This is a genomic window from Staphylococcus sp. HGB0015 (assembly GCF_000411275.1).
Taxonomy (GTDB): Bacteria; Bacillota; Bacilli; order Staphylococcales; family Staphylococcaceae; genus Staphylococcus; species Staphylococcus schleiferi.
This window is the reverse complement of record NZ_KE150417.1, coordinates 1,086,092-1,143,762: the sequence shown is the minus strand read 5'-3', so window position 1 is coordinate 1,143,762 and position 57,671 is coordinate 1,086,092. Positions and strand designations below refer to the sequence as shown.

Below are 57,671 nucleotides of genomic sequence, written 5' to 3'. Positions count from 1 at the left end.
ATACATGGGATCATATGCGACACGTATGCATGGCGTTGATGTAATTATCTTCACTGCTGGTGTGGGTGAAAACTCTGATACAGTACGTGCGCGTGTATTAGAAGGATTAGAATTTATGGGCGTTTATTGGGATCCTCGTAAAAACGAAGGATTACGTGGTAAAGAAGCTGAATTAAACTACCTACATTCACCGGTTAAAGTGTTAGTGATTCCAACGAATGAAGAAGTAATGATTGCACGAGATGTAATGACTTTTGGTGAGTTAGCTTAATTTGTTGGAAAAATTAGTTTACATCGTATAAGCGACTTAAGTTATAAAGAATTCAAACTATGAAATCACATAATAAGGATGACGTAAGGGTTCGTGAAACGTGTTTAGTCACGCGCGTCATCTGATTGAGGTAGAACTGAAATCAAAACGATTTTAGCTCTACCTTTTCTGTTTTAGGAGAGGGGGGCGAAGAGGTTTTTGAATGCATTTAATTATTAAAATAAAACAGTGAGCGACTATTAATTCGCTCACTGCATAAAAGATGTGCTCTAAAAATATGACATCTTTAAATATAATTCACTTTATTAAGATTAGGTTTAAATGCTAAAGTCTTTCAAAAATTCTTCAGTCGCAACTTTTGGTTCAAAGTTTTCTGGGATTTGTTCAGTACGAACGACAAGTACGTCACAAGTTGCATGGCGAACAATCGCTTCAGATACTGAGCCGACAATAAAGCGTTCAACAGCATTAAGCCCTGAAGTCCCACACATGACTAAGTCTACGCCTGATTCGTCTTCACTTGCTAACTTAGGAATAATTGATTTTGGAGATCCGAATTCTAAACGTGTTTCAACATTATGAACCCCTTCATCTTCGGCAACTTGACGGTAGCCGTCCAATAATTTTTCGGCAAATGATTTTGATTTTTCAGTAAAATGTGAATCATATACTTCAAATGATGTGTAAGTTCTAGAATCAATGACATTCACTACTGTTAACTTTGCATCGTTACGTTTTGCAACGGCAAGTGCTTTATTGAACGCCCATTCTGCTTCATGAGAACCATCAACAGCAATCAAAATATTTTTGTACATAAACATAGAGAAAACCCCTTTCTTATTTCACTTTTATTATATCATAAAATTTTGCAAATGAATCGGATTTTAAATGTGTTGATTTTACAAAAATTTAATGATTGCGCTTACATAATGTATGCGTTATCATGAGTTTGGAGGTGCAAGGAGTATGAGAATTGGAATTCCAAGAGAAATTAAAAATAATGAAAATCGTGTAGGTTTATCACCAAGCGGTGTGCACGCTTTAGTTGAGGCAGGACATGAAGTCCTTGTAGAAACACGTGCCGGTGAGGGGTCTTATTTCGAGGATATTGACTACGTTCAAGCGGGGGCTGAAATCAGCGATAGTCAATCACAAGTTTGGGACGTAGATATGGTCATTAAAGTAAAGGAACCATTATCAGAGGAATATGCTTATTTTAAAGAAGGTCTCATTCTGTTTACTTATCTTCATTTAGCGAATGAACCAGAATTAACTCAAGCACTCATCGATAAAAAAGTGGTAGCCATTGCATATGAAACAGTGCAATTAGCTGATCGAACATTACCACTTCTTACACCAATGAGTGAGGTTGCAGGACGGATGTCGACTCAAATAGGGGCGCAATTTTTACAACGTTTTAACGGTGGCATGGGTATTTTATTAGGGGGTATCCCCGGTGTACAAAAAGGTAAGGTAACAATTATTGGTGGGGGCCAAGCAGGGACTAATGCTGCAAGAATCGCGTTAGGTCTTGGCGCAGATGTTACCATCCTTGATGTAAATCCAAAACGTTTACAAGAGCTTGAAGATTTATTTGATGGTCGTGTTCAAACCATCATGTCTAATCCATTAAATATCGAGGCACATGTTATCGAAAGTGACTTAGTGATTGGTGCTGTCTTAATTCCAGGAGCAAAAGCACCTAAGTTAGTTACTGAAGCGATGATTAAAAAGATGAAACCTGGCTCAGTTGTTGTTGACATTGCCATTGATCAAGGTGGTATTTTTGAAACGACAGATCGTATCACAACGCATGATAATCCAACTTATATTAAACATGATGTTGTCCATTATGCTGTCGCAAATATGCCAGGTGCAGTACCACGTACATCGACAATTGGCTTAAACAACGCGACCTTACCGTATGCGTTGCAGCTTGCGAATAAAGGTTATCAACGTGCACTCATAGAGAATGAACCACTCTCACATGGATTGAATGTGTTTGCTGGCCAAATTACAAATAAAGCTGTTGCTGATGCATTTAATTACAGTTATACGTCTGTAAGTGATGCATTAAAAGAGACAGTATAATATTTGATAAAGTAAGAAGCGGAACAGCGATTTAATCGATGCTGTTCCGCTTCCTTATTTGTATGAATCTTTCCACTTAGGTTTTTGTTTAATAATTTATTTGCTTTAACAGATTACTGATCTAATGGTGTCTCATAATCTTCATTTACAATCGGGCTACCGTGTACTTCTTGGAATGGAAACAGCTCTAAAAGGTGGGGTAAGTTTTGATAGTTGATACCGCCACCAGGCATGATTTCTATTCTTCCTTTTAATTGTGTCACAAATTTTGCGATGCGTGGTAAGTTATCAATTAAATCAGTATCAGGTAGTCCGCCGTGAGTCAGTAATCTTTGTACACCAAGGTCTATTAGCTCTTGTAATGCTTTTGTTTGTCCTGCTGGATATATATAATCAAAAGCCATATGACAGACAGTAGGGATTGGATGTGCAAGTGATATGAGTGTTTTCATTTGAAATGTATTTAAAGTTTGATTGGGCGTTAAACAACCGAAAACAAAGGCATCGACGGAAAGTGACTTCAACAGTTGAATATCTGCTTGCATCGCTTCAAATTCATACCAGTTGTAACAAAAGTCACCACCTCGTGGTCGAATCATGACTGCGAGTTCTGCACCATGAAGTCGACACATTTCACTTGCAATTTTCACCATACCGTAACTCGGTGTCGTTCCCAATTGAGTCATGTTGTCACAAAGCTCAATTCGATGTGCACCTGCTTTTAACTTCGCCTCTACTTCACGTAACGACGATGCGACAGCTTCCTTTATCATTTTGGATAATTCGATAAGCGGACATGACCATTTTCAGTAACGAGAATATCATCTTCAATTCTAACGCCTGCAACGCCAGGAACATAAATTCCTGGTTCAATTGTTAAAACCATACCTGCTTCTAATAAATGATCGTTTGTATGAGAAATGTCTTGATACTCATGCGCTTCAAGTCCTAAACCATGTCCAAGACGATGCGGGAAGTATTCTCCAAACCCTGCGTTTTCAATAATACCCCGTGCTTTGCAATCAAGGTCGCTAATTTTAACGCCCGGTTGAATGAGTTCGATTGCTTCTGTCTCAGCTTGTAATACAATTTGATAGATTTCTTGTGCTTTTTGGTCTGGATTGCCAAATGGAATCGTGCGGGTAATATCACTGCAATAATGGTTGTAAATGACACCCAAATCGAATAACACGTATTCATCATTTTTTAGTTTTCTGTCACCAGGTGTACCATGTGGTGCAGCAGCATGGTCACCAAAAAGAACCATAGTATCAAAACTCATTTCTGATACCCCGTAATGTTTAATCTCGTTTTCGATATGATTGACAACTTCACGTTCGGTTACACCTTCTTTTAAAAAGGCTTTACCAATTTCCATACATTTGTCAGCCAGGTGTGCAGCTTCTGCTAACGCTTTAATTTCATCATCTGTTTTAACATTACGTAATTGCTTGATTGTTTGATCAATTGGCGCAAATGTTTTTGTGCCAAACGCCTCTTTCAAAGCATGATATCTTTGAACTGTTAAATGACTTTCTTCTATCAACAATTTGTCATAATGATTTGGGTGCTTGTCAAATGGATTTTCAGTATCTAAATAACCAATAATTTGACCTTCAAAAGGTGAATTTTTAACTTCTTCCACTTCGAGTTGTGGACAGAACAAAATAGGTTCACCCTCTTTTCTAACAAGCAATGCAAATAAGCGTTCATGAGGATCTGATTTATATCCTGTAAAATAGAAAATGTTGATAGGATGTGAAATCCATGCGGCATCCGCTTCATTTTCTTTTAATGCTTGTACGATTTGATCTAACTTTGACATAAAAGCGCCTCCTTATATCTTTTCTTCTATTTTATTCTAGCTCATCAAAGAATGCAAAATAGAGGGTATCGTTTTTTCGTTTATGAATTGCAGCATAAAGAAGATAAAATAAAAAATAGCCGAAGTAGAACAATAAAATTTAGATTTCAAAGGATTAACTTGTTAATATTGAGGTATAGCTATAAAGAGGCAAAGATGGTTAAAAGGAGGATACAAACATGAAGTTATCATTTCATGGTCAATCAACGGTTTATTTTGAAGCGAATGGGAAGTCAGGTATTATAGATCCTTTTATTACAGGTAATGACTTATCAGATTTAAATGTTGAAGATTTAAAAGTGGATTATATTATACTCACACATGGACATGAAGATCATTTTGGTGACACAGTTGAACTTGCCAATCGCAATCATGCCACTGTGATCGGTAGTGCTGAAGTAGCTAATTATTTATCTACGGCCAAAGGTATTGAAAATGTACATCCTATGAATATTGGTGGAAAATGGGAATTTGATTTTGGTGTTGTAAAATTTGTACAAGCTTTTCATAGTTCAAGTTTAACGAACGATGAAGGTATTCCAATCTATTTAGGCATGCCAATGGGTGTGATATTAGAATTAGATGGAAAAACGATATATCACGCAGGAGATACAGGTTTATTCAGTGATATGAAATTAATCGCAGAACGACACCCTGTTGATGTTTGTTTCGTGCCTATTGGAGATAATTTCACAATGGGAATTGAAGACGCAAGTTATGCAATCAATCATTTAATTAAACCGAAACTCACAGTACCGATTCATTACAATACGTTTCCTTTAAATGAACAAGACCCGGTTAAATTTAAAGAAGCGGTTTATGAAGGTCGCGTTCAAATCTTAAAACCAGGTGAAGTTGTCGAATTTTAATCAAATAAAGACAAGGAACTTGAGAATAGAATCACTTTTGATTTCTATTGCTCATATCCTTGTCTTTTTGTTTGTAGTTATTAAAACAGTTGAGGTGTCTATCGTTTTTGTATGGTTACCACAAACGCATTTACAAACGATTATTTAACGATAAGGACTGGGATTTTAGCACGTTTTGCTACTTTATGACTCACACTGCCTAAGACGAATTTTTGAGCTGCTTCTGCTTTGCGATTACTGAGCACAACAATATCATATTGACCACTATTCGCATATGTCACGATTTTTTCTTTTGGATTGCCGCGCTCAATCACTTCTTCATATTGAATACCATGTTCTTCTAATGTTTCTCGTGTAGGGGCCATTTGTGTATGGCGAATATGTTTGAGCTCATCAATATGTGTCCCCATTTTTACTGAGGCTTGGGCGTCCTGTTCTGCGATGATATTGAGCATTGTTACAGTTGTCGTCTTACCTGAAAGTTTCACAACTTCTTGCAATGCTTTTGTGTTTTTTAAATCTGTGTCAACTGCCAGTAAAATATTTTTATGCATCTCTATCATCCTCCTTATATCCAGTCTAAACAAAATTAAAATGAAATGCCATCTTTTATAAGTATGAATATGCATGACGATAACTTCGCAATACAATTTGAAAAACGTTATAATATACAAGTAATCCAAAATGTATGAATAAAATTAAAAGATAAAGCCGAAAAGTAAAAAAAATAAACACACTTTCGTTTGGATGTCAGACGACAGATGAATGACTAATTCTTTTTTATAGTCACGAGGTGTGTATGCTGGTTGAAACTTTTCATATTGTCGTGACAAATGTAGAATCATATAAAATTTAATCAAATCGAGGGAGACACATGACAAAGCATGAGCAAATTATTAAACATATAGAATCGTTATCAGTGGGCCAAAAGATATCCGTACGCAAAATTGCAAAAGACTTAGATGTGTCGGAAGGAACGGCGTATCGTGCCATAAAAGATGCAAATCAACGCGGCTTGGTTGCAACGATTGACCGTGTTGGAACAGTGAGAATAGAGAAAAAAACAAGAGCAAAAGTAGATCATTTGACGTTTAGAGAAATTGCCAAAATTGTGGATGGCCATTTGATTGCTGGCAGAGGCGGTCAATTTAACTCTTTAACAAAATTTGCGATTGGTGCAATGGAAGTGGATAATGTCGTAAATTATGTATCGAAAAACACATTGCTCATTGTCGGAAATCGTCTCGATGTGCAAAAAGCGGCACTTGAAAAGGGGAGTGCAATACTCATTACAGGTGGTTTTGATACAACAGATGAAATTAAAACGATGGCAAATGATCAAAATCTGCCTATTATTTCATCAAATTATGATACTTTTATGGTAGCCAATATAATTAATAGAGCAATGTATAATCAAATGATAAAGAAAGAAATTATGGTTGTTGAGGATATTGTGATTCCAATTGAAGAAACATCTTATTTGTATGATGAAATGACTGTTGCCGATGTTGGGAAAAAGTCTCATGAGTCTTCACACTCACGTTTTCCAGTAGTGGATCGCTATGAAAAATTAGCCGGACTTATTACAAGTAAGGATATTATTGGTAAAAATCCTGAAGAAAAATTACATAAAGTCATGAAAAAACCAGCGATTAGTGTACAATTAAATACTACAGTTGCAAGTTGTGCACATTTAATGATTTGGGAAGGAATCGAATTGCTACCCGTTATTAATGCACAAAAACGATTAATAGGTGTCATTTCAAGGGAAGATGTCTTGAAAGCAATGCAAATTGTTGGACGGCAACCGCAAGTGGGTGAAACAATAAACGATCAGGTTGCTAAACATATCGAAATTAGAAACAATCAAATTGTAGTAGAAGTTACACCTCAATTAACCAATCAATTCGGAACTTTAAGTAAATCTGTCACAGTGGCAATTATTGAAGAAACAATTAAGTCAGTTATGCGAAAACATAAAAAATTAGAGGTTATGATTGAAAGTTTGAACATTTTTTATATTCGTACGGTACAGATTGAAAGCGAAGTTGAAGTCCTCTATACCATTTTAGACATGGGAAGAAATTTTGCTAAAGTTGAAGTTTCAATGGAAAGTGCAAAACAACCTGTGGCTAAAGCTTTAATTATGTGTCAACTACTAGACCATTAGGGAGTGAATATTATGAAATTAATAGAAGAAATTCAAAATAAAATTCAGGCATTTGATACGATTATTATTCATCGCCATGTGAGACCCGATCCAGATGCGATGGGATCACAAATGGGATTAAAATATTATTTGAAAGCAAAATATCCTGAAAAATTGGTTTTTGCAGTGGGACAAGTAGAACCTTCACTTGCGTTTATGAGCGATTTAGACCAAGTAGAAAGTGAACAATATCAAGATGCACTTGTCATTGTATGTGATACTGCAAATGCACCGCGTATTGATGGTGCACGGTACAGCGAAGGTCAAGCGTTAATCAAAATCGATCATCATCCACCGGTAGATGATTATGGTGACATTAATTATGTCGATGTCGATGCTTCGTCTACGAGCGAAATCATCTTTGATATCATTCGACATTCTGGAGATCTTGAAATTTTAAATAAAGCCATCGCATCATCGTTATATCTTGGAATTGTTGGAGACACGGGACGTTTCTTCTTCAGTAATACGTCTCCTAAAACGATGGAAATCGCAAGTGAACTTTTAAAATATGATATCGGGCATGATCAATTACTCAATCAATTGGGTGAAAAAGAACCCCGTTTAATGCCATTTCATGGGTACGTGCTCCAAAATTTTGAATTAGATGAAAAAGGTTTTTGTAAAGTTAAAATCACGGCAGATGTATTAGAAAAATACCAAATTCAACCGAATGAAGCATCACTCTATGTCAATGCGGTTGCTGATTTAAAAGGATTAAAAATATGGGTATTTGCTGTTGATGAAGGTAAAGAAATACGCTGTCGCATTCGTTCTAAACAAATAACGATTAACGATGTCGCTGCACAATTTGGTGGCGGGGGGCACCCCAACGCAGCAGGTGCTTCTGTACATTCTTGGGATGAATTTGAAACGCTTGCCACGAAATTAAAAAATAAATTGTAAAAGAAGGTGTCTACGATGGTTGCCCATTTAAATATTCATACTTCATATGAACTTTTAAATTCAAGTATAACAATTAAAGGGGCAATTGCGCGTGCGATTGAATTAGGCTACTCAGCTATTGCGATTACAGATTTAAATGTCATGTATGGTGTGCCTCAGTTTTATGACGAGTGTACTAAAAAAGGCATTAAACCGTTGCTTGGGATGACGGTATATATCACAGATCAACTGAACGTTTTAGAAGTGGTTCTCATCGCTAAAAATAACGAAGGTTTGAAAAATCTTTTTCAATTGTCAACAGATATTCAAGTCAACCAACGGGAACAAGTATCGATTTACGATATTCAAGCGTATCTACAACATAATGTCGTTATTTTTAAAAATATGACTGAGCAAACATTGCATTGGTTAGACGAAATACCTATAGAAAGTTCATATTATGTGAATCATCATTCCGTTGTAGACCATGCGATACCTCGTGTTTATTTGGAAAGTGCTTTTTATTTAAAACCCGAAGATAAAGATACATTAAAAGTCTTAAATGCCATTCGTGATAATACAAAAGTGAATTTTGTAGACAACGAAGATGGACCTTCACGTCATATGTTTACCATAAACGAACTAAGTGAAGCTGAAATCAATGCACAATATGTGAACGCTACGGATGAGGTGGCAGATTTATGTGAGGCAAAACTTGAATATCATCAAGCACTGCTTCCAGAGTTTCAAACACCTGATGGTAGCTCTGCTGATCATTATTTATGGCGGGTATTGGAACAGTCGTTACAAAATATGGGGTTATCAAAACCGGATTATATGGAACGGTTAAAATATGAATATCAAGTCATCACTAAAATGGGTTATGCCGATTATTTTCTCATAGTGAGTGACTTAATCCGTTATGCCAAATCAAATGGTGTCATGGTAGGACCGGGTCGGGGTTCATCAGCAGGGTCTTTGGTCAGTTATTTACTCAATATTACGACCATTGACCCCTTGAAGTATGACTTACTTTTTGAGCGCTTTCTCAACCCTGAGCGTGTCACAATGCCAGATATTGATATCGACTTTGAAGATACACAGAGAGAAAAAGTCATCCAATATGTACAAAACAAATATGGTGATTATCGTGTGGCAGGTATTGTCACTTTTGGTCATTTACTTGCCAAAGCAGTGGCAAGAGATGTGGGGCGAGTGATGGGATTTGATGAAACAACGTTGAGTGAAGCTTCTAAACTTATTCCTAGTAAATTAGGTGTGACCCTTGATGAAGCTTATGCACAAGAGAATTTTAAAGCATTTGTGCATCGAAATCATAGAAATGAACGTTGGTTCGAATTTTGTAAAAAACTTGAAGGTTTACCTCGGAACACATCTACGCACGCAGCGGGTGTAATTGTCAATGACCAGCCATTATACGAATCCATTCCGCTTACTGAAGGTGACACAGGACTTTTAACACAGTGGACGATGACTGAGGCTGAAAAAATCGGTTTATTAAAAATTGATTTCTTAGGATTACGTAATCTCACAATCATTCATCAAATCATTAAACAAATTAAACATGATATGAAAATCGATTTAAATATTGAGGAGATTCCTTTTGATGACAAGGAAGTATTTCGACTTCTTTCAAAAGGCGAAACGACAGGTATTTTCCAATTAGAGTCTGACGGGGTTCGCCGTGTATTGCAAAAACTACAGCCTGAGCATTTTGAAGATATAGTAGCTGTGACCTCTTTATATCGACCTGGCCCGATGGAAGAAATTCCAACATATATTCGACGACGTCATGATCCTTCGCAAGTTCAATATTTACATCCAGATTTAGAACCGATTCTAAAAAGGACTTACGGCGTGATTATATATCAAGAACAGATTATGCAAATTGCGAGTCAATTTGCAGGTTTTTCATATGGTGAAGCTGATATTTTAAGACGTGCAATGAGCAAAAAGAATAGAGAAGTATTGGAAAATGAACGCCAGCATTTTATGGATGGTGCAATGAAGAAGGGCTATGCTAATGCGTTGAGCAGTCAAATTTTTGATTTAATATTGAAATTTGCTGATTACGGTTTTCCTAGAGCCCATGCCGTGAGCTATTCGAAAATTGCTTATATCATGACTTATTTGAAAGTGCACTATCCAACTTATTTTTATGCCAACATATTGAGTAATGTCATTGGAAACGAAGCAAAGACACAATTAATGATTCAAGAAGCTAAACAACAGCAGATTAAAATTCATGGCCCGCATATTAACTGGAGTCAATGGCGCTATGTCGCCACACAAAAAGGTGTTTATATCTCATTAGGTGCTATCAAAGGAATCGGATATCAAAGTGTACAAGCTATTGTGTCAGAGCGCATCGAGCACGGGCCTTTTAAAGACTTTTTTGATTTTTGTGATCGTATCCCTAATCGAATACGAACGAGACGCTTACTTGAAGCACTTATTTTAACTGGGGCTTTAGATTGTTTCGACAAGAATAGAGCGACACTTTTACAGTCCATTGACAAAGTAACCGACTCTAACAGTGATATTGATCAAAGTTTTGTAGATACGTTTGCAACAATTAAAAGAGATTACCTTGAAACAGAAGAAATGCCAGAACAACAGTTAAGTGACTATGAAAAGCAATATCTCGGCTTTTACGTTTCGATGCATCCAGTGGAGAAACAATTTGTGAAAAAGCAATATCTCGGCATTTACCAATTGAATAGCAAATTAATCAATCAACCTATTTTAGTAACAATGGATGCGATTCGTGTTATCCGAACAAAACAAGGGCAACAAATGGCTTTCGTTGAGTTGAATGATGGGGAACACACTGTAGATGGTGTCATCTTTCCAAAAGTCTTTCAAAGTTTCGCGGAACTTATTCAAGAAAATGCTTATTATATTGTTTGGGGTAAATTTGAAAAAAGAAATGAAAAGATGCAGATGATAATTCAAAAGATAACGCCGCTTGAACAATATGAAGAGGAAAAGAAGAACGCTGTAAATCGAATTGTGATTAGGGAAACAGTACCGGAAGGGTTACAAAATCAACTGTTTTCAGCAAAATCGAAAACGACAGTGCCGGTCTATTTCTACAACGAATCATCGAATCAATTTCAGCCTATAGGTGATATTGAAAAGAACTCTGAGCAACTGACGCAGTTATTAAAAGCGATTGAACCACAACATATTCGTTTGTTATAATGGTATATAATTTTGTAGGGTATCTTCTATGTACTTGCTGTCAGAAGGTTACTTTGACATGTTTTTAGAATGTGCTATATTATAATGGCGATAAAATAAGGACTTATTCATAAAAAATGAATTTATATTATAATTGGAGATGATGGTGAATGTCTTTAAGAGACGATGCATTGCATATGCATAAAGAAAATCAAGGTAAACTAGCTGTTTGTCCAAAGGTTAAAGTAACAAATAAAGAAGAACTTAGTTTGGCCTATTCACCTGGGGTAGCAGAACCCTGTAAAGATATTCATGAACGACCAAGCCGTGTCTATGATTACACGATGAAAAGTAATACTGTAGCTGTCATTTCAGATGGGACAGCTGTTCTAGGATTAGGAAACATTGGTGCTGAAGCAAGTATTCCTGTTATGGAAGGTAAAGCCGTATTATTTAAAAGTTTTGCGGGTGTCGATGCAATTCCGTTATCTCTATCAACGAATGATACAGAAGAAATTATTCGTACTGTTAAACTTTTAGAACCTAATTTTGGTGGCGTCAATTTAGAAGATATTTCTGCACCGCGTTGTTTTGAAATTGAAGAACGTTTGAAAAAAGAAACAAAAATCCCTGTTTTTCATGATGATCAACATGGGACAGCAATTGTAACTGTTGCTGGACTTATTAATGCGCTTAGAATTGTTAACAAAGACTTAGCAGACATTAAAGTGATTTTAAATGGTGCAGGCGCAGCAGGTATCGCTATTGTTAAATTATTATATTCTTATGGTGTTCGAAATATGATTATGTGTGACTCTAAAGGTGCCATTTTTGAAGGTAGATCATATGGTATGAATTCTACTAAAGAAACTGTTGCGAAATGGACAAATAAAGACAAGCAAGAAGGTAAATTAGAAGACGTGATTAAAGACTCAGATGTCTTCATTGGTGTATCAGTTGCAGATGCGCTTTCAGAAGACATGGTGAAATCAATGAATGAAGATGCTATCATTTTTGCGATGGCGAATCCAAATCCAGAAATCACACCAGATAAAGCTAAAAATGCAGGGGCTAAAGTTATCGGTACAGGCCGTTCTGATTTTCCAAATCAAATCAATAACGTACTCGCATTTCCGGGTATATTCCGTGGTGCGTTAGATGTTCGCGCAACACATATCAATGAAGATATGAAACAAGCCGCTGTTGAAGCGATTGCGAACTTAATAACAGATGAAGAAAGAAATGCTGATTATGTGATTCCAGGACCATTTGATTATCGTGTAGCACCTTCTGTTGCAAGAGAAGTTGCACGTGCTGCAATGGAATCAGGTGTCGCAAGAATCGAAGTTGATCCAGAAGCGGTATACGAAAAAACGTTATCACTTACTGATTTAAATAAGTCAAAATAAGCTGATTGATAGCCGATGGTTATGTGGAGGTAATAGAGATGTTCAAAGATTTTTTTAATCGTAATTCTAAAAAGAAGAAATATGTTACGGTTCAAGATTCAAAACAGAATGAAGTTCCAGAAGGCATCATGACAAAATGTCCTAACTGTAAAAAGATAATGTATACAAAAGAGCTAACTGAAAACTTAAATGTTTGTTTTAATTGTGATCATCATATACAACTTTCTGCATATGATCGAATTGATGCCATTTCGGATGAAGGAACTTTTGAAGAATTTGATAAGGGGATGACCTCTGCAAATCCATTAAACTTTCCTGGCTATGAAGAAAAACTTGAAAAAGACCAAGAAAAAACAGGATTAAATGAAGCAATCGTAACAGGCACTGCCGAACTTAATGGGAATAAGTTTGGTGTAGGTGTCATGGACCCAAGATTCAGAATGGGGAGTATGGGTTCAGTTGTCGGGGAAAAAATTTGTCGTATCGTTGACCATTGTACTGAAGAACGTTTGCCGTTTGTTTTATTCACGGCTTCTGGTGGTGCACGTATGCAAGAAGGTATTATTTCGTTGATGCAAATGGCTAAAACGAGTGTATCTTTAGAAAAGCATTCAAATGCTGGCTTATTATTTATTTCTTATATGACACATCCAACAACTGGTGGAGTTTCTGCTAGTTTCGCTTCTATTGGAGATATCAATCTTGCTGAGCCAAAAGCTCTGATTGGCTTTGCAGGTCGACGTGTGATTGAACAAACGATTAACGAAAAATTACCGGATGATTTTCAAACCGCTGAATTTTTATTGGAGCATGGCCAATTGGATAAGGTTGTACACCGTAGCGAAATGAAAAAAACACTTGCTACATTATTTGATATGCATCGTGAGGTGAAAAAGTAATGCTTGATTTTGAAAAGCCAATTCAAGATATTATGAATAAAATTGAATCTTTACAGGAGACTCAGGCAAAAAATGATGTTGATTTGTCTGATGAAATTGAGATTCTTGAAGCAGCATTACAAACAGAAAAAGAAAAAATTTATACATCTTTGAAGCCTTGGGATCGTGTACAAATAGCAAGATTACCTGAAAGACCTACTGTTTTGGACTATATTCCATTTATCTTTGATGATTTTATAGAACTACACGGCGATCGAAACTTCAGAGATGATCCTGCGATTATCGGTGGATTAGCATATTTAGACGGCCGTCCAGTAACAGTAATTGGGCATCAACGCGGGAAAGATACGAAAGATAATATTTATCGTAACTTCGGTATGGCTCATCCAGAAGGATACCGTAAGGCTTTGAGATTGATGAAAGAAGCGGAAAAGTTCAACCGCCCTATTTTTACATTTATCGATACGAAAGGTGCTTATCCAGGTAAAGCTGCCGAAGAACGCGGTCAAAGTGAATCCATCGCACGAAATCTCGTCGATATGGCGGGGCTCACTGTTCCTGTAATCTCTATTGTTATTGGAGAAGGAGGAAGTGGGGGTGCACTTGGTTTAGGTGTGAGTAACCGATTATTAATGTTAGAAAATAGTACATACTCTGTTATATCTCCTGAAGGTGCAGCAGGCATTTTATGGAAAGATAGTGCTTTAGCAAAAATTGCGGCGGAAACAATGAAAATTACAGCCTATGATTTATTAGAGCTTAATATAATCGATGAAGTGGTCAAAGAACCTCTTGGTGGTGCGCATCATGATGCAGAAGCCTTAGGTAAAAGCATTAAAGAAAAATTCACGCGCCATTTAAAGGCATTTGAAAATATGACATCTGAAGCGATTAAAGAGGATCGTTTTGAGAAGTTCCGAAATATTGGTTCTTTTGTAGAATAAAATCTATCGTTTAAATTGAACTTCAAATATGCAGATGACATGAAATTTGTATAATGATAGTGCCATTGTAGAAATTTTGAATAAGATAAATCTGAGCTAAAACCCGAGATGATTGTTTTAAAAAATCTCGGGTTTTAGCTTTTTAAAGTAAATATTCCGTTCTACTTTTGTTTTGCTTAATTATATTTATTATTTGAAGCCTTCATTTAAAAAAGTTACACTATTGGACGGTACGGTTATTCATGCCAAAAGGAGATGTCATAGGGGCAAATGAGATATTCTGAAATACTTATTTTCATTTTGATAAGCCTAGACAGCTCTCTAAAAGATGCTTTTTATTTTAAAGTCAACAGTAATTGCATCGACTAAACGTTAAATTGACAATACCAAAAATTAAGTCATGATATAAAATAAAATAGAATTATAACTTGGTTAATTTTTATATGAAAATGTTATGAAAACGCCATTTGTGGCGGATTCATGAATTCATATTAAAAAACCGTTTTCATTTTTATTTGCACCTATTTTTGATGGAATGCATCATCAAATTATGGTATTTTTAACTTAACAACTATGCAAGAAAGGGTATGTCTACATGAAAAAAATTGCAGTTTTAACGAGTGGTGGAGATTCTCCAGGGATGAATGCAGCAATTCGTGCTGTAGTAAGAAAAGCGATTTATCATGATATTGAAGTGTATGGTGTTTATCAAGGATATCAAGGCCTTATCAATGATGATATTCGCAAATTAGAGCTTGGTACTGTGGGTGATACAATTCAACGTGGTGGAACTTTCTTATATTCAGCACGTTGCCCAGAATTTAAAGAAAAAGAAGTACGTCAAAAAGGAATTGAGAATCTTAAAAAACGAGGCATTGAAGGGCTTGTTGTCATTGGCGGTGATGGTAGTTACCGTGGTGCGCAACGTATTAGTGAAGAATGTAAAGAAATCCAAACGATTGGAATTCCAGGTACGATTGATAATGACATTAATGGTACTGACTTTACAATTGGATTTGATACAGCACTAAATACTATTATAGAGTCTGTCGATAAGATTCGTGATACCGCTTCAAGTCATGCGCGTACATTTATCATAGAAGTTATGGGACGAAATTGTGGTGACCTTGCTTTATGGTCTGGATTAGCAGTAGGGGCTGAAACAATTATCTTACCTGAAACAAAAGTTGATATTCAAGACATTGCTGAAAAAATCCAAAAAGGGATCGATAGAGGTAAAAAGCATTCCATTATCATTGTTGCAGAAGGTTGTATGACAGGCCAAGCATGTGCTGGTGAATTGACAAAATTCATCAATGTAGACGCACGTGTATCTGTATTAGGACACATTCAACGTGGGGGTAGCCCTACCGGTGTTGACCGTGTACTCGCTTCTAGATTAGGTGGCTTTGCTGTTGAGCTTCTTATGGATGGTGAAACAGCGAAAGGCGTTGGTATTAAAGATAACCGCCTTACAGCGACAGATTTTGATACAATTTTCAATTCAACTGAGCATCAAATTAATCAACACATGTTAGAATTAACTAAAGAATTATCTATTTAATTTTAGGAGGCATTTCCAAATGAAAAAAACTAAAATCGTTTGTACGATTGGACCAGCATCAGAATCAGAAGATATGTTAGAAAAGTTAATGAAAGCCGGCATGAATGTGGCACGTTTAAACTTTTCTCATGGCTCTCATGATGAGCATGCAGCACGTATCCGTTCAATTCGTAAAGTAGCGAAAAAGTTAGAAAAAAATATTGGTATTTTACTTGATACGAAAGGACCTGAAATTCGTACGCACAATATGAAAAATGGTGCGATTACTTTAGAAAAAGGTTCACATGTTACAGTAAGTATGCATGAAGTAGAAGGTACACCGGAAAAGTTCTCTGTCACATATGAAGAATTAATCAATGATATTGAAATCGGTTCATTTATTCTATTAGATGACGGATTAATTGAATTAGAAGTTGAATCAATAGATCATGCTGCGGGTGAAGTACACTGTAAAGTTCTTAACACAGGTGAACTTAAAAACAAAAAAGGTGTGAACCTACCGGGCGTGAGTGTGAACTTGCCAGGTATTACTGAAAAAGATGAAGAAGACATCCGCTTTGGTATTGACCAAGAAGTTGACTTTATTGCTGCAAGTTTCGTCAGACGTGCAAGTGACGTTTTAGAAATCCGTAGAATTTTAGAAGAAGTGAAAAACGATACAATCAGTATTATTCCTAAAATTGAAAACCAAGAAGGTATTGATAACATAGATGAAATTCTTGAAGTTTCTGACGGTTTAATGGTTGCCAGAGGTGACATGGGTGTTGAAATTCCACCAGAAACTGTACCAATTGTTCAAAAAGACTTAATCCGTAAATGTAATAAATTAGGTAAACCTGTTATCACTGCAACGCAAATGTTGGATTCAATGCAACGTAATCCACGTGCGACAAGAGCGGAAGCTTCTGACGTTGCCAATGCCATTTATGATGGTACAGATGCGGTTATGTTATCTGGTGAAACAGCTGCAGGTGCTTATCCAGAAGAAGCAGTTAAAGCGATGAATAACATTGCATATGCTGCGGAACAAGCACAAGATTATAAAAAGCTCTTATCAGATCGTACTAAACTTGTAGAAACTTCACTTGTAAATGCAATTGGTGTTTCTGCTGCACACACAGCATTGAACTTAAAAGTCAATGCAATCGTTGCTGCAACTGAAAGTGGTACAACTGCACGTACAATTTCTAAATACAGACCAAAATCAGACATTATTGCAGTGACACCACTTGCGACAACAGCACGTCAATGTACACTTGTTTGGGGTGTTTACCCTGTTGTACGTGAAGGTAACTACACAACTGATGAATTATTAAACAATGCGGTTGCAACAGCCATTGAAACAGAACGTGTTGAAAAAGGCGATTTAATTATCATCACAGCTGGTGTGCCAACAGGTGAATCAGGAACTACAAACTTAATGAAATTACACCTCATCGGTGAAGATTTAGCAAACGGGCAAGGTATCGGACGCAACTCAGCTGTAGGAAGAACAGTAGTTGTGAATGATGCATCAGAATTAGAGGGAGAAAATCTTGAGCAAGCTGTTATCGTAACACCTTCAGTTGATGAAAAAATGGTACCTTATTTAGATCAAGCAGTCGCACTCGTTACAGAAGAAGCAGGTTTAACATCTTCAAGCGCGATTTTAGGTTTAGAAAAAGGTATTCCAACTGTCGTAGGCGTTGAAGACGTAACTAAAAACATTCCAAGTGGTATTTTAGTAACAGTGGATGCTGCACAAGGTAAAGTTTACGAAGGTTATGCTAACGTACTTTAAAATTAAATAGAATTCGCAATAAGGAAGAACGGAACACAGCGAGATGATTTTTAAATCGATAACCGATTTTAATGATTTCGAGTGTTTGTGTGGGGGCGAAACTAGGGTGTCTAAATGTAAAATTTAGGCCGTAGTTTCGTCCTTTTGTTTTTATAAAATAGTTACATAAAAAGCGTTATTACACTTAAGGCGCGAAATTTTAATAAATCCGAGTCATCAAATCTTTTTATTATGAATGATAAAGAATGCAAATAATTATACAATGGTGCTATGATTAAGAATGAAAAGACAAAAGAAAACGCTTTATATCAGCGTTTTCGAAAAATATGAAATATATATTTCTGAGTTTGAAATAAGATTATTTTTACATACGACCGTTCTTAAAATGTTCACAAATTGCTTCATATTGGCTATAATAATATATGAAAGCCATTACAAAGAACGAATATAAAGTAAAGGGGAAATTCATATGGCAGAATTAATGAGAGGTCTTGAAGGGGTAATCGCTGCTGAAACAAAAATCAGCTCAATTATTGACAGTCAATTAACTTATGCAGGTTATGATATTGATGACCTGACAGAAAACGCACAATTTGAAGAGGTTGTTTTCTTATTGTGGAATTATCGATTACCTACAGAACAAGAATTATCTGAATTAAAAGAAAAGTTATTTAAGTATATGACTTTAAATCCAAGAATGTACAGTCATTTTGAAGAATATACAACAGATGAAGTACATCCAATGACGGCATTGCGCACATCAGTTTCTTATCTCGCTCATTTTGATGAAAATGCGGACGATAATGGGGAAGAAGCATTACAAGAAAGAGCGATTCGAATTCAAGCAAAAATTGCGTCACTTGTTGCATCATTTGCTCGAGTAAGAGATGGGAAACAACCTGTAAAACCGGATGCATCGTTAAGCTATGCGGCAAACTTTTTATACATGTTACGCGGTGAAAAACCAACAGATGTTGAAGTTGAAGGTTTCAATAAAGCGTTAATTTTACACGCTGATCACGAATTAAATGCGTCTGCTTTCACAGCGCGATGTGCCGTATCATCATTATCTGATATGTATTCAGGTATCACTGCAGCAGTTGGTTCACTTAAAGGACCTTTACACGGTGGAGCGAATGAACGTGTAATGAAGATGTTAACAGAAATCGGCTCTATCGATAATGTGGAACCTTATTTAGAAAAAGCATTTAAAAACAAAGATAAAATTATGGGATTTGGTCATCGTGTTTATAAAAATGGTGATCCACGTGCCAAATATTTAAAAGAAATGAGTCGAAAAATTACCGACGAAACAGGCCAAAGTGATCTTTACAAAATGTCAGTTAAAATTGCTGATATTATGAAAGAAGAAAAAGGCCTTCTCCCAAATGTAGACTTCTATAGTGCGACTGTTTATCATAGTATGGGGATAGAACATGATCTCTTTACACCTATCTTTGCAGTCAGTCGTACTTCAGGGTGGACTGCACATATTTTAGAACAACTTAGAGATAATAGAATTATGCGTCCACGTGCAACTTATGTTGGTGAAGTTGATCGTAAATATGTTCCAATTCAAGAACGCTAAATCTATTGCATTTAAGATGATTTAAAAATCGGAGGTATATAACAATGAGTGAAAAGATCGTAAAAACGGATAATGGTTTACAAGTTCCTAATCAACCTATCATTCCATTTATTATTGGTGACGGTATCGGACCTGATATTTGGAAAGCAGCGAGTCGTGTGATTGATGCAGCTGTAGAAAAAGCATATTCTGGAGAAAAATCAATTTCATGGAAAGAAGTGCTCGCAGGTCAAAAAGCATATGATCAAACAGGAGAATGGTTACCTTCTGAAACGCTCGATACAATCAAAGAATACTTGATAGCGATTAAAGGACCTTTAACAACACCAATCGGCGGTGGTATCCGTTCATTGAATGTTGCATTACGTCAAGAATTGGATTTATTTACATGTCTACGCCCAGTACGTTGGTTCCAAGGCGTGCCATCACCAGTGAAACGTCCACAAGATACAGACATGGTCATCTTCCGTGAAAACACTGAAGATATTTATGCAGGTATCGAATTCAAAGAAGGTACAGATGAAGTTAAAAAAGTAATTGATTTCTTACAAAATGAGATGGGTGCAAAAAATATTCGCTTCCCTGAAACTTCTGGTATTGGTATTAAGCCTGTATCAAAAGAAGGAACTGAACGTTTAGTACGTGCTGCGATTCAATACGCTTTGGACAATCAACGCAAATCTGTAACACTTGTGCATAAAGGGAACATTATGAAATTTACTGAAGGTGCCTTTAAACAATGGGGTTACGATTTGGCAGAAAAAGAATTTGGTGATCAAGTCTTCACATGGCAACAATATGACCGCTTAGTTGATGAAAAAGGTAAAGATGAAGCTAATCGTATTCAAGATCAAGCTGAAAAAGACGGTAAAATTATTATTAAAGACTCTATTGCAGACATTTTCTTACAACAAATTTTAACACGTCCAGCTGACCATGATGTTGTGGCAACAATGAATTTAAATGGGGACTATATTTCTGATGCGCTTGCTGCACAAGTTGGAGGTATCGGTATTGCGCCAGGCGCAAACATCAACTATGAATCTGGTCACGCTATTTTCGAAGCAACGCACGGAACAGCGCCAAAATATGCAGACTTAGATAAAGTTAATCCTTCTTCTGTATTATTATCAGGTGTATTAATGTTAGAACATTTAGGTTGGCAAGAAGCTGCGGATTTAATTACACAAGCAGTTGAAAAAACAATTGCTTCTAAAGTTGTAACTTATGATTTTGCACGCTTAATGGAAGGTGCAACTGAAGTTAAAACATCTGAATTTGCAGACGAATTAATTAAAAATCTTTAATCATTAAGATGATATACAATGGGAATCAAACCGAGCTTCAATGTCATATTGAAAATCTCGTTTGATTCCTTTTTTAGTGACTCGAATTCACCCTTTAATGAAATACTGTATCTCGCTTCAATGCCATCATCACTATTTCACTAAAGCATTTGTATAGCGAAATTAAGTTTCATTATTCACGCTTATTGTAAACTATAAGAATCTCTATATAATTGATTCATGTATAACGAAGTGCTTTTATATTGAAATTATTAACGTTATATTAAGTTATTGTAAAGTTACTTAACTATATATTATTTTTAAGTTCATTTTAAGTTATAATGAAATTAATATCATAAGGAGGTAGATGTATGGCTCAAAGAGTGCTTGTCGTTGATGATGAACAATCAATCGTAACATTATTAAAATATAATCTTGAGCAAGCGGGGTATGTGGTAGAGATTGCCCAAGATGGTGAGGAAGCATTGCAAAAAGAAAAAGAAAAAAAGCCCGATTTAATTGTTTTAGATGTCATGTTACCTAAAAAAGACGGTATAGAAGTCTGCAAAACGATTCGATCAGATAAAAATCAAGTTCCTATTTTAATGTTAACTGCTAAAGATGACGAATTTGATCGTGTGCTTGGTCTCGAATTAGGTGCAGATGATTATATGACCAAACCATTTTCACCAAGAGAAGTTGTTGCGCGTGTCAAAGCGATTTTGCGTCGTTCATCTGTCGTTGATTCCGTAAAAAATGAAGACGATGATGAAGATATTGTCATTGGAAATATTAGAATTCGTCCAGACTTTTTTGAAGTTTATCGTAATGATACATTACTAGAGTTAACACCTAAGGAATTTGAATTATTATTATATTTAGTCGAACGACAAGGCCGTGTCATTACACGTGAACATATGCTGAATTCAGTTTGGAATTATGAGTTTGCGGGTGATTCTAGAATTGTCGATGTCCATATTAGTCATTTACGTGATAAGCTTGAAGAAAATCCGAAACAGCCCCAGTTGATTAAAACGGTACGTGGTTTAGGGTATAAATTGGAGCGACCAAAATAAATGATAAAATTTTATCACAAGCTTTTAATTATACTTACAACAATCACTGTTGTAAGTTTTCTTTTATTAGGATTTATCGTGCATAATAGCATTTATTCAAAGTCAGTAGAGTATGAGAAAAAGTCTTTAATAAAAGAAGCGAAGCAAATTATCACTTTAAATAAAGAAAACAACCCCCAACGTATCCAAGAACTGGCACGTATTTATGATACGAACATGCTGATTATTGAAAAAGGGCAAAGAACGGAATTCAAGACGAATCACGATAAAATAGATTCACAAAAAGAAAAACAAGTTTTACAACAATTAAAAAGTGACAATAATGCGTATGAATTGGATGCTAAAACAAAAAAATATTGGTTTGGTTATCGTAAAGATGATACGACGTTATTGATTAATGGCACTTTTGACATGGTTTACGAATTACAATTACAATTTTGGAAGTATTTAATTTTGGTTGGTATGTTGATCATTGCACTCCTCTTTTTTACAGTACGTTATATCAACCGGACGTATATCCAACCGATTAATGAAGTCTCGTATGCTGCTTCACTTCTCACTGACGGTAACTATCGAGTGAGAGTGCCTGAGAGTAGTGTTAAAGAAATGAGAGAGCTTTATGTAACAATTAATGTTTTAGCACGAAGATTAGAACAACTGAACAGTGATCAAAAGATTCAACGCAATCGTTTAGTTACAACGCTCGAAAATATCCCGAGTGCAGTTTTAATGATAGATAAAAGCGGGAAAATTGTGGTAGCCAATCAAACCTACTATACAATTTTTAATGAGTCACATAATGTTGAAAACCAAGATTATGAGAAATATCTACATCCAACATTGAAAAAACTCGTTGTAGAGGGTTTTCGAACTGAAAAAGCGGTATATAAACAAGTTGAAATCTTAATCAATCATATTCATCAGAAATTTTTCGATACTTCATGCGTGCCTATTTTGTCTCGAACAAAAAAACATTTACAAGGGATGGTTATTGTACTTCATGATATTACGCAGCTCAAGAAACTTGAAAATTTAAGAAGAGACTTCGTAGCCAATGTATCCCATGAACTCAAAACACCGATCACGTCTATGAAAGGTTTTACAGAGACATTGATTGAAGGCGCGAAAAATGATGAAGCATCTTTGGATATGTTTCTCAATATTATTTTGAAAGAGTCAAATCGAATTCAATCTTTAGTCGAAGATTTACTTGATTTATCTAAAATTGAGCAAAATACGACGATAGAAAAACATCGAATTGATCTTTCTGAAGTCGCAAAGTCTTCTTTTTCTGTTATAGAACATATTGCCAATGAAAAATCGATACGCTTAGTTGATGAAATTGAACCACATATTTTTGCGATGGCAGATGAAGGTAAAATTTCACAAGTGATTGTCAATTTAATGACAAATGCCGTCAATTATTCTCCAGAAGACAGTACTGTGAGATTATTAGTCTATCAAGATGACATGCATCCGGTTATCGAAGTCATTGATCAAGGTATTGGAATTGGTGAAGAAGAAAAATATCGTATTTTTGAAAGATTTTATCGCGTCGATAAAGCGCGTAGTCGAGAGTCCGGTGGCACAGGTTTAGGACTGTCGATTACTAAACACATTGTTGAATCCTATCAAGGAAGTATTGAAGTAGAGTCAGAATTAGGTAAAGGCTCGAAATTTAAAGTTGTTTTGCCTGAGTAATCTTAAAAATAGAGATCCCGCATCACGAGAGAATGAGACGATGAAACTGTAACGAAAAATAGCAAAGCTAAATTTTGACGTTACAGTGGCAATTAGATTTCATCAATGCCCAACTGGAGGGTTTAACGAAATCTTAATTATCATCGCTCATTCTTTTTATGTATTGATAGCTAATGTGATCGTCAAATCAGAATATTTTTTAATCGAAAGAGGTGTTTGCTAATAAAAGAGTTAGATGACATCTCTATGCCTGAATATGATAAAATAAAGACAAACGATAATGGAGGGAATTGCGTGGATAAACTCATATTAATAGATGGTAATAGTCTAAGTTTTAGAGCATTTTATGCCTTGCCATTATTAAAAAATAAAGCTGGCATTCATACAAATGCCGTCTATGGCTTTGCACGATTATTAGAAAAGATTTTAAAAGAAGAACAGCCGACTCATTTTTTAGTTGCGTTTGATGCTGGAAAAACGACATTTAGACATGACACGTATAAAGAATATAAAGGAGGTCGTCAAAAAACACCGCCTGAGCTCAGCGAACAGTTACCTTATATTCGTCAACTGCTAGATGCCTATCAAATCAAGCGGTACGAGTTAGAAAATTACGAGGCTGATGATATTATCGGTACCTTGAGTCAAGCTGCTGATGAAGCAGGTATGCAAACCATTATTATTACAGGAGATCGCGATTTGACTCAATTAGCGACAGAGAATGTCACAATTTACTATACCAAAAAAGGGGTTACGGATGTCGATCACTATACACCGGCCTTTATTTCAGAAAAATATAATGGATTAACGCCTAAGCAAATTATAGATTTAAAAGGATTGATGGGAGATACATCAGATAATATTCCTGGTGTTGCTGGTGTAGGTGAAAAAACAGCAATCAAGCTTTTAAATCAATTCGATACAGTTGAAGGTGTTTATGCACATCTTGATGACGTGTCTGGTAAAAAGTTAAAAGAGAAACTTGAAAACAGTCGTGAAGATGCATTAATGAGTAAGCAATTAGCAACCATCAATTGTGAAAGCCCGATTACAGTGACATTAAATGATGTCAAACGACCACAAGAAATCGACGAGTCTGAAAAAGTGTCACTATTTAAAACACTAGAATTTCGACAACTATTAGAAGAAATCGATATTGAAACAACTCAAGCTATTCCGTCAAAAGAATTTAAAGTCACACAAGATATTTCCAAATTAGATTTAGCTCGATTAAAAGAAGCGGCCATTCATGTTGAGGTTGCAGGGCCTAATTATTTAAAAGATGATTTACTCACATTTGGCTTATTTGATGGACAAAATTATTTTGTCATCCCATTTAATCAGTTAAAAGAACATTCAGACTTAGTCCAATGGTTAGAAGATGAAGAGACTGAAAAGTGGGTCTATGATGCGAAAAAAACATATATCGCAATGAAACGAAATGAGATTGCAATTCAAAATATTCGCTTTGATGTGATGCTGGCAAGTTATATCATTGATCCTTCTAGAACGATAGATGACATTGCTTCGGTTGTATCTCATTTTAAACGTACTTATGTAAAAGACGACATTGCTATTTACGGTAAAGGAAAATCATATCACGTACCAGAAGAGGAAATTTTGTATGCGCATATTGCTTCTATTTTAAATGCAATTCATGAAGTCCAACCTCAAATGATGGAAATTTTAGAGGCACACCAACAAACAGCACTGTTATCTGAAATTGAACTCCCACTCGCTTCAATATTAAGTGAAATGGAAGCGGTAGGGATTTATACAGATGTCGAAACATTAAAAAATATGGAGCAAGATTTACAAGCGCAATTGGATGATTTGATTCAAGCGATTCATGACCTTGCAGGTGAGTCCTTTAATATTAATTCACCCAAACAGTTAGGTGTCATTTTATTTGAAAAATTAAAGTTACCGATTATTAAAAAGACGAAGACAGGTTATTCCACAGCGGTCGATGTTCTTGAAAAGCTTCAAGGTGAACATCCGATTATCGAATATATTTTAACTTATCGCACACTTTCTAAATTACAGTCGACATACGTCGAAGGTTTACAAAAAGTGATTTGGGATGATCAAAGAATTCATACGCGTTTTAATCAAACACTTGCACAGACAGGTCGACTGTCATCTGTCGATCCGAACTTGCAAAATATTCCAATTCGCTTGGAAGAAGGTCGAAAAATACGTAAAGCGTTTAAATCGACCCATGATGATTACGTTATTTTAGCAGCGGATTATTCTCAAATTGAATTACGTGTTTTAGCACATATTACAGGAGATCCGACTTTACAAAAAGCATTTATCGATAAAGAAGATGTTCATATGACGACAGCGATGAAAGTGTTTAATGTGGATGCAGATCAAGTAACGTCGATGATGAGAAGACAAGCGAAAGCTGTTAATTTTGGAATCGTTTATGGCATTAGCGATTACGGCTTAAGTCAAAATTTGGGTATTAGCCGAAAAGAAGCGCAACGATTTATCGATGATTATTTGAACCATTTTCCTGGCGTGAAAGATTATATGGATAATATTGTTCAAGATGCGAAACAAAATGGTTACGTAGAAACGCTTCTAAAACGTAGAAGATATATTCCGGATATTACGAGTCGGAACTTTAATAAGCGAGGTTTCGCGGAACGAACTGCGATGAACTCTCCAATTCAAGGTAGTGCGGCAGATATTATTAAATTGGCCATGGTTAATTTTGATAAAAAAGTTCGTGAAACTGAATTTAATGCCAAATTATTATTACAAGTGCACGATGAGCTTATTTTTGAAGTTCCGAAAGATGAAGTGGAAGCATTTAGTAAATTTGTTGAAGATATTATGGCAAATGCGTTAGAATTGGATGTTCCATTAAGTGTAGAATCAGATTATGGACGTACATGGTATGATGCTAAATAGAAAGTAGGTCAGTTCGAAAATGCCAGAATTACCAGAAGTTGAACACGTCACAAGAGGAATCAAACCATTTGCTTTAAACCAAAAGATTACGGATGTGTCTTTTTCTCAACCTGTTATTTTAGGAAAAGAAAATGGAAAAGCAACGATCATCAAAGGAGTTAGTCTTGATGACTTTAAACGATATACAGTGAACTATACGATTACCAATATTCAGCGCCGTAGTAAATATATTTTATTTGAGATTCAACATGAACAATCAAAACGTATTTTAATATCTCATCTAGGCATGGCTGGTGGATTTTTTATCGTAAATGAAATCGGTGATATACCGATATTAAATTATCGAAAACATTGGCAAGTGGTCTTTCATTTAGAAAATGGTATGAAACTGGTGTATAGTGATATTCGTCGCTTTGGTGAAATTAGAAATGTGGAAGCGTTAACGGATTATCCATCTTTATTAGAAATAGCACCAGAGCCATTTGAAGATGAGGCTTTAGCACATTTTCTGTCTAAAAGTAATGAAAGAAAATACTCAAAGATGGCAATAAAGGCATTTATTTTAGACCATCGTGTGATTGCCGGATGTGGTAATATTTATGCGTGTGAAGCTTTATTTGATGCGAAGTTGAATCCTAACACGAAAGTGAATCAGTTATCAGCTACACAAAAAACAGCAGTATTCGATAGTGTTGTGAAAGTGCTTAATATGGGTATTTTGAATGGTGGGACAAGCGTCTCAGATTATGTTCATGCAGATGGACAAAAAGGAACAATGCAAGATTATTTAAATGTTTATAAGAAGAAAAACTGCACGTCTTGTGATTCGGCAATAGAAACGGCGATTATTGCAGGGCGCAATACACATTTTTGTCCGGTTTGCCAAAGATAGGGAAGAGGGAGATTATGCCAAAAGTAATTGGATTAACAGGTGGAATTGCAACAGGCAAATCCACAGTTGCAGCGTTATTAGAAGTTCATGGATTTAAAATTGTGGATGCAGATCTTGCATCTCGAAAAGCTGTCGAAAAAGGTTCTGAAGGTTTACGACAAATACAGGAACAGTTCGGCGAAGAAGCCATAAATGAAGATGGCGAAATGGACCGCGCTTATATCGCGCAGCAAGTTTTTTTTGATGATGAAAAAAGAAAACAACTGAATCAAATCGTTCATCCGATTGTGCGTGAATTGATGCAACAAGAGCGAGATCATTATTTAGCTGAAGGCTATGATGTTGTCATGGATATTCCGTTATTGTATGAAAACGGACTTGAAGATACAGTTGACGAAGTATGGCTTGTCTATGCATCAGAGCCAATCCAAATAGATCGGTTAATGGAAAGAAATCAGTTATCAATTGAAGATGCTAAAGCACGTATATACAGTCAGATTTCCATTGATAAAAAGAGCAGAATGGCCGATGTCGTTATTGATAACTTAGGCTCTAAGCTTGAATTAAAACAAAATTTAGAACAAGTCTTAGCGGAAAAAGGTTATTTAAATGCTAATGATGATTCTAATGAAAACGATAAAATAACTTAATATGATTTTTCAGCAACGCCCTGTGGTAGCATATGTCAAAACATTTTTTAGCATTTTTGGCATACGTGATGTGTTACAACGGGGCGTTGTTTTTATTAGAAAGTTGTGACAAACAATCTAGTATAAGTAGCGATTTAAGTGTGAAGAAAAATGTTTCAGCGATAGGTTTTCCACTATAGCTCGTCTTTAATATATCATGCTATTTGGCCGATATGTGAAAAACACATACATCAAATGTTATTTATTGAAAGTAATAAGAAAAAATTATCAAAGAAAACGGTTTCAAATTGACTTTAATATGCTATACTAATTTCTATAAGTATAACACATTATTAAGGAGTGCTTTTATCATGACGACAAAGATTGCGATTAATGGTTTAGGGCGAATTGGCCGTATGGTTTTAAGAGTAGCATTGAATAGAGAAGATGTTGAAGTAGTGGCTTTAAATGCAAGTTATCCACCTGAAACGATAGCCCATCTTCTTAAATATGATACAACGCACGGTCGTTTTAATCAGACTGTTGAAGCAACTGAAAATGGTATTAAAGTAGATGGAAAAGAAATTAAACTCGTTTCAGATCGTAATCCTGAAAATTTGCCATGGGGTGCGCTTGATATTGATATCGTAGTGGAAGCAACAGGTAAATTTAATCATGGTGACAGAGCGAATGCTCATATCAAAGCAGGGGCGAAAAAAGTAATTTTAACGGGACCTTCAAAAGGGGGAGAAGTGCAGACAATTGTGAAAGGTGTAAATGATCATGAATTGGACGTCATGCAATATGATGTGTTCAGTAATGCTTCATGTACAACGAATTGTTTAGCACCTGTCGCAAAAATTTTAAATGATCATTTTGGGATTGAAAATGGTTTAATGACAACGGTTCATGCTGTGACAAATGATCAAAATAACTTGGACAATCCGCATAAAGATTTAAGACGCGCACGTGCTGCCTTTGAAAGCATTATTCCGACTTCAACGGGTGCAGCCAAAGCATTATCACTCGTTTTGCCAGAGTTAGAGGGTAAATTACATGGTATGGCACTTCGTGTACCAACCAAAAATGTATCTTTAGTCGATTTAGTCGTTGATTTAAAACAAACAGTTACAAAAGAAGAAATTAATCGTGTTTTTAGAGAGAATGATTTAGATCAAGTTGTTGCAATTTCTGATGAGCCATTGGTTTCAGATGATTTTACGACAGATGCGCATTCTGCAATTATTGATGCTGAGTCTACGATTGTAATGGGGGATAAAAAAGTTAAAGTACTCGCATGGTATGATAACGAATGGGGTTATTCCACAAGAGTTGTCGATGTATTACAGCAAATCGCATCACAACTCAAAGTTAAAGTTGCATAACATTCTAATGTGTCAATAAGCGAGCATGAGACTGAGAACACTTCACATCAAAATATTTATATTAACTAATATCAATATAAAGGTTGAGACGATTTTGAAATTGTCTCAGCTTTTTTTGTGCAAAAAAGAAAAATTACGATTTCAATTGCGTTAAAATAGGCGTAACTTTTGAAATAAATAGGTTTGTAGTATAATTAAACAAAATTAAGATGAAGAGGGTGACAAAGTCGTGAAATGTCCAAAATGTAATCATACGCAATCTCGAGTTGTAGATTCGAGACATGCAGATGATATGAATGCTATTAGAAGAAGACGTGAATGTGAACATTGTGGGACACGTTTCACTACTTTTGAACATATAGAAATGAGTCCGCTCATTGTTGTGAAAAAAGATGGTACAAGAGAACGATTTAATAGGGAGAAAATCTTAAACGGACTTGTACGTTCATGTGAAAAACGTCCCGTCCGATTCCAACAACTCGAAGAAATTACGAATCAAGTTGAATGGAAATTACGCGAATCGGGTATTGCTGAAATTTCATCACGAGAAATAGGGGAGCACGTGATGGATTTATTGATGCATGTTGACCAAGTTTCTTATGTACGTTTTGCATCCGTTTATCGAGAGTTTAAAGATGTTGATCAGTTATTGAAATCAATGCAGGGGATTTTGAAAGAAAACAAGCGGAGTGAATAAATAATGAGTCAATTCATTTATCAAAGCCAATTAAGTCCACACGATGGATTTATCGTCATGCGCCGTTTCCATTTTCACGCGGTGCATTACGATGTGTTAAGCCGTCTGTTCACACCTTTAATTGGTGCCGAAGCAATTGGTGTATATCAATTTTTAAACCAATTTGAAGGTGTATCTTTTGAAGAGGGCTATACCCATTATACAATGATGTCAGAATTAAAAATGGGCTTAAGACAGTTTAGAGAGTTTTTAGATTTACTTGAAGGAATAGGACTATTAAAAACGTTTGTTCAACAATCTGAGAATACAACTCAGTTCGTTTATGAATTATTGCCACCTCCTTCGGCACAGCGCTTTTTTAATGATCCAATGTTATCCATATACTTTTACGAAGTAGTTGGTCAACAACGCTATCACCAAATTAAAAAGGCATTTATACCTACATCTAAAGATTTAACAGGCTTTACAGAAGTAACTAAAAAATTTACAGATGTATTTAAAGTACCAAAATATCAAATGGTGACACCAGACGAAAATCTTAAAGAACAGCAATTTGAAGGTTTGGACTTAACAGACGTTTACTTTGATTTTGAGTTGTTAGCCGACATGTTACAATCTCATTATGTAAGTAAAAATATTCTTTCAGAGCCAACGAAATCTTTAATTATCCAACTGGCAACATTATATCGTCTATCACCGGATGTGATGAAAGCGATTATTTTAAAATCACTCAATGCCAATCAATCATTGTCAGTTACTAACTTAAGAAAACAGGCACAAAGCTATTATCTTATGGAACATCAGCAAGAATTGCCAGCGTTACAAGCACAGAATCTTGAACTCGCAAGTGATGAACCAAATCAGTCAACCGAAGCTAATGTAGTGTCAAACTGGGATGAATGGTTTGATTTAATGGATCATACAAGTCCGATTGTGATGCTGACATCCTATGGTGGATCTGAACCTCCACGCTATCAAAAAGAGATGATAGAGGAGTTGATGCAGCGAGAAGGATTTAGTTTTGGTGTTATTAATATTTTGTTACAGTTTGTGATGCAAAAGACGGATAATAATTTACCAGAAAAATATGTTTATTCTGTTGCATCGACTTGGAAAAAAAGTGGTGTAACCGATGCACGAACAGCGTATGAGAAAGCAATGGAAGTTCAAAAAAATCAAGATAATGCAAATCAAAAACGCTTTGAATCCACTGCTCCAAAGCAAAAGCGTGGCTACCGTCAAGCATCATCAGAAAAACAACCACGTTGGATTACACACCCGGAAGAATATCAACAAAAAGAAGAAGATCAAGAAGCGTTAGCAAAAGATAGAGAGGCGTTTCTTAATAAACTAAAAAATAAAAGACGGGCAGGTGAAGATTAATGAAAAGTTTCAATAGTATTATGGGAAACCATCAAAAACTTGATCAAAAAATACAAGAGATTAAACGACAAGTATTAAATGATCCAGATGTAAAAGCTTTCTTGAATGCACATCAATCAGAAGTAACGAACAGAATGATTGATGAAGATTTAAATATTCTTCAAGAGTATAAAGATCAACAAAAGCATTATGATGGTTCGCACACGTACGAAAACTGCCCAAACTTTGTAAAAGGTCATATTCCTGAACTTTATATTGAAAACCAGCATATTAAAATTCGTTACAAACCTTGTCCGTGCAAAATAAGACATGACGAAGAGCAACATGCTAAAAGTATGATTACATCTTTCCATATGCATCCAGATACACTTAATGCTAAAATCAAAGATATTTATATGACGAGACGTAATCGCTTGGATTTAGCTATGAGGCTAGATGATTTGATTGATGCGATGATTGATAAACGGCCTGTGAAAGGACTCTACTTATACGGAGAGTTCGGCACAGGAAAGTCCTTTATTTTGGGTGCAATTGCGAACGAATTAAAGGATAACCGGGTGCCTTCAATGATTATTTATGTGCCTGAATTTATACGTACATTAAAAAATGGTTTTAAAGACGGTTCGACTTCCAAACGTATTCAACAAGTGCGTGAAGCGCGAGTTCTTTTTTTAGATGATTTAGGTGCAGAAGATATGACACCTTGGGTACGTGATGAAGTTTTAGGCCCTATTTTACATTATCGAATGATTCAAGAACTCCCAACGTTTTTCAGTTCGAATATGAGTTTACAAGAATTAGAAGATCATTTGGCGACTACAAAAAATGGGACAGATGTGATGAAAGCGAAACGTATTATGGAGCGTGTCAAAACTCTAAGTGATGCGTATTTATTAGAAGGAGAAAATTATAGAAAGCATTGAAAAAATAAATTTTAGCGTTATAATAAGGATAAATAAATATTGATTTTAAAGTTTGAGGATACGATACGAATGAAGTTATGGTACAGAGAGCTACTGGCGATGAGAATGTAGTGCATAACCCTTTGTGTTACTCCCTCTATAGATTGGTGTTTGTAATGAATACCCGGCTCAAGACCGTTATCTTATGTAGAGATGTCATTGCAGTAATGTATATGGCAAATTAGGGTGGTAACACGAAGACCTCGTCCCTTTGTTGGGATGAGGTCTTTTTTATTTTCAAAACTTTAACGACAATCAATGATAGGAGGAACATTATGTCAGAAATTAAAGTACGTTTTCCAGATGGAAGTGAGAAAGCTTTCGAACATGGTATAACTACAGAAGAGATAGCACAATCCATTAGTCCAGGATTGAGAAAAAAAGCGGTTGCTGGTAAATATAATCAACAGATGGTGGATTTGACTCGTCCATTAGAAGAAGATGGAACACTTGAAATCATTACACCAGGTAGTGAAGAAGCTTTGGAAGTACTAAGACATTCTACAGCGCATTTGATGGCACAAGCTTTAAAACGTTTATATGGTGACGTTAAATTTGGTGTCGGTCCTGTAATCGATGAAGGTTTTTATTATGACTTTGATATGGAAGAAAAAGTTTCGAGTGATGACTTTGAAAAAATTGAAAAAACAATGAATCAAATCATTAATGAAAATCAAAAAATCGAACGCCGTGTTGTTTCAAGAGATGAAGCTAAAGCGTTTTTTGCGAACGACCCGTACAAATTGGAATTAATAGAAGCCATTCCAGAAGATGAGTCTGTAACACTATACAGTCAAGGTGAGTTCACTGACCTTTGTCGAGGTGTCCATGTACCTTCAACATCAAAAATTAAAGCTTTCAAACTTTTATCAACTGCTGGCGCTTACTGGCGTGGTGATAGCAATAATAAAATGTTACAACGTATTTACGGTACAGCATTTTTTGATAAAAAAGACTTGAAAGCCCACTTGAAAATGTTAGAAGAACGAAAAGAACGTGATCACAGACGTATTGGTAAAGAAATGGAGTTATTTACGAATAATCCGCTTGTAGGTGCAGGTTTACCACTATGGTTACCGAATGGCGCAACTATTCGTCGTGAAATCGAACGCTATATTGTTGATAAAGAAGTAAGTCTTGGGTATGACCACGTATACACACCTGTAATGGCGAATGTTGATCTTTTTAAAACTTCAGGCCATTGGGATCATTATCAAGAAGATATGTTCCCAACAATGCAACTTGATGCAGACGAAGCGATGGTATTGAGACCTATGAACTGTCCGCATCATATGATGATTTACGCTAACAAACCACACTCATATCGTGAATTACCTATTCGTATCGCTGAGTTAGGTACAATGCATCGTTATGAAGCAAGTGGTGCTGTTTCAGGGCTCCAACGTGTTCGAGGCATGACTTTAAACGACGCACATATTTTTGTAAGACCCGATCAAATTAAAGATGAATTCAAACGCGTTGTAAAAATGATTTTAGACGTTTATGAAGATTTTGGTTTTGAAGATTATAAATTCCGTTTGAGTTATCGCGACCCTGAAGACAAAGAAAAATATTTCGATGATGACGATATGTGGAATAGAGCAGAAAAAATGTTGAAAGAAGCTGTCGATGAACTTGGTTTACCGTATGAGGAAGCGTTGGGTGAAGCGGCATTTTATGGTCCAAAACTTGATGTTCAAGTTAAAACTGCAATGGGTAAAGAGGAAACTTTATCAACAGCACAACTCGATTTCTTATTGCCAAAACGATTTGATTTAACTTACATTGGACAAGATGGAGAACAACACCAACCTGTAGTCATTCATCGTGGTGTCGTTTCAACAATGGAACGTTTTGTTGCCTTTTTAACTGAAGAAACAAAAGGAGCATTCCCAACTTGGTTAGCACCACAACAAGTTGAAATTATTCCTGTTAACAACGATTTACATTATGATTACGCACGTCAAGTTCATGATGAGTTGAAATCTCAAGGTGTGCGCGTGCATATCGACGATCGTAATGAGAAAATGGGTTATAAAATAAGAGAGGCACAAATGAAAAAAATTCCTTACCAATTAGTAGTTGGAGATAAGGAAATCGAAAACAATGAAGTCAATGTTCGTCAATATGGTTCTAAAGATCAAAAAACAGTAGAAAAAGATACATTTGTGTGGGAATTGATTGACGAAATTCGATTAAAAAAACAGAGATAATTATTGCTACTATATGAAGACTGATGTATAGTATAATCTAAATATAAATATTATTTGATTGAGTTAGAGGCGCGATTTTAAAGAGTAATCCTTGGTTTGTATTGATGATACTGACACCATAAGATGAAAGGGAAAGTCGCCGAAATGAGAAGTGATCATCAACACTTCTTGTTGGGCTAGTATTCGAAAGGAACTAGACTGTCACAACAGTGATGCGCTACCTATTAATATAAAATTAACTGAGGTTGCGTCCGGAATTTTTGATGCAATCTCTGTTTTCGTTTCTATTAAGGTCGTTTTAATTTGCGTAATTCATCTAGCGACACAAGATTTGTCTAAACCTCTAAGCAATTAGGAAAGGATTAGGAAAATGAGTAACGAAAAAAATGAAAATCAAAATACAGTCCAGCGTCATTTGAAAGATCGACATATTTCAATGATTGCTATAGGTGGAGCGATTGGTACAGGTTTGTTTATGACCTCTGGTGGTGCCATTCATGATGCAGGACCTTTAGGGGCTTTGCTTGGCTATTCCATTATTGGGATTATGGTGTTTTTCTTGATGACTTCACTTGGAGAAATGGCGACATATCTACCCGTTTCAGGTTCATTTAGTACGTATGCAACACGGTTTGTCGATCCTTCTTTAGGCTTCGCTTTAGGATGGAACTATTGGTTTAACTGGGTTATTACTGTTGCAGCAGATGTCACAATTGCTGCACAAGTCATTCAGTACTGGGCACCATTACAATTTTTACCTGCATGGGCATGGAGCTGTATCTTTATGGTCATTATTTTTGGGCTTAATGCTTTATCTGTGCAAGTTTATGGTGAAAGTGAGTATTGGTTTGCATTTATTAAAGTCGCAACTGTCATTATTTTCATTATTGTAGGTGTGCTGACTATCTTTGGTATTATGGGTGGTAAAGCCGTTGGTTTTGACACATTTACTCAAGGTGATGCTCCATTATTAGGTGATGGTGTAGGTGGAAGCTTGCTTGCTATTTTTGGTGTATTTTTAATTGCAGGTTTCTCATTTCAAGGGACAGAATTAATTGGGATTACAGCAGGTGAATCTGAAAATCCTGAACGTGCAGTACCAAAAGCGGTTAAACAAGTTTTTTGGAGAATATTATTATTTTACATTTTTGCGATTTTCATTATCGGTATGTTGATTCCTTATAACTCTCCAGCACTTATGGGTGGTGGCGATGATATTGCAACTTCACCGTTTACACTTGTATTTAAAAATGCTGGTTTAGCCTTCGCTGCTTCATTTATGAATGCTGTCATTTTAACGTCAGTATTATCTGCAGGTAATTCCGGTATGTACGCAAGTACGCGTATGCTCTATTCAATGGGTAAAGATGGTTTAGCATCAAAAGTGTTTAGTAAAACGAACAAAAATGGAACGCCAATCATTTCTATGCTTTCTACTGCTGCTATCGTTATTTTGATCTTTACAGTACAACATCTTAGCGGTAACGCTTATGAATATATCGTTGCTGCCAGTGGTCTAACAGGCTTTATTGCATGGGTCGGTATTGCAATCAGTCATTACCGATTTAGAAAAGCTTTCCACGCACAAAACTACGATATCGATCAATTAAAATATAAAGCGAAGTTATACCCATTTGGTCCAATTCTTGCTGGTGTTCTTTGTACCATTGTCATTATTGGACAGGACGTTGATTTAATTCAAGGTGGCGGCTTTGATCTCAACCGTTTCTTAATTACGTACATGGGTATTCCGGTATTCTTAATCTTTTTCTTTTATCATAAACTGAAATATAAAACGAAACTAATTCCAGTAAAAGAAGTTAACTTAGATAAAAATGTTGAAACAATTGAAAAAAACTTCCAAAAAAACATTGACTAAAGTTTAATACGTTGGTATGATTGTATCTGTTGAATACGAAACGGACCAAGTAGAAGCTTCCCGCTTCTCACCTGTAGCGACGCAAAAAGCTGTTGGCAGGTTAACGATTAAACATGTGAAGTATGTTCATGTTAACGTGAAGAGCGGGGGTGACGCACCCTCGCTTTTTTTCGTGCTTGGACCATTCGTAAATTTTTTGGAGGTGTCAACCATAGCTAAGGATCAAACGCAAGTTAATGAAAAGATTCGCGCAAAAGAATTACGTGTCATCGGTCAAAATGGTGATCAAATTGGTGTAAAATCTAAAAATGAAGCATTGGAGATGGCAGATCGACTTGGTTTAGATGTCGTAATTGTCGCTCCAAACGCTAAGCCACCTGTTGCTCGTATTATGGATTACGGTAAATACAAATTCGAGCAACAGAAAAAAGAAAAAGAAATGAAAAAGAAACAAAAAGTCATCAATGTTAAAGAAATACGTCTTAGCCCGACTATTGAAGATCATGATTTCAATACAAAGCTTAAAAACGGACGTAAATTTTTAACTAAAGGTGATAAAGTTAAAGTTTCAATTCGTTTCAGAGGGCGTGCAATTACACATAAAGAAATTGGCCAACGCGTTTTAGAAAAATATGCTGAAGCGTGTAAAGACCTTGCTACAATAGAGCAAAAGCCTAAAATGGAAGGTCGCCAAATGTTCCTTATGTTAGCCCCAATTAATGAAAAATAAAAAGTGATTATAGGAGGAAAACATCATGCCTAAAATGAAAACCCACCGCGGAGCTGCGAAACGTGTAAAAAGAACAGGATCTGGTCAACTTAAACGTTCTAGAGCTTATACGTCTCACTTATTCGCAAACAAATCTACAAAGCAAAAACGTAAATTGCGTAAAGCTTCTTTAGTTTCAAAAAGTGATGCAAAACGCGTTAAACAATTATTAACATACGTAAAATAATATTTAATAAAGAATAAAAGATTGAGATGAGGTATGACAGAGCATACCCTAGAGACAAAAGGAGGAATTTATTATGCCACGTGTTAAAGGTGGAACGGTAACAAGAGCGCGTCGTAAAAAGACAATCAAATTAGCTAAAGGTTACTTCGGTGCGAAAAGCACATTATATAAAGTTGCAAAACAACAAGTTATGAAATCAGGTCAATATGCATTCCGTGACCGTCGTCAAAGAAAACGTGATTTCCGTAAATTATGGATTACACGTATCAATGCTGCTGCACGTCAACATGATATGAGCTACTCTCGTTTAATGAACGGTTTAAAACAAGCGGGTATCGACATTAACCGTAAAATGTTATCAGAAATCGCAATTTCTGATGAAAAAGCATTTGCTGAATTAGTGAACCAAGCTAAAGCAGCTTTAAAATAATTATATTTAGAAGCGTTAGCGTCTAAATCGCAAACTCTCTTCAAAGTAGATACTGCTTAAGTAACCACTTTGAAGAGAGTCTTTTTATTTAAGGCTTTACCATTTTTTATAAATTTTGTTACGATATATAAAAAACATAAAGGAGTTAATCATGTCAAAATTTGATGAGCAAATTACTGTTGTGCCTCGTATACGACTATTTAATAATGAAGAAAATGCCTTTAATGGTTTTTTACCTCGTACGGATAACAAAGGTCAGTCTATTTATCAAACGCTAGCCGATTATGAAGTGAAAAGACGCGGTGATATGGAAGAAGACCCTTCATTCAAGCAATTAATTAGTTATTGTCTATTAGAAAATGAAAACGGTGAAATTTTAGTTTATGAAAGATTAGAAGGCGGCGGCGAAGCGCGTTTACACGGCAGTGCTTCAATTGGTGTTGGTGGCCATATGAACGATGTGCCTGATGCACACAATATCGAAGAAGTCATTAAAATCAATGCGAGCCGTGAGCTTGAAGAAGAAGTTGGTTTAACCGTTGATGATAGTAAGGAACTTAACTTTATCGGTTTTATTAACGATGATAATAATGAAGTTGGCCGTGTACACTTAGGTGTTGTTTTTAAAGTGCATGTAAAGCAAGAAGAAGTAGAAGTGCAAGAAACAGACACTTTAAAAATAGAATGGCAATCACTAGAGAACATTCAAGATTTATCTATATTTGAATCATGGAGTGCACTGATTTTAGAAAAAATGAAATAGGTGAATGCAATGTCTGACATTATTCCTTTTCCAAAAATGAAGAACAAACTTATGAAGGATATCGATGAGGCAATGAAGCAAGCACAATACGAACGTGCTTATGATGCTTTCAATGCATATGAACGCCATTTCGAGTTGTCGCCAGAACTTGCTTTAATGAAGTGTGAAGTGCTATGGCAACTCGAAGCTTATTTAGAGCTAAAAGAAGAATCTAACATTTTAATGGTGCAAGGTTTTCAGCCTTATGACACGTTGATGATTTATTACATTAAAAGTTTATTTGCATTAGGACATTATCATTCGGTAGTTGAGATGATTACACAAGTGATTGATGAAGTGCGCGAACATGAGACAAGGCTCATTTTATTGCCGATTAAAGATCAAGCACAATCCAAATTAGACGAACGACAAGATTATATGGCACACCGTTTGCAAAATTTCACTTATTTGGATCAAAGTGAACAAACAAAACTGCTTTTAAGTTTAATCGATGATAGCGCATATCAATTTCAGTCAACGATAGCCTATCTCTTGCAAAATGAAACCTTGCCAATGAATATACAAAGTTTAATGCTTGAATATTTACGTTTTGCTCGTTACAATCAATGCGTTCAAGTGGAAAAACCATTTTGCAATTTGAAAGTAAAGCCAAGTGAACTGAGCGGCATTGAACAAACGACATTCAAAACTGAGCTTTTGCCCCGCATCATACATCGTTTAGAATCAGAAATGCCATCCTTTGTTCACGAAGCCTATGTTCACGAAGCCTATGTTCACCTTCATACGCATAATATCGCGTTATATCCGGTTGATATTTTGGAAGAGGCGTCCATAGATACATGGATTGAGGGCTATATGAACTATTTTAAAGCGTTAATGGGTTTCGAATATGAAACAGATGGCGCGACAACTGCAATATTTAACTTGATAAAATCGTTAAATACATAGGTATCATTATTTCAAACACTGACAACCTATGCTATAATAAAGAAGTTGAAAAATTTTAAAAATGAAAAATCATGGAGGTTTTTATACATGACAGCAACTTGGGAAAAAAAAGAAGGTAATCAAGGGTTACTACAAGTAACTGTACCTGCAGAAGAAGTAGATAAAGCGTTAGATCAAGCGTTCAAAAAAGTAGTTAAACAAATCAATGTACCTGGTTTCCGCAAAGGTAAAGTACCACGCCAAATTTTCGAACAACGTTTTGGTGTAGAAGCACTTTATCAAGATGCCGTTGATATCTTGTTACCAAAAGCATACAGTGAGGCTGTAGTAGAAGCAGATATCAATCCAGTTGATCAACCTGAAATTGAAGTAACACAAATCGAAAAAGGTAAACCATTTACTTTCGATGCTACTGTTACAGTAGAACCTGAAGTTCAATTAGGTGATTACAAAGGATTAGAAATCACAAAACAAGAAACTGAATTAACTGATGAAGAGCTTGAACAAACAATTGAACAACGCTTAGAAGCTATGGCTGATATGGTTATTAAAGAAGACGGTCAAGTTGAAGAAGGCGATACAGTTAACTTAGACTTTGATGGTTATGTAGACGGCGAACAATTTGAAGGTGGCCAAGCAGATGGTTACGACTTAGAAATCGGTTCAGGTATGTTTATCCCAGGTTTCGAAGAACAACTTGTTGGTTTGAAAGTAGGAGAAGAAAAAGAAGTTGAAGTGACATTCCCTGAAGAATATCACGCAGAAGAATTAGCGGGTAAACCAGCTACATTTAAAACAAAAATTAATGAAATCAAAACTAAAGAAGTGCCTGAGTTAGACGACGAGTTAGCAAATGAACTTGATTCTGAAGCTGATAACGTTGAACAATACAAAGAAAACTTACGTAAACAATTAACTGAACAAAAAGAAACAGATGCTGAAAACTTACAAAAAGAAGAAGCAATTACAATAGCAACTGACAATGCTACAGTAGATATTCCTGAAGCAATGATTAAAACAGAAGAAGATCGTATGGTTCAAGAATTTGCGCAACGTTTACAACAACAAGGTCTTAACCTAGAAACTTATTTCCAAATTTCTGGTCAATCTGAAGAAGACTTACGTGGTCAAATGAAAGACGATGCAGAACAACGTGTAAAAACTAACTTAACTTTAGCAGCAATCGCTGAAGCTGAAAATATCGAAGTTTCTGAAGAAGATGTTGATAAAGAATTACAAACTATGAGTGAACAATTCAACATTTCAGTAGAAGACATCAAAAACACTTTAGGTAATACTGACATCGTTAAAAATGATGTACGTGTGAAAAAAGTAATTGATTTATTAGTTGATGAAGCGAAATTAGTTGAAGCAAAAGAAGATAACGAAGCAAGCGAAGAAGCTTAATTAAAGTATGTTGAGTGATACGATGGTTAGATCGAACATTCACTCAATGTTGGCTAGCTCAACTGTAATAAATTGACCCTTGAGGGGGTGGGATATTGAATTCTTGAACTCAAAGTTTTCTATAATCCCACTCTCATTTTCGTTTATTGGCTATTTCAAATTCGATAAGATGCATAGTCAATATAAGAATCAACGATTAGAATTTCAATTGATATGAAAGAACTAAGGGAATTGTATATAATAAAGTAGTAAGCATCACTTGTTAATGGTTTCTTGCTATTTACAAAACACATTACAGTTAAGGCTAAGAAGTTAATGACTAGTCCAATAATGCAACGTAATGCAAATAACTTGAAAGAAACTATATTTGCGTAATAGAATGCATTCTAGTATAGTCGTTAAAGAACAGGGGTGTAATAAAGTATGTTTAAATTCAATGAAGATGAAGAAAACTTAAAATGTTCTTTCTGTGGTAAAGATCAGGATCAAGTTAAAAAGTTAGTCGCAGGGAGCGGTGTCTATATTTGTAATGAATGTATCGAACTCTGCTCTGAAATCGTTGAAGAAGAATTAAGTCAACAAGATACAGAAGAATTGACAGAACTACCCACACCAAAAGAAATCATGGAGCAATTGAATAATTATGTCATCGGCCAAGAAAAAGCTAAAAAATCTTTAGCTGTCGCAGTTTATAATCATTATAAACGTGTTCAACAATTAGGACCTAAAGATGACGATGTAGAATTACAAAAAAGTAATGTCGCTTTAATTGGGCCTACAGGTAGCGGTAAAACATTGTTAGCACAAACTTTGGCTCGTACATTAAATGTACCGTTCGCTATTGCAGATGCCACAAGTTTGACAGAAGCTGGATATGTAGGTGAAGATGTTGAAAACATTTTGTTACGTTTAATACAAGCAGCTGATTTCGATATTGATAAAGCTGAAAAAGGTATTATTTATGTCGATGAAATTGATAAAATCGCACGTAAATCTGAGAATACGTCTATTACACGTGACGTTTCTGGTGAAGGTGTTCAACAGGCATTACTCAAAATCTTGGAAGGTACAACTGCAAGCGTGCCGCCACAAGGTGGACGTAAGCATCCGAACCAAGAGTTTATCCAAATCGACACAACAAATATTCTCTTTATTTTAGGTGGCGCATTTGATGGTATTAACGAAGTCATTAAACGCCGCTTAGGTGAAAAGGTTATCGGTTTCGCAAGTAATGAAGTTTCAAATTATGATGAAGCAAGTTTACTCGAACAAATTCGACCAGAAGATTTACAAACTTATGGCTTAATTCCTGAGTTTATTGGTCGTGTACCTATTGTTGCCAACCTTGAAACATTAGATGTCGAAGCGCTTAAAAATATTTTAACGCAACCTAAAAATGCACTTGTTAAACAGTATACAAAAATGCTTGAATTAGATGGTGTTTCATTAGAGTTTACTGAAGAAGCATTAGCAGCAATAAGTGAAAAAGCAATTGAACGTAAAACAGGTGCACGTGGTCTACGTTCTATTATTGAAGAAGCGTTGATTGATATCATGTATGATATTCCTTCAACTGAAGATGTCGTGAAGGTTGTTATTACTAAAGAAACAATTGTTAATGAAACTGAGCCAGAACTCTATGATTCTGAAGGTAATCTCGTTAACGTGACAAAAACTTCTGCATAAATCAAAGGGAAACTTAAGAGGATAATGGCATAAAAGAATGCTCGAAAGATAACTCTTCTATCAGTTTGCGTATGTTTTTTGTCTATTGTTACAAAGCTGAGTCTCATAATCAAATGGATTATGTCTCAGCTTTTTTTATAATAAAAATAAAAGAGGTGAAATTAAAATGAATATTAATCCAAACCATGTCGATATATTAATAAGTGCAGTAAAGCCAGAACAATATCCCGACCTCGGTTTGCCTGAAGTCGCACTAAGCGGACGCTCTAACGTAGGTAAATCGACATTTATCAATAGTATGATTGGACGCAAAAATATGGCGAGAACTTCACAACAGCCAGGAAAAACGCAAACACTCAACTTTTTCAATATTGATGAGCAATTAATTTTTGTCGATGTGCCGGGTTACGGGTATGCCAAAGTAAGTAAAAAACAACGTGAAGCATTTGGTAAAATGATAGAAACTTATATCACAACACGAGAACAGTTAAAACTCGTGATACAACTTGTTGACCTTCGTCATCCGCCGACAGAAGATGATGTGCTCATGTATGATTTTTTAAAGTATTATGACATCCCAACATTAATCATTGCGACTAAAGAAGATAAAATTCCAAAAGGCAAAGTCCAAAAGCATATTAAAATCATTAAAGAAAAGCTAGAGTTAGAAAAAGGGGATCAAATTATTAGTTATTCTTCAATTGAGAAAAAGAAGCAAGACTTAATTTGGTCTACAATTCAAGAATTTTTAGAAGCATAAAGACGATTTCGAAGTACATATGTTATTTTATTAAAGCATGTCAATACACATACGGACAGCATAAGATGAGGTTTTACAACGAAAGCATTTTATCATTCTTTTCTCATCCTAAGACACGCGTTCTTTAATAAATTTTTAAATTATCATATTAAAGTGTCTTTTTTTAATTAGAATGAATCTAATCTATGTTATAATGTAGTTATTGTAGATTATATGGGGGCATAAACATGTATTTAATAGCAGTAAGTGTAAATCATCGAACAGCTGATGTTACATGTCGTGAGAAGCTAGCATTTAAAGAAGAAAATATGCTTAGCGTCCACGAATCACTGTTTGAAACAAAGTCTATATTAGAAAACGTGATATTATCAACTTGTAATCGCACAGAAGTCTATGCTGTAGTCGATCAAATTCATACGGGCCGTTATTACATTCAAAGATTTTTGGCGAGACAATTTAGTTTTGAAGTAGATGAGATTAAAGCCATTTCTGAGGTTAAAACAGAAAATGAGGCTATTGAACATCTATTTAAAGTTGCTTCTGGGTTAGATTCTATTGTGCTTGGAGAAACTCAGATACTAGGTCAAATCAGAGATGCTTTCTTTACAGCTCAAAAAGCAGGAACTACGGGCACTATATTTAATGAGTTGTTTAAGCAAGCGATCACTTTTAGTAAAAAGGCACACCATGAAACAGATATCGCAGACAACACAATCAGCGTGTCATACGGTGCTGTGGAACTAGCGAAAAAGATGTTCGGTAAACTTAATAAAAAGCATGCGTTAGTGATTGGTGCTGGTGAAATGGCAGAATTGTCATTACTTAATTTAAAAGGTGCTGGCGTAAGTGAGATTACGATAATTAATCGTACATTATCACGTGCAAAATCATTAGCAGATCAATACGGGGTTCATTATGCTGAATGGGATGCGTTAGGTGATTTTCTTGTGAAATCAGATATCGTCATTAGTTCTACAAGTTCTGAACAATTTATTATTACGCAAGACATGTTAGAAATGTGTCAAGCTGTGGCGAAAACAGCTCAAAAAGTACTCATTGATATTGCTGTTCCGAGAGATATCGAACCATTTGAAGCAAATGATACAGAGTTGTTTATTTACGATGTTGATGATTTAAAAGGTCTCGTTGACGCCAATTTACGTGAACGTCGTAAAGCGGCAGACCAAATCCTAGCGCGTATACCGTCTGAAATTGAAAAACATAACGAATGGGTGAGAATGTTAGGCGTTGTCCCTGTTATTCGTGCTTTACGAGAAAAAGCAATGTTAATTCAACAAGAGACGATGGAGAGCATCGATCGTAAGTTACCTAATATGTCTGAACGTGATCGTAAAGTTGTTTCTAAACATACGAAAAGTATTATTAATCAAATGTTGAAAGACCCAATCAAGCAAGCCAAAGAAATAAGTGACGATCGAAACGCAGATGCTAAGCTTCAATTATTTAAAGAAATTTTTGATTTAGAAGTTGAAGCGGATTATAAATCTCAAGCTATTGAGAAAAAAAGAACACTTTTAAGAGAGAGATTACTTAATTTTGAAACTTAACAAGCGGTGATGCTATGGAAGAGGCCTTTTTTATACGGTTTCATGAAATAATATTATTGATTTATTTAGTGAGCATGATTTGTTTAATTATAGACGTGTTCCAAAAAAATTATCGTGTGCAAAATATTGGTTTTTATGCATTAGGGATTGTTTGGTTTTGTCAAACAGTCTCTTTAACTATGTTTATTACGTGGCAAAAACAATTGCCGTTAACATCTCTAGTGGAGAGTTTTTATGTTTTAACGTGGTTAATACTGACAGTTACCTTTGTCATGTCAGTGATGCGACAATCTGACTTTATGATTGCATTTTTAAATGTAATTGGCTTTATCTTTATGACTATTTATACGTTTCATCCACAACAATTTAAAATGGGTGGAACGCGACTCACAGTTATGAATGAGCTCCTTGTTTTCCATATATCACTCGCTTTACTAAGCTATGTGATTTTTGCAGTTGCATTTGTAAATGCAATCATCTATTTGATTCAATATCGCAATTTAAAACAAAAGCGATTTAATCAAAATTATTTTCGAATGAGCAGTATCGGGACACTCGAAAAAATTGTATTTTACAGTTCTCTTGTTGGCACAATCATTATGTTTATAAGCTTGTTATTAGGAATATTATGGGGAATGAATTCAATCGGCTTCCATATTTTCGCCGATTTGAAAGTCATTTCATCATTAATTATTTTTGTAGCTTATTCTATATTTATTGCTTTACGAATCACACATCGATTTAAGCAATACTTTTTAATTCAGTTGAACATTATGTTATTTTTATGCTGTATGTTTAACTTGATTGTGGTCACTCAATTATCAACGTTCCATCAATGGACGGGTGTGTAACGAATTTTTATTGGAGGAAAACTTAATGCGTAAACTTATTGTCGGTTCAAGAAGAAGCCAACTTGCGCTTACCCAAAGTCAACAGTTTATTGATCGTTTAAAAGCAATTGAACCTGATTTGGATATTGAAATTAAGGAAATTGTAACTAAAGGCGATCAAATAGTCGATAGACAATTATCGAAAGTAGGCGGAAAAGGCTTATTTGTAAAAGAAATTCAAAATGAATTATTTAATCATCAAATCGACTTTGCGATACATTCGTTAAAAGATGTACCTAGTGAATTACCTGAAGGGCTTACATTAGGGTGTATCCCAGATCGAGAGAACCCTTTTGATGCCTATATCGCTAAAAATCATGTGCCACTCAATGCGTTGCCTGATGGGAGTATCGTTGGTACAAGTTCACTACGACGTGGTGCACAAATTTTAGCGAAATACCCAAAACTCGAGATTAAATGGATACGAGGTAATATCGATACGCGATTAAAGAAACTCCATTCAGAGGATTATGATGCGATAATCTTAGCTGCAGCAGGTTTAAAACGAATGGGTTGGTCTGACGATATCGTTACGTCTTACCTTGATAAAGGACAACTTGTTCCAGCGATTGGTCAAGGTGCACTGGGTATAGAGTGTCGTTCAGACGATTATGAATTATTGGCGTTGCTTGCTAAGGTACATAATCAAGATGTGGCTGACTGTGTTGCTGCAGAACGTACATTCTTGAAGGAGATGAATGGAAGTTGCCAAGTCCCTATTGGCGGCTATGCCTATAAAGATGACAATCAACGTATCCATTTTACAGGTCTGATTATGTCACCAGATGGTACGCAACGCTTTGAGCACACTGAAATGGGAGACCAACCTGTTGAATTGGGGAATAAAGTGAGTCAAGCATTAAAAGCGCAAGGTGCGGATCAAATTATAGCAGCTTTAAACGAAGAATAAAGAAGGTGTATAAAATGAAGCCAGTCATAGTGATGACACAAACAAAGCCGTATGTTGATGAACGTGTTGAGATACAACATTTACCATTTGTAGAGATACAAACTTTATCTTTTGATACGCGCCTGTTAGATACGCACTACGACTGGCTCATTTTGACTTCTCAAAATGCTGTTCGATATTTTCTACCTTATATGAAGCAATTAAATTATCGCCATCTTGCAGTCATCGGACAAAAAACAAAAGCATTTTGTGAATCTAATCAGTTAGATGTTCATTTTTACCCATCTGACTATTCTCAAGAAGGCTTTTTAAAAGAATTTTCGGTAGATAGTGAACTTCAAATTCTTTTGCCGTCCAGCAAGTTAGCGCGACCGTTGCTGCAACAAACGCTTGAAATGAGAGGTTGTCAAGTTCATAAAATTGATCTTTATCAACCACATCCGGTACAACAGAATATTGATGAGGCTTATAATCGTATTCAAAAAAATGCTGTTGATGCAGTGACATTTGCAAGTGCTTCAGCTGTAAATGCTTTTTTTCAGCAGTACCAGCCTCGTCATTTTGACCAATACTTTGCTATAGGCAAACAAACCGCTAATGCAATCAAAAACTATGGCAACAATTGTTATACTGCTCAAATCCAAACTTTAGAATCAATTGTGGATAAAATAATAGAAATGAGGGTTTTATAATGGAATTTGATAGACATAGACGTTTAAGATCATCACGTACAATGCGTGATATGGTAAGAGAAACACATCTAAGAAAAGAAGATTTAATATATCCTATTTTTGTTGTCGAAAAAGATGATGTTAAAACAGAAATTAAATCTTTACCTGGCGTTTATCAAATTAGTTTGAATTTATTGCATGAAGAAATTCAAGCTGCATACGATTTAGGAATTCGTGCAATCATGTTTTTCGGCATCCCTAATGAAAAAGATAGTTGTGGTACAGGGGCTTATGTAGAAGATGGTGTTATACAAAAAGCGACACGAATTGCAAAATCAATGTATAAAGACTTATTAATACTTGCAGATACTTGTCTATGTGAGTATACGGATCATGGCCACTGCGGTTTAATTGACCCTCATACACACGATGTAGACAATGATAAAACTTTACCTTTATTAGTGAAAACTGCGATTTCTCAAGTAGAAGCAGGCGCTGATATTATTGCACCAAGCAATATGATGGATGGTTTTGTAATTGCTATACGTGAAGGGCTCGATGAAGCCGGATACCAAAATATACCAATTATGAGTTATGGCATTAAATATGCATCTAGCTTTTTCGGTCCATTTAGAGATGCTGCAGAATCAGCGCCTTCTTTTGGAGATAGAAAGACATATCAAATGGATCCTGCCAACCGCTTAGAGGCACTTCGAGAATTGGAATCTGACCTTAAAGAAGGTGCCGATATGATGATTGTTAAACCCGCACTGAGCTATTTAGATATTATTCGAGATGTTAGAAATCATAGCAACGTTCCAATTGTGGCATACAATGTAAGTGGTGAGTACAGTATGACAAAGGCAGCAGCTTTGAATGGTTGGATTGATGAAGAAAAAGTCGTTATGGAACAAATGATTTCTATGAAGCGTGCAGGTGCTGATATGATTATCACTTATTTCGCTAAAGATATCTGTCAATATTTAGATAAGGAATAAAAGGAGGTCACATCATGCGTTATAATGAATCCATTAAAGCTTTTGAAAAAGCAGAAAAACTCATGCCAGGCGGTGTGAATAGTCCAGTTCGTGCTTTTAAATCTGTAGATACACCCGCTATTTTTATGGATCACGGTGAAGGAAGCCGTATTTATGATATAGACGGAAATGAATATATTGATTACGTTTTAAGTTGGGGACCATTAATTTTAGGTCATCGCGACCCAAAAGTCATTGAAGAAATCCATAAAGTCGTTGATCGTGGAACAAGTTTCGGCGCTTCGACATTAGAAGAAAATCGTCTTGCTGAACTGGTGATTGAACGTGTACCATCAATTGAAAAAGTTCGCATGGTTTCTTCTGGTACAGAAGCAACGTTAGATACATTGCGACTTGCACGTGGATATACAGGTAAAAATAAAATTATCAAGTTTGAAGGTAATTATCATGGACATAGTGATTCTCTGTTAATCAAAGCAGGATCTGGTGTAGCCACACTTGGCTTGCCTGATTCTCCTGGGGTGCCTGAAGGGACAGCTAAAAATACAATTACCGTTCCGTATAATGATCTAGATGCAGTACGCTATGCTTTTGAACAATTTGGTGATGATATTGCGGCAGTTATCGTAGAACCTGTATCAGGTAATATGGGCGTAGTGCCACCTATTAACAATTTCTTGCAAGGCTTACGTGACATTACACAAGAAAATGATGCATTGCTTATTTTTGATGAAGTCATGACAGGCTTTAGAGTAGGTTACAATTGTGCGCAAGGTTATTTTGATGTCATACCTGATTTAACATGTTTAGGTAAGGTCATCGGTGGTGGCTTACCTGTTGGTGCATTTGGTGGTCGTAAAGAGATTATGGATCATATCGCGCCAAGTGGTGATATTTACCAAGCAGGGACACTCTCAGGAAACCCTCTAGCAATGACAAGTGGTTACATGACATTAAGCCAATTGACACCAGAAAGTTATGACTACTTTAATCAATTAGGTGATATGTTAGAAGACGGGCTTAAAAAAATCTTTAATCGCTATGGTATTCCATTAACTGTCAACCGAGCAGGTTCAATGATAGGGTTTTTCTTAAATGAAGGTCCTGTTACGAATTTTAAAGAAGCAAATGCTTCAGATCATGAATTATTCCGCGTTCTTTATCGTGAGCTTGCAGTACAAGGTATCTTTTTACCTCCGTCACAATTTGAAGGTATGTTTTTGTCAACGGCTCATACAAAAGATGATATTCAACAAACTTTAGAAGCATTTGATACAGCTCTAGAGCGAATTACAAAAGCAACACAATAAATATTTGACTATTTTACACAACTAAAAGTACTATAATGAATAAAATGCCAATTTTATTGTTTATAATTATTAAAAACAAAAGTGCTGTAAATGATAGGAGGGACCATGACACGAAAACACCACATTAATAGTTTCATTGTACTTGGACTCTCAATCATTTTTGGCCTTATATTATTACGACTTCATTTAATACTGCCATGGATGTTCGGACCGATACTTGCCAGTTTATTTGTGATTAAAGTTTTGAAGTTAGAAGTGAATTGGCCACAATGGCTAAGTGAACTTGGTCTTATCATGTTGGGCGTTCAAATTGGAACATCTTTTACAAAAAATGTAATCGATGATATTAAAAATGATTGGTTTTCAATTATATTAGTGAGCGTCTTGTTACTTGTATTATCTCTTATTGTTTCTATCGGCTTTAGAAAAATTGCAAGGGTCAATAGAGAAACAGCTTTATTAAGTGTCATACCAGGCGCATTAAGTCAGATGCTTGTGATGGCCGAAGAAAATAAGCGCGCAGATATACTTGTTGTGAGCCTGACGCAAACGTCCCGTATTATATTTGTTGTTATTTTAGTTCCGTTTATCTCATATTTCTTTAAAGATGCAGACGGTAGTCAAACCGAAATGCAACATATGCATCTATTAACTGAAGTTTTAACTTTCAAGGACATTTTAATCATTGGGCTAGGTATTTGTGTCGTTTACATTTTGATGAAATGGATTCACTTTCCAACCAAAATGTTACTTGCGCCAATTTTAGTGCTCATTGTTTGGAATATGGTAACCGAACGCACTTTTACGCTTGATGCGCCAATTATTGCAGGTGCTCAAATTATCTATATGATTCGTGTAGGTATTCAAATCGCGCATTTAACTGAGCAACTTAAGGGCAGAATTGCAGTCGCAATTGCTTATCAAAATATTTTACTTATATTTGGTACACTTTTAATGGTCATTTTGATTCATTTATTTAATCCAGCGTCGATTAATAATCTATTTTTAAGTGCAGCACCTGGAGGTATGAGTCAAATTGTATTGGTCGCATTAGATACCGGTGGAGATGTCGCTATGATTTCGAGCTATCATATTTTCCGTATATTCTTCATACTCTTTCTGATTGCACCATTAATTAGCCTTATTTTTAAATATCAAGATCGGAAAAATAAAAGAAATACGTCTTAATGTAAAATAATTCATTTTGATTCATTTAAAAGGGACAGCAATCAAACGTTTTAACGTGACTGCTATCCCTTTTTTGTATTTTATTGGGTATTGTATTCATACATGTGTTAACGATTTGGACAAGAAATCAAATGACTATTATAAAGACCCGCAGCTTCCATAAATGAAAATGCAGTTATAGGACCGATAAATTGAAACCCGTATTGTTTCAGTGACTTTGACAATTTCTTGGCTGTATCGTTCACTGTAATTCGCGCTTCAACGGTTTTGTATTGAAAATCAATGGGTGCACCATCGACAAATGACCATATAAAATGACTAAAGCTTTCATAGTCTTTTTCAATTTCAATATAACCTTTGGCTTGAGAAACAATGGCTTCCAACTTTTTGCGATGATGTATAATATTAGGGAATGTCATCAATTGATCGATATCTGATGATGTCATTTGTGCAATTTTATATGGATCAAACTGATAAAATGCTGATTTGTAAGCATCTTTCTTTTTGAGTATCGTTAGCCAAGATAAACCAGCATGTTGGGATTCTAATGCCAGAAGTTCAAATAGCGCACGAGAATCATATAATGGCTTTCCCCAAAAATGATCATGATAATCGATATATACTGGATCTTGACTACCGAATGCACAGGGATTCACGTTTTTATACCTCCTTGTATTGACTTCATTGTCGTTTCAGTATACTATAAGAATTAAATTAATAGTAGAATTTGGGAAGAGTAGATGGTTGTCTTTTTTTAGAGAGTGTACGTTTGCTGAGAGTACATAAAAGGCGTTATTGAAGGTAGCCCACGTTGAACTTTAGCTGAAAGTAAAGTAGGTTAAAGCGTGTTATGAGCGTTAATCGTAAGAGTGCAATAGTGCGAATGCATTATTGAATTTAGGTGGTACCGCGGAACATCCGTCCTATGATGAGGACAGGATGTTTTTTTATTTGAAGGAGGATTCTTATGGAAATGAAACCAAAATATAATCCGCAAGAAGTTGAGGCGGGTCGATATCAAAAATGGGTAGAACAAGAGTTATTCAAACCTAAACAAAATTCAGATCAACCCACATATACAATTGTTATTCCACCGCCGAATGTAACTGGAAAATTACATTTAGGGCATGCTTGGGATACAACATTGCAAGATATTTTAACGCGTATGAAACGAATGCAAGGTTATGAAACACTTTATTTACCTGGTATGGATCATGCTGGTATTGCGACACAAGCAAAAGTTGAAGCAAAAATGCGAGAAGAAGGCATTTCGAGACATGATATTGGTAGAGAAAAGTTTTTAGAAAAAGCATGGGATTGGAAAGAAGAATATGCCGATTTTATTCGTCAACAATGGGCTAAACTCGGACTTGGCTTAGATTATTCAAGAGAAAGATTCACACTCGACTCTGGTTTAAGTCAAGCAGTACGTAAAGTATTTGTTGATATGTATAAAAAAGGATTAATTTACCGTGGTGAACGTATCATTAACTGGGATCCTGTAGCGAAAACAGCACTATCTGATATTGAAGTCATTCACGAAGATGTTAACGGCAAATTCTATCATTTTAAATATCCGTTTGCGGATGGCGAAGGGTATATTGAAATTGCAACGACACGTCCAGAAACGATGCTAGGTGATACTGCAATTGTTGTACATCCGGAAGATGCGCGTTACAAAGAAGTTATCGGTAAAAATGTTATTTTACCAATTGTTGGCCGTGAGATTCCTGTTTTAGCTGATGAATATGTTGACCAAGAATTTGGAAGCGGGGCAATGAAAGTGACACCTGCACATGATCCAAATGACTTTGAAATTGGCAATCGTCATGACTTAGAACGTATTGTCGTTATGGATGAATCTGGATGCATGAATCAAGAAGCAGGGAAATACGCTGGTCTAGATCGCTTTGAATGTCGTAAACAACTCGTTAAAGATTTGTTAGATCAAGGACTTGTAATTAAAATCGATGATCACGTTCATTCAGTTGGACATTCTGAACGTACGGGTGCTGTTGTTGAACCTTATTTATCGACACAATGGTTCGTTAAAATGGCACCGTTAGCAGAACAAGCTTTGAATAACCAAAAAACAGATGGACGTATCGAATTTGTTCCTGCACGATTTGAAAAAACTTTTAACCGTTGGATGGAAGAAATAAGAGATTGGACTATTTCTCGTCAACTTTGGTGGGGACATCAAATACCTGCTTGGTATCACAATGAAACAGGTGAGATTTATGTTGGTGAAAATGAGCCTGAAGACATTGAAAATTGGACACAAGATGAAGATGTATTAGATACTTGGTTTTCTAGTGCATTATGGCCTTTTTCTACACTTGGATGGCCTGATGAAACAGCTGAAGATTACCAAAGATTTTATCCAACACAAGTGCTAGTAACAGGCTATGATATTATTTTCTTCTGGGTAGCACGTATGATTTTCCAAGGTTTAGAGTTTACAGGTGAAAAGCCATTTAGTGATGTGTTATTACATGGGTTAGTACGCGCAGAAGACGGACGTAAAATGAGTAAATCTCTAGGTAATGGTGTTGACCCTATGGATGTCATTGATCAATATGGTGCAGACAGTCTTCGTTATTTCTTAGCCACAGGATCTTCACCGGGGCATGATTTACGCTATTCAACTGAAAAAGTAGAGTCAGTTTGGAATTTTATTAACAAGATATGGAATGCTGCTCGATTTAGCTTAATGAATATTGGTGAAACATTCCGTTTTGAAGATATCGATTTATCTCAAAATCTATCAGTAGCAGATCAGTGGATTTTGACACGTTTAAATGAAACGATTGAAACAGTGACGCAATTAAGTGATAAATACGAGTTTGGCGAAGTTGGCCGTGTATTGTATAATTTTATTTGGGATGAGTTTTGTGACTGGTATATTGAAATGAGTAAAATACCAATGAACGGTGACGATGAAGCACAGAAAAACGTAACACGCTCAGTGTTAAGTTATACTTTAGACCGCATGATGCGCCTATTGCATCCATTCATGCCATTCGTAACGGAACATATTTGGCAAAACTTGCCGCATGAAGGCGAGTCTATTGTGACAAGTGCGTGGCCAACAGTTAATGATGCGTTTAATTTCGAAGAGAGTAAAGATGTAATGGAACAATTAGTTGAAATTATTAAATCTGTACGTCAGTCTCGTTTAGAAGTAAACACACCATTATCAAAAGAAATTCCGATTAAAATCAAAGCGAAAAATGAAAAAATTCAACAGTTGTTGTTAGCAAACCAACACTATTTAGAACGCTTCTGTAATCCGAGTGAACTTGAGATTGCCACTCAAATCGAAATTCCTGATAAAGCAATGACATCTGTTGTTGCAGCTGGTGAAGTCATTTTACCAATTGAAGGTTTAATTGATATGGATAAAGAATTAGAGCGTTTGGAAAAAGACCTAGAAAAATGGCAAAAAGAATTAGATCGTGTCAATAAAAAACTAGCAAATGAAAACTTTGTTAAAAAAGCACCAGAAAAAATTATTAATGAAGAGAAAGAGAAACAAGTCAAATACCAAGAAAAATATGATGGTGTTAAAGCTAGAATTGAACAATTAAAGGCGTAGGAGTCTTAGTTATGAATTATCTAGACAGTTTATATTGGATACATGAAAGAACTAAATTCGGTATTAAGCCTGGCGTAAAACGCATGGAATGGATGCTCGAAAGACTGGGAAACCCTCAACGCCGTATTAACGCCATTCATATTGGTGGGACTAATGGTAAAGGCTCTACTGTAGCATACATGCGTGAAGCATTAATGAAAAACGATTACCAAGTGGGTACATTTACGTCGCCTTATATAGAGACTTTCAATGAACGAATTAGTTTAAATGGTGTGCCCATTACGAACGATGAAATTGTAGCATTAGTTGAACGTGTTAAACCTGTGAGTGAAGCGATGGACAAAGAAACGGATTTGGGAGTAGCAACTGAATTCGAAATTATTACAACGATGATGTATTTATATTTCGGAGCAGTGCACCCTGTCGACTTTGTTATTGTGGAAGCAGGCTTAGGTGTTAAAAATGATTCTACAAATGTTATCCAACCGCTTATTAGTATTTTAACGAGTATTGGTTTAGATCACACCGATATTCTTGGACAAACGTATCTTGACATTGCTAAAGACAAATCTGCAATCATAAAAGCCAACACCCCAATTGTTTATGCGATTAAAAACGAAGAGGCTTTAAAGCTTTTTCGCGATACAGCAGAGAGATTGAATGCAAAAGCTTTAGAATTTGACCGTGATATTTTAATTAAGTCTGAAGGGGATGAATTTACTTATCGCTATAAAGACTATGAATTAGAAAATCTAGCGCTTCATATGTTAGGGGAACATCAAAAAGAAAATGCCTCACTCGTCATCACAGCTTTGATAGAATTGTATGAGCAAAATGTCATCCATTTAGATTTCAACAAAATGATTGATGGTATTGAGCAAGCTTATTGGACAGGTCGCATTGAGCAAGTTTCAGAAGAACCACTCATCATTATTGACGGTGCACACAATAAAGAAAGTGTGGACGCATTGATCGATACGATTGAAAAATATTATGATTTAGAAAAAGTAGATGTGTTATTTGCTGCCATTGAAGGTAAGCCCATCCATCATATGCTCGACGCTTTTCAAAATATTGCTAAGCATATTTATGTTACAGGGTTTGATTTTCCAAAAGCTTTACCGAAACAAACATTATATGATGAAGTTGAGTTCGGTAACAAATCAATCGTGGATGACTTTGTCGCATTTATTCGCGAATATAAAGGCGAAGCATTACTTATTACGGGTAGCCTTTATTTCATTAGTGAAATTAAATCTAAAATTGCATTTAATGCATAAAAATAAGCCATTTCATAGCAGGTTAATGTGTATTACCTGTTTATGAAATGGTTTTTTTAATTTGCATAGCTTTGGTACGCGATATGTCATTTTTGCAAATTTGACCCTTGAAATGATGAAACGCTATAATGATGACACTCAAATGTTGACGCCTAGAGTTGACACGTTTCGTAAATTCTTAGATACGAGGTGCTTACTTGCAGTATTGCGCGCTATTTTTTGTTGGTTGTATTGCTATGAGTTTTTTACTTCAATTTGCCGAACATCCTGACCTGAAGATAAAGCATTTAGTTAAAAGGTCACGATGCAAGTATTGCTTTCATCAACTTCAATTGACAGATCTTATACCGATAGTTAGCTTCGTGCTTTTCAGTGGACGTTGCCGCTATTGTAGCAAGCCAATTCCTAAATCACTTTTAATTGGAGAATTATTGGGAGGGACATTACTAGTCTATCCTACGATTTTACCTGTTTATGTATCAACTGAAATATTTTATGCGGTTGGATTGATGCTTTTAACAATAGGGGTGATTGATATCTGTAGCATGATTGTCCAACATCGCTTTTTAGTTTTACTTTTTGTTCTCCTGCTTTATTTTCCGCATCACCTCTATGTTGATTTACAACATGCTATTTTATTTTTATCACTCTTTTTTATAGGCCTCATTCAAAACCATTTAATTGGATTTGGTGATATAAAATTATGTCTTGTGATGATTTTCTTCTTTCCAATGCCTTTTTTATTTTTGTTTTTAGAAATGATTTTTCCAATCGGATGTCTCTTTTACTTGCTCTTACGATTATTAAAATCAAAAATGACACATTGCATACCACTAGTCCCTTCTATATTTGTATCATTTATATTGACCACCTCGTTTTATCCTCACTTAATTAACTTTTACGGAGGTATTCTATGACCAGAATACGTGATTTATCAATTGATGAAAAACCTAAAGAACGTTTAATACAATTTGGTAGTCAAGCATTATCTAACACTGAACTACTAGCAATTTTTATTAATACAGGGAGCAGGGGCCATTCTAGTATAGATATTGCTTCTAATATGTTGTCTCAATGCCAATCACTGTCACAAATCAAAAATTTATCTTTAGCAGAATTGGAATCATTTGAAGGGATTGGAAGAAATAAAGCCGTTACACTTTTATCTGTATTTGAAATATGCCAGCGGTTAGCGCGAGAAAAAACACGCACACTGTCGGAGCCCATACACACACCACAACAAATAGCGGAACGTTTTTATCCCAAGTTTAATGGGTGTCATCAAGAGCATTTTGTTCTTATTATATTAAATACAAAACATCAAATTATTCACGAGCAAACTTTGTTTATCGGTACATTAAATAGTGCGGTCATTCATCCTAGAGAAATTTTTAAAACAGCATTAAAATGGTCGGCGCATGCCATTATTGTACTGCATAATCATCCTTCCGGAGATGTTACGCCATCTAAAGCAGATATTGAAACGACTAAAAGACTGATTGTATGTGGAGAAGCGATGGGTATTGATGTACTTGATCACATCATTGTAGGGGATAGCAACTATGTATCTATTCTGAGTGAGATTGACTTATAAAAACAAAGGCTGTACATTTTATATGGTGGTTATGTGTCTATAATAATTAAGTCGCAAACTTCCGATTGCTTCTTCGAGTCTCGCTTTCCCAGGCGCCTTACCTCAACTAATT

48 protein-coding genes, 1 riboswitch and 2 other annotated features (1 of these 51 cut by a window edge) are annotated in these 57,671 nt (G+C 35.7%); of the genes, 43 read left to right on the top strand and 5 right to left on the bottom strand.

Annotation, left to right across the window (positions count from 1 at the left end; translation table 11 throughout):
• A protein-coding gene (locus HMPREF1208_RS05305; protein ID WP_016425332.1) for an acetate kinase crosses the window boundary here: on the top strand, window positions 1-271 show its 3' portion. It extends 929 nt beyond the left edge of the window; 271 of the gene's 1,200 nt are visible here — the last part of the coding sequence; its start codon lies beyond the left edge, outside the window; the stop codon is at window positions 269-271.
• A 317-nt stretch (window positions 272-588) separates the two neighbouring features.
• Here HMPREF1208_RS05305 and HMPREF1208_RS05300 read toward each other — a convergent pair whose 3' ends face one another.
• Window positions 589-1,092 carry a universal stress protein gene (locus HMPREF1208_RS05300; RefSeq protein WP_016425331.1) on the bottom strand — a complete coding sequence of 168 codons (504 nt, stop codon included), beginning with the start codon at window positions 1,090-1,092 and terminating at the stop codon, window positions 589-591.
• Window positions 1,093-1,237: 145 nt separating this feature from the next.
• Here HMPREF1208_RS05300 and ald point away from each other — a divergent pair, with 145 nt between their 5' ends.
• Window positions 1,238-2,362, top strand: coding sequence for an alanine dehydrogenase (gene ald, locus HMPREF1208_RS05295; protein WP_016425330.1), 1,125 nt, complete (start codon window positions 1,238-1,240; stop codon window positions 2,360-2,362).
• 113 nt (window positions 2,363-2,475) lie between these two features.
• Here the strand turns inward: ald and HMPREF1208_RS05290 are convergent, their stop codons facing one another.
• Both HMPREF1208_RS05290 and HMPREF1208_RS05285 read right to left on the bottom strand, forming a co-directional pair.
• Complete coding sequence (locus tag HMPREF1208_RS05290; protein WP_016425329.1) at window positions 2,476-3,135, bottom strand: copper homeostasis protein CutC; 660 nt, start codon at window positions 3,133-3,135, stop codon at window positions 2,476-2,478.
• The gene (locus HMPREF1208_RS05285) at window positions 3,132-4,187 is read right to left on the bottom strand and encodes a M24 family metallopeptidase (protein WP_016425328.1); all 1,056 of its coding nucleotides are present in this window, start codon (window positions 4,185-4,187) and stop codon (window positions 3,132-3,134) included. Before HMPREF1208_RS05285 ends, HMPREF1208_RS05290 begins: the two co-directional genes overlap by 4 nt.
• 218 nt (window positions 4,188-4,405) lie before the next feature.
• Here HMPREF1208_RS05285 and HMPREF1208_RS05280 point away from each other — a divergent pair, with 218 nt between their 5' ends.
• Window positions 4,406-5,095, top strand: coding sequence for a metal-dependent hydrolase (locus HMPREF1208_RS05280; protein ID WP_016425327.1), 690 nt, complete (start codon window positions 4,406-4,408; stop codon window positions 5,093-5,095).
• A 140-nt stretch (window positions 5,096-5,235) separates the two neighbouring features.
• Here HMPREF1208_RS05280 and HMPREF1208_RS05275 read toward each other — a convergent pair whose 3' ends face one another.
• Window positions 5,236-5,649: a universal stress protein gene (locus tag HMPREF1208_RS05275; RefSeq protein WP_016425326.1), complete on the bottom strand. Its 414-nt coding sequence runs from the start codon at window positions 5,647-5,649 to the stop codon at window positions 5,236-5,238.
• Window positions 5,650-5,969: 320 nt separating this feature from the next.
• Between HMPREF1208_RS05275 and HMPREF1208_RS05270 the strand changes: the two genes are divergently transcribed.
• The 36 genes from HMPREF1208_RS05270 to HMPREF1208_RS05095 all read left to right on the top strand — a co-directional run bounded on the left by HMPREF1208_RS05270 (window position 5,970) and on the right by HMPREF1208_RS05095 (window position 51,087).
• A complete protein-coding gene (locus HMPREF1208_RS05270; protein ID WP_016425325.1) occupies window positions 5,970-7,265 on the top strand; it encodes a DRTGG domain-containing protein in 1,296 nt (431 codons plus the stop codon).
• Window positions 7,266-7,277: 12 nt separating this feature from the next.
• Window positions 7,278-8,210 carry a DHH family phosphoesterase gene (locus HMPREF1208_RS05265; protein ID WP_016425324.1) on the top strand — a complete coding sequence of 311 codons (933 nt, stop codon included), beginning with the start codon at window positions 7,278-7,280 and terminating at the stop codon, window positions 8,208-8,210.
• A 15-nt stretch (window positions 8,211-8,225) separates the two neighbouring features.
• Window positions 8,226-11,414 carry a DNA polymerase III subunit alpha gene (locus HMPREF1208_RS05260; RefSeq protein WP_016425323.1) on the top strand — a complete coding sequence of 1,063 codons (3,189 nt, stop codon included), beginning with the start codon at window positions 8,226-8,228 and terminating at the stop codon, window positions 11,412-11,414.
• A gap of 149 nt (window positions 11,415-11,563) precedes the next feature.
• On the top strand, window positions 11,564-12,802 hold the full coding sequence (locus HMPREF1208_RS05255; RefSeq protein WP_016425322.1) for an NAD(P)-dependent malic enzyme: 1,239 nt from the start codon (window positions 11,564-11,566) through the stop codon (window positions 12,800-12,802).
• 38 nt (window positions 12,803-12,840) lie between these two features.
• Window positions 12,841-13,701: an acetyl-CoA carboxylase, carboxyltransferase subunit beta gene (gene accD / locus HMPREF1208_RS05250; RefSeq protein WP_016425321.1), complete on the top strand. Its 861-nt coding sequence runs from the start codon at window positions 12,841-12,843 to the stop codon at window positions 13,699-13,701.
• The gene (locus HMPREF1208_RS05245) at window positions 13,701-14,645 is read left to right on the top strand and encodes an acetyl-CoA carboxylase carboxyltransferase subunit alpha (protein WP_016425320.1); all 945 of its coding nucleotides are present in this window, start codon (window positions 13,701-13,703) and stop codon (window positions 14,643-14,645) included. Before accD ends, HMPREF1208_RS05245 begins: the two co-directional genes overlap by 1 nt.
• A gap of 595 nt (window positions 14,646-15,240) precedes the next feature.
• Window positions 15,241-16,209: a 6-phosphofructokinase gene (pfkA, locus tag HMPREF1208_RS05240; RefSeq protein ID WP_016425319.1), complete on the top strand. Its 969-nt coding sequence runs from the start codon at window positions 15,241-15,243 to the stop codon at window positions 16,207-16,209.
• Between the two features lie 19 nt (window positions 16,210-16,228).
• Window positions 16,229-17,989 (top strand): pyruvate kinase, encoded by a 1,761-nt coding sequence (pyk, locus tag HMPREF1208_RS05235; RefSeq protein WP_016425318.1) that lies wholly within the window; start codon window positions 16,229-16,231, stop codon window positions 17,987-17,989.
• Between the two features lie 469 nt (window positions 17,990-18,458).
• The gene (locus HMPREF1208_RS05230; protein ID WP_016425317.1) at window positions 18,459-19,577 is read left to right on the top strand and encodes a citrate synthase; all 1,119 of its coding nucleotides are present in this window, start codon (window positions 18,459-18,461) and stop codon (window positions 19,575-19,577) included.
• 44 nt (window positions 19,578-19,621) lie between these two features.
• Entirely contained in the window at window positions 19,622-20,884 is a 1,263-nt protein-coding gene (gene icd / locus HMPREF1208_RS05225) for an NADP-dependent isocitrate dehydrogenase (protein ID WP_016425316.1), read from the top strand.
• 350 nt (window positions 20,885-21,234) lie between these two features.
• Window positions 21,235-21,939 carry a response regulator transcription factor gene (locus HMPREF1208_RS05220; RefSeq protein ID WP_016425315.1) on the top strand — a complete coding sequence of 235 codons (705 nt, stop codon included), beginning with the start codon at window positions 21,235-21,237 and terminating at the stop codon, window positions 21,937-21,939.
• Window positions 21,940-23,640: a two-component system histidine kinase PnpS gene (gene pnpS / locus HMPREF1208_RS05215; RefSeq protein ID WP_016425314.1), complete on the top strand. Its 1,701-nt coding sequence runs from the start codon at window positions 21,940-21,942 to the stop codon at window positions 23,638-23,640.
• Between the two features lie 294 nt (window positions 23,641-23,934).
• Window positions 23,935-26,562 carry a DNA polymerase I gene (gene polA, locus HMPREF1208_RS05210; RefSeq protein WP_016425313.1) on the top strand — a complete coding sequence of 876 codons (2,628 nt, stop codon included), beginning with the start codon at window positions 23,935-23,937 and terminating at the stop codon, window positions 26,560-26,562.
• A gap of 19 nt (window positions 26,563-26,581) precedes the next feature.
• Complete coding sequence (gene mutM / locus HMPREF1208_RS05205) at window positions 26,582-27,454, top strand: bifunctional DNA-formamidopyrimidine glycosylase/DNA-(apurinic or apyrimidinic site) lyase (protein ID WP_016425312.1); 873 nt, start codon at window positions 26,582-26,584, stop codon at window positions 27,452-27,454.
• 14 nt (window positions 27,455-27,468) lie between these two features.
• On the top strand, window positions 27,469-28,104 hold the full coding sequence (coaE, locus tag HMPREF1208_RS05200) for a dephospho-CoA kinase (protein WP_016425311.1): 636 nt from the start codon (window positions 27,469-27,471) through the stop codon (window positions 28,102-28,104).
• Between the two features lie 350 nt (window positions 28,105-28,454).
• A complete protein-coding gene (locus HMPREF1208_RS05195) occupies window positions 28,455-29,468 on the top strand; it encodes a glyceraldehyde-3-phosphate dehydrogenase (protein WP_016425310.1) in 1,014 nt (337 codons plus the stop codon).
• Between the two features lie 229 nt (window positions 29,469-29,697).
• Window positions 29,698-30,165, top strand: coding sequence for a transcriptional regulator NrdR (gene nrdR / locus HMPREF1208_RS05190; RefSeq protein WP_016425309.1), 468 nt, complete (start codon window positions 29,698-29,700; stop codon window positions 30,163-30,165).
• A 3-nt stretch (window positions 30,166-30,168) separates the two neighbouring features.
• Entirely contained in the window at window positions 30,169-31,548 is a 1,380-nt protein-coding gene (locus HMPREF1208_RS05185) for a replication initiation and membrane attachment family protein (RefSeq protein ID WP_016425308.1), read from the top strand.
• Entirely contained in the window at window positions 31,548-32,471 is a 924-nt protein-coding gene (dnaI, locus tag HMPREF1208_RS05180; protein ID WP_016425307.1) for a primosomal protein DnaI, read from the top strand. The genes HMPREF1208_RS05185 and dnaI overlap by 1 nt, the downstream gene beginning before the upstream one ends.
• Before the next feature lie 314 nt (window positions 32,472-32,785).
• Entirely contained in the window at window positions 32,786-34,723 is a 1,938-nt protein-coding gene (gene thrS, locus HMPREF1208_RS05175) for a threonine--tRNA ligase (protein WP_016425306.1), read from the top strand.
• A 56-nt stretch (window positions 34,724-34,779) separates the two neighbouring features.
• A riboswitch (Lysine riboswitch) is annotated at window positions 34,780-34,951 on the top strand.
• A gap of 142 nt (window positions 34,952-35,093) precedes the next feature.
• Window positions 35,094-36,602, top strand: a complete 1,509-nt coding sequence (locus HMPREF1208_RS05170) for an amino acid permease (RefSeq protein WP_016425305.1) — start codon at window positions 35,094-35,096, stop codon at window positions 36,600-36,602.
• A 41-nt stretch (window positions 36,603-36,643) separates the two neighbouring features.
• Window positions 36,644-36,780, top strand: a sequence feature (ribosomal protein L20 leader region).
• 24 nt (window positions 36,781-36,804) lie between these two features.
• Window positions 36,805-37,332 (top strand): translation initiation factor IF-3, encoded by a 528-nt coding sequence (infC, locus tag HMPREF1208_RS05165; protein WP_081635164.1) that lies wholly within the window; start codon window positions 36,805-36,807, stop codon window positions 37,330-37,332.
• A gap of 25 nt (window positions 37,333-37,357) precedes the next feature.
• Complete coding sequence (rpmI, locus tag HMPREF1208_RS05160) at window positions 37,358-37,558, top strand: 50S ribosomal protein L35 (RefSeq protein ID WP_016425303.1); 201 nt, start codon at window positions 37,358-37,360, stop codon at window positions 37,556-37,558.
• 73 nt (window positions 37,559-37,631) lie between these two features.
• Window positions 37,632-37,988 carry a 50S ribosomal protein L20 gene (gene rplT / locus HMPREF1208_RS05155; RefSeq protein ID WP_016425302.1) on the top strand — a complete coding sequence of 119 codons (357 nt, stop codon included), beginning with the start codon at window positions 37,632-37,634 and terminating at the stop codon, window positions 37,986-37,988.
• Between the two features lie 151 nt (window positions 37,989-38,139).
• The gene (locus HMPREF1208_RS05150) at window positions 38,140-38,751 is read left to right on the top strand and encodes an NUDIX domain-containing protein (RefSeq protein WP_016425301.1); all 612 of its coding nucleotides are present in this window, start codon (window positions 38,140-38,142) and stop codon (window positions 38,749-38,751) included.
• A 9-nt stretch (window positions 38,752-38,760) separates the two neighbouring features.
• Window positions 38,761-39,699: a hypothetical protein gene (locus HMPREF1208_RS05145; protein WP_016425300.1), complete on the top strand. Its 939-nt coding sequence runs from the start codon at window positions 38,761-38,763 to the stop codon at window positions 39,697-39,699.
• 87 nt (window positions 39,700-39,786) lie between these two features.
• Window positions 39,787-41,106 carry a trigger factor gene (gene tig / locus HMPREF1208_RS05140; protein ID WP_016425299.1) on the top strand — a complete coding sequence of 440 codons (1,320 nt, stop codon included), beginning with the start codon at window positions 39,787-39,789 and terminating at the stop codon, window positions 41,104-41,106.
• A 423-nt stretch (window positions 41,107-41,529) separates the two neighbouring features.
• Window positions 41,530-42,792: an ATP-dependent Clp protease ATP-binding subunit ClpX gene (clpX, locus tag HMPREF1208_RS05135; protein ID WP_016425298.1), complete on the top strand. Its 1,263-nt coding sequence runs from the start codon at window positions 41,530-41,532 to the stop codon at window positions 42,790-42,792.
• A 166-nt stretch (window positions 42,793-42,958) separates the two neighbouring features.
• Window positions 42,959-43,552, top strand: coding sequence for a ribosome biogenesis GTP-binding protein YihA/YsxC (yihA, locus tag HMPREF1208_RS05130; RefSeq protein WP_016425297.1), 594 nt, complete (start codon window positions 42,959-42,961; stop codon window positions 43,550-43,552).
• Window positions 43,553-43,779: 227 nt separating this feature from the next.
• The gene (hemA, locus tag HMPREF1208_RS05125; protein WP_016425296.1) at window positions 43,780-45,120 is read left to right on the top strand and encodes a glutamyl-tRNA reductase; all 1,341 of its coding nucleotides are present in this window, start codon (window positions 43,780-43,782) and stop codon (window positions 45,118-45,120) included.
• A 14-nt stretch (window positions 45,121-45,134) separates the two neighbouring features.
• Window positions 45,135-45,971 (top strand): cytochrome C assembly family protein, encoded by an 837-nt coding sequence (locus HMPREF1208_RS05120; RefSeq protein WP_016425295.1) that lies wholly within the window; start codon window positions 45,135-45,137, stop codon window positions 45,969-45,971.
• Between the two features lie 25 nt (window positions 45,972-45,996).
• A complete protein-coding gene (gene hemC / locus HMPREF1208_RS05115; protein ID WP_016425294.1) occupies window positions 45,997-46,920 on the top strand; it encodes a hydroxymethylbilane synthase in 924 nt (307 codons plus the stop codon).
• A gap of 14 nt (window positions 46,921-46,934) precedes the next feature.
• Entirely contained in the window at window positions 46,935-47,612 is a 678-nt protein-coding gene (locus HMPREF1208_RS05110) for a uroporphyrinogen-III synthase (RefSeq protein WP_016425293.1), read from the top strand.
• The gene (gene hemB / locus HMPREF1208_RS05105; protein WP_016425292.1) at window positions 47,612-48,589 is read left to right on the top strand and encodes a porphobilinogen synthase; all 978 of its coding nucleotides are present in this window, start codon (window positions 47,612-47,614) and stop codon (window positions 48,587-48,589) included. Before HMPREF1208_RS05110 ends, hemB begins: the two co-directional genes overlap by 1 nt.
• Window positions 48,590-48,603: 14 nt before the next feature.
• Window positions 48,604-49,899 (top strand): glutamate-1-semialdehyde 2,1-aminomutase, encoded by a 1,296-nt coding sequence (gene hemL, locus HMPREF1208_RS05100; protein ID WP_016425291.1) that lies wholly within the window; start codon window positions 48,604-48,606, stop codon window positions 49,897-49,899.
• Window positions 49,900-50,004: 105 nt separating this feature from the next.
• Window positions 50,005-51,087 carry an AbrB family transcriptional regulator gene (locus tag HMPREF1208_RS05095; RefSeq protein ID WP_016425290.1) on the top strand — a complete coding sequence of 361 codons (1,083 nt, stop codon included), beginning with the start codon at window positions 50,005-50,007 and terminating at the stop codon, window positions 51,085-51,087.
• 107 nt (window positions 51,088-51,194) lie between these two features.
• On the opposite strand, the gene HMPREF1208_RS05090 is transcribed toward HMPREF1208_RS05095, so the two are convergent.
• Entirely contained in the window at window positions 51,195-51,743 is a 549-nt protein-coding gene (locus HMPREF1208_RS05090; protein ID WP_016425289.1) for a DNA-3-methyladenine glycosylase I, read from the bottom strand.
• Window positions 51,744-51,801: 58 nt separating this feature from the next.
• Window positions 51,802-52,016 (top strand) — a binding site (T-box leader).
• 38 nt (window positions 52,017-52,054) lie between these two features.
• Between HMPREF1208_RS05090 and HMPREF1208_RS05085 the strand changes: the two genes are divergently transcribed.
• The 4 genes from HMPREF1208_RS05085 (at window position 52,055) to radC (ending at window position 57,559) form a co-directional block, all read left to right on the top strand.
• Window positions 52,055-54,685 (top strand): valine--tRNA ligase, encoded by a 2,631-nt coding sequence (locus HMPREF1208_RS05085; protein ID WP_016425288.1) that lies wholly within the window; start codon window positions 52,055-52,057, stop codon window positions 54,683-54,685.
• Between the two features lie 11 nt (window positions 54,686-54,696).
• Window positions 54,697-55,965, top strand: coding sequence for a bifunctional folylpolyglutamate synthase/dihydrofolate synthase (locus tag HMPREF1208_RS05080; RefSeq protein WP_016425287.1), 1,269 nt, complete (start codon window positions 54,697-54,699; stop codon window positions 55,963-55,965).
• Window positions 55,966-56,162: 197 nt separating this feature from the next.
• Window positions 56,163-56,882: a prepilin peptidase gene (locus HMPREF1208_RS05075; protein WP_016425286.1), complete on the top strand. Its 720-nt coding sequence runs from the start codon at window positions 56,163-56,165 to the stop codon at window positions 56,880-56,882.
• Window positions 56,879-57,559, top strand: a complete 681-nt coding sequence (radC, locus tag HMPREF1208_RS05070; protein ID WP_016425285.1) for a RadC family protein — start codon at window positions 56,879-56,881, stop codon at window positions 57,557-57,559. Before HMPREF1208_RS05075 ends, radC begins: the two co-directional genes overlap by 4 nt.
• Window positions 57,560-57,671 lie beyond the last annotated feature (112 nt).

Excerpts from the sequence above, each read along its gene's own strand:
- clpX (WP_016425298.1), top strand. The coding sequence starts at position 41,530 with ATGTTTAAATTCAATGAAGATGAAGAAAACTTAAAATGTTCTTTCTGT.
- yihA (WP_016425297.1), top strand. The coding sequence starts at position 42,959 with ATGAATATTAATCCAAACCATGTCGATATATTAATAAGTGCAGTAAAG.
- HMPREF1208_RS05110 (WP_016425293.1), top strand. The coding sequence starts at position 46,935 with ATGAAGCCAGTCATAGTGATGACACAAACAAAGCCGTATGTTGATGAA.
- accD (WP_016425321.1), top strand. The coding sequence starts at position 12,841 with ATGTTCAAAGATTTTTTTAATCGTAATTCTAAAAAGAAGAAATATGTT.
- HMPREF1208_RS05270 (WP_016425325.1), top strand. The coding sequence starts at position 5,970 with ATGACAAAGCATGAGCAAATTATTAAACATATAGAATCGTTATCAGTG.
- pfkA (WP_016425319.1), top strand. The coding sequence starts at position 15,241 with ATGAAAAAAATTGCAGTTTTAACGAGTGGTGGAGATTCTCCAGGGATG.
- pyk (WP_016425318.1), top strand. The coding sequence starts at position 16,229 with ATGAAAAAAACTAAAATCGTTTGTACGATTGGACCAGCATCAGAATCA.
- HMPREF1208_RS05085 (WP_016425288.1), top strand. The coding sequence starts at position 52,055 with ATGGAAATGAAACCAAAATATAATCCGCAAGAAGTTGAGGCGGGTCGA.
- icd (WP_016425316.1), top strand. The coding sequence starts at position 19,622 with ATGAGTGAAAAGATCGTAAAAACGGATAATGGTTTACAAGTTCCTAAT.
- HMPREF1208_RS05195 (WP_016425310.1), top strand. The coding sequence starts at position 28,455 with ATGACGACAAAGATTGCGATTAATGGTTTAGGGCGAATTGGCCGTATG.
- HMPREF1208_RS05280 (WP_016425327.1), top strand. The coding sequence starts at position 4,406 with ATGAAGTTATCATTTCATGGTCAATCAACGGTTTATTTTGAAGCGAAT.
- HMPREF1208_RS05120 (WP_016425295.1), top strand. The coding sequence starts at position 45,135 with ATGGAAGAGGCCTTTTTTATACGGTTTCATGAAATAATATTATTGATT.
- coaE (WP_016425311.1), top strand. The coding sequence starts at position 27,469 with ATGCCAAAAGTAATTGGATTAACAGGTGGAATTGCAACAGGCAAATCC.
- HMPREF1208_RS05230 (WP_016425317.1), top strand. The coding sequence starts at position 18,459 with ATGGCAGAATTAATGAGAGGTCTTGAAGGGGTAATCGCTGCTGAAACA.
- HMPREF1208_RS05285 (WP_016425328.1), bottom strand. The coding sequence starts at position 4,187 with ATGTCAAAGTTAGATCAAATCGTACAAGCATTAAAAGAAAATGAAGCG.
- hemA (WP_016425296.1), top strand. The coding sequence starts at position 43,780 with ATGTATTTAATAGCAGTAAGTGTAAATCATCGAACAGCTGATGTTACA.
- HMPREF1208_RS05300 (WP_016425331.1), bottom strand. The coding sequence starts at position 1,092 with ATGTTTATGTACAAAAATATTTTGATTGCTGTTGATGGTTCTCATGAA.
- hemC (WP_016425294.1), top strand. The coding sequence starts at position 45,997 with ATGCGTAAACTTATTGTCGGTTCAAGAAGAAGCCAACTTGCGCTTACC.
- HMPREF1208_RS05245 (WP_016425320.1), top strand. The coding sequence starts at position 13,701 with ATGCTTGATTTTGAAAAGCCAATTCAAGATATTATGAATAAAATTGAA.
- pnpS (WP_016425314.1), top strand. The coding sequence starts at position 21,940 with ATGATAAAATTTTATCACAAGCTTTTAATTATACTTACAACAATCACT.
- HMPREF1208_RS05080 (WP_016425287.1), top strand. The coding sequence starts at position 54,697 with ATGAATTATCTAGACAGTTTATATTGGATACATGAAAGAACTAAATTC.
- mutM (WP_016425312.1), top strand. The coding sequence starts at position 26,582 with ATGCCAGAATTACCAGAAGTTGAACACGTCACAAGAGGAATCAAACCA.
- HMPREF1208_RS05170 (WP_016425305.1), top strand. The coding sequence starts at position 35,094 with ATGAGTAACGAAAAAAATGAAAATCAAAATACAGTCCAGCGTCATTTG.
- radC (WP_016425285.1), top strand. The coding sequence starts at position 56,879 with ATGACCAGAATACGTGATTTATCAATTGATGAAAAACCTAAAGAACGT.
- HMPREF1208_RS05185 (WP_016425308.1), top strand. The coding sequence starts at position 30,169 with ATGAGTCAATTCATTTATCAAAGCCAATTAAGTCCACACGATGGATTT.
- HMPREF1208_RS05265 (WP_016425324.1), top strand. The coding sequence starts at position 7,278 with ATGAAATTAATAGAAGAAATTCAAAATAAAATTCAGGCATTTGATACG.
- thrS (WP_016425306.1), top strand. The coding sequence starts at position 32,786 with ATGTCAGAAATTAAAGTACGTTTTCCAGATGGAAGTGAGAAAGCTTTC.
- rplT (WP_016425302.1), top strand. The coding sequence starts at position 37,632 with ATGCCACGTGTTAAAGGTGGAACGGTAACAAGAGCGCGTCGTAAAAAG.
- HMPREF1208_RS05095 (WP_016425290.1), top strand. The coding sequence starts at position 50,005 with ATGACACGAAAACACCACATTAATAGTTTCATTGTACTTGGACTCTCA.
- HMPREF1208_RS05150 (WP_016425301.1), top strand. The coding sequence starts at position 38,140 with ATGTCAAAATTTGATGAGCAAATTACTGTTGTGCCTCGTATACGACTA.
- hemL (WP_016425291.1), top strand. The coding sequence starts at position 48,604 with ATGCGTTATAATGAATCCATTAAAGCTTTTGAAAAAGCAGAAAAACTC.
- HMPREF1208_RS05275 (WP_016425326.1), bottom strand. The coding sequence starts at position 5,649 with ATGCATAAAAATATTTTACTGGCAGTTGACACAGATTTAAAAAACACA.
- HMPREF1208_RS05260 (WP_016425323.1), top strand. The coding sequence starts at position 8,226 with ATGGTTGCCCATTTAAATATTCATACTTCATATGAACTTTTAAATTCA.
- rpmI (WP_016425303.1), top strand. The coding sequence starts at position 37,358 with ATGCCTAAAATGAAAACCCACCGCGGAGCTGCGAAACGTGTAAAAAGA.
- HMPREF1208_RS05290 (WP_016425329.1), bottom strand. The coding sequence starts at position 3,135 with ATGATAAAGGAAGCTGTCGCATCGTCGTTACGTGAAGTAGAGGCGAAG.
- ald (WP_016425330.1), top strand. The coding sequence starts at position 1,238 with ATGAGAATTGGAATTCCAAGAGAAATTAAAAATAATGAAAATCGTGTA.
- HMPREF1208_RS05220 (WP_016425315.1), top strand. The coding sequence starts at position 21,235 with ATGGCTCAAAGAGTGCTTGTCGTTGATGATGAACAATCAATCGTAACA.
- hemB (WP_016425292.1), top strand. The coding sequence starts at position 47,612 with ATGGAATTTGATAGACATAGACGTTTAAGATCATCACGTACAATGCGT.
- HMPREF1208_RS05145 (WP_016425300.1), top strand. The coding sequence starts at position 38,761 with ATGTCTGACATTATTCCTTTTCCAAAAATGAAGAACAAACTTATGAAG.
- dnaI (WP_016425307.1), top strand. The coding sequence starts at position 31,548 with ATGAAAAGTTTCAATAGTATTATGGGAAACCATCAAAAACTTGATCAA.
- tig (WP_016425299.1), top strand. The coding sequence starts at position 39,787 with ATGACAGCAACTTGGGAAAAAAAAGAAGGTAATCAAGGGTTACTACAA.
- HMPREF1208_RS05255 (WP_016425322.1), top strand. The coding sequence starts at position 11,564 with ATGTCTTTAAGAGACGATGCATTGCATATGCATAAAGAAAATCAAGGT.